Genomic DNA, 56,817 nt, shown 5'->3' with positions numbered 1-56,817 from the left:
AAATTTGCAGGAATGTTGTTCTGTCAGCATTCTTTAATGCTTTCTTGCGTATCCAACCAAGTTCATTGGCTTTATATAAAATATTCTTATACCAAACACTTGAAAATGGTCCATAGGCTCTTTGGTTACTAAAAATAACTAGTGTAGCTGAAGGTATGCTTGAATGGAGGCTTTTTACGTCAACAAAGACGGCTTGTTCTCTACTCTGCTGAAGACAAAGGCGTACCACCAGTACGCTTTTAAACAAAGGGCTTTCTTATATAACATTATATGGGAATAGTTTGGTCCTTGAAGGAATACATCCTATAGTTTTGACTTTGGAAGAGCAAGCCGAACGTGCGGATAAGCATTTTTTTGACAACCTACCTTGCTACGCAAAATTACTTAGTTGAATGATTTGTATAGCCAAAATGTATTATTGTACTATACATATGCTTGTGGATCTTCTGAGTGAAATGCTTTAGAGGCATCTAGGAGCAGCGTATCCTAATCTTGGCCTAGTGCGCGGCAGCCATCGATAATGCTGAACAGCTTTGGGTTGCTTGATCAAGCAAGAATCATCTGTAGAAGAAAGCAACATCGTTTCTGAATCTAAGATTATCGAAGGGTGCTAACCGAGGGAATTGAAAATAACTTTAGGTTTCAAAGCTCTTATTTTGCATTCCAAAGATGAAGTCCGTATGTGGACGAGTTCAGATGAAGGCAAACTAGCCTTTACTCGAATTTTTAGCCAGATGAAATCGACTACACTATTCTGGAGCTCTGGCGTCAGCGATGCTTTCATTGTGGAAATTATAAAAGAAATGACTGCGCGCTGAACTCTTATTATGCCTCTATCCAATCCTAAAGCGCTTGTAGAGGCAATTCCCGAGGGATTGATCCCTGGACACAAGCAAGACTCTTATCGCTACTGGAAGCCTATTTAAAGCCTGACATCAAGATGGGTCAATTTTATAAGGGTAGACACAGTCGGACAATACATAGTGCTCCCGGTTATAGTTTGGAGCGATTGCTGTGTAGACTATTTCCATTACCAGTAACATGTACATCGCCGTTGCAATTGCAGTAGCCTAGGAAGCAGACAGTGCTAGGCTAAGGAGCGTCCTTCTCTCAGTGCACACAAATAAAAAGAGGTATTCCTTGCCGTATCCCTAGCTGCGCCCAAAACAGCTGTACAAGAGGCATAGACAGTACCAGCCAGAACATATCAAGGGACTTTACATAAACAAGTGAAAGCAAAGTATCTCGTGAAACAGCAGTTAGCAGAGAATATTAAGATGAGGCTATATTGAATAGTCGAACATTATATTTTAGTCACAGGTTATAAACATTACAGAATAAACTCCGTGGAAATAGCAAACTGTATTTGTGTATAACAATATCGTATTCAATTACATCGTGGATAACTTTTCGTGTTCCATGCATTTGCATGCGGTTATTTATGTATTCGCAGAAACATGCTGAAGCCTATGAATTTTAGAGTAGGTCTACTTATCCACATGTGGATAATAATCAGGAAATGACTAAATAAAAAAGAACCCTTTCCATAAGGAAAAGGTTCTTCTGTATTCGAAATATTAACGTTTCGAGAACTGTGGTGCACGACGAGCGGCTTTGAGACCGTATTTTTTACGTTCTTTCATACGTGGGTCACGAGTCAAGAAGCCTGCTTTTTTCAAAGCTGGACGGAATTCCGGATCTGCTTTCAACAGAGCACGGGAAATACCGTGGCGAATTGCGCCGGCTTGACCAGAGATACCACCACCATGAGCGATAACGAGTACGTCATAGCTGCCAACTGTTTCTGTCAGGTTCAGTGGTTGTTTTACGATCAGTTTGAGAGTTTCCAAACCGAAATATTCATTAATATCACGCTTATTGATGACAATGCGTCCTTCACCCGGTACGAGACGAACACGAGCTACCGAATGTTTACGACGACCTGTCCCATAGTATTGTACTTGTGCCATGAAACTGTCCTCCCTTTTAATTATCCGCGAAGTTCGTAAACTTCAGGTTTTTGTGCTGCATGTGGATGCTCAGTGCCTCTGTAAGCTTTAAGTCTCAGCTTCATTTTCTCGCCTTGACGAGTTTTAGGAAGCATACCGTGAACAGCCAATTCCAACATACGCTCAGGCTTGTTCTTAACCATTTCTTGTGCAACCGTTACTTTCAGACCACCCGGATGCAGGGAGTGACGGTAGTATTTCTTGTTCTCCATTTTTTTACCGGTCAATACGATTTTTTCCGCATTGATTACAACAACAAAATCACCTGTGTCCACATGTGGTGTAAATTGTGGCTTGTGTTTGCCGCGAATCAACGCAGCCGCTTCGCTTGCCAGACGGCCGAGCGTTTTGCCTTCGGCATCAATGATGTGCCAGTTGCGCTCAACTTCATTTGGCTTCGCCATATACGTAGTACGCATGAAAAGTATCCTCCTTAAGTTCGTTAACAGAAATCATCATTTATCTTCGTTCGTTAAGTTGCTGCATTATTGATGGATTAGATGTTAATTTAAAGTGATTATCTTAATTGGGGCTGTGGGAAAGCCATTAAGAAAACACAACTTTTATATTACAGGATAACCATCAATTCCGCAAGGGTAAAATCAATGTTTTTTGATGTTTTCGTCGTACTCTACATTCCAGAGCGTTAAAGCGTGTCCAACGGCCGTAGGTCCGGCCTTTGAACGATTTTTCGCCTCCAAAATGGAAGGAATATCATCCGACGATTTTTTGCCTTCTCCCACTTCCAGCAAAGTACCCATAATAATCCGAACCATGTGCTGCAAAAATCCGCTACCTGTAATATAAGTATGGATAATTCCCTGATCATCCGAGTCCGGACGTGAAAAGGAATGGTCTACTGTCATATAGGCTTCGTAAATAGTGCGAACATGATTCGTCTTTTGGGAACGTCGAGATGCGAACGAAGTATAGTCAAAGGTGCCAACTAAATGAGCTAACCCTTCCTCCATCGCTCTTACATCCAGACTCGTTGGATGATGGGCCTGTGTACGACGGTGAAAGATGTCCGGAAACCGGTTCGCATTAATACTGTACCGATATGTCTTCCGCTTCGCCATGCGGCGTGCATGAAAGGACAGTGGCACCTCTCTCGCATCCGTAACGATGATATCACGAGGCAACCAAGCATTAAGTGCCAGACACCAGCGCTGTAACGGAATCGGCGATTCAGTGTGAAAATTGAATACCTGCCCGTATGCATGTACACCTGCATCTGTACGGCCTGAGCCTGTAATTTTAAGACGCTCGCCCGTCAATGAGTAAATAGCATGTTCAAGGCAGTCCTGAATGGTGTTACCGTTAGGCTGCGTCTGAAAGCCATCATAGTGGGTTCCGTCATAGTTCACCTTCATGCACAAGTTCCGCATGCTTCTCACACCTTTGTAGGGGTATTCTCTGGCCTTGCAAGGAATAACCGAACATAACAAAGGAGAAGCCCCTCAAGGACTCCTCCAAGAGAAAAAAAGGGTTGTTCAGAATCAAGCCGATTCTGTCCACCCTTCCCTCATCTTCGCCTGTTTACGCGCGGTCAACCAATTCCAGATATACCATTGGAGCGGCGTCGCCACGACGAGGTCCCAATTTCAGGATACGAGTGTATCCACCTGGACGCTCAGTGTAACGTGTAGCCAATTCGCTAAACAGCTTTTGGATTGCATCCTGCTCACCATCCAAAGTTTCACGGCGAACGAACGCAGCCACTTGACGACGTGCGTGCAGATCTCCTTTTTTCGCTTTGGTGATCAGTTTTTCAGCAATAGAACGAACTTCTTTCGCTTTAGCCTCAGTAGTTTGGATACGCTCATACAAGAACAGATCGGTTACCAAATCACGAAACAAAGCTTTACGGGCACTGGAGTTACGGCCCAATTTTTGGTATGCCATGTAATTTCCCCTCCTTCACAAAAACGTTGCTGTACTATTCTTCCGTACGAAGTCCTAAACCAAGTTCCTCGAGCTTCTCTTGTACTTCTTCCAAAGATTTGCGACCCAAGTTACGGACCTTCATCATATCTTCTTCAGATTTAGTCGTGAGTTCTTGTACCGTATTGATACCAGCGCGCTTAAGGCAGTTATAGGAACGGACGGAGAGATCCAGCTCTTCGATCGTCATTTCAAGAACTTTTTCTTTCTTGTCTTCTTCTTTTTCAACCATAATTTCAGCATCTTTTGCCTCGTCCGTGAGACCCACGAACAACATCACATGCTCGGTCAAAATTTTGGCTCCAAGGCTCACTGCTTCCTCGGGACGAATACTTCCGTCAGTCCAAACCTCAAGTGTCAGCTTGTCGTAATTCGTAACCTGGCCGACACGCGTATTTTCTACGCCGTAGTTCACGCGTGCAATCGGAGTGTAGATGGAGTCGACGGGAATGACGCCGATCGGCTGGTCATCACGTTTGTTCCGATCCTGCTTAACGTAACCGCGACCGCGATTGGCAAAAATACGCATGTGAAGTCTCGAACCCGGTCCGAGCGTAGCAATGTGAAGATCCGGATTAAGAATTTCCACATCACTATCCGCACGGATATCTCCTGCCGTTACAACTCCTTCGCCTTCCGCATCGATTTCGAGTACTTTCTCTTCATCCGAGTGGATTTTAAGCGATAAAGCTTTCAAGTTCAGAATGATCTCCGTTACGTCTTCCTTCACACCGGGAACCGTTGCAAACTCGTGCAGAACCCCATCGATCTGAACCGATGTGACTGCTGCCCCCGGTAACGAGGATAACAGAATACGGCGAAGCGAGTTTCCCAACGTCGTACCGTATCCGCGTTCCAGCGGTTCTACTACGAATTTTCCATAGGTGCCATCATCATTGACGTCAACCGTCTCAATTTTCGGCTTTTCGATTTCTATCACTGCAATATCCCTCCTTCAAAACGTCGCTCCTATATGAAACATTCACCTTATCCATAGTCTATCATGCAGTATACCTAAACATCCATTCTTGGCAGTTTGTGCCGGATCTATACTACACGCAGAGGAGAAATCTCATTAGACGCGACGACGTTTTGGAGGACGGCATCCGTTATGAGGTACCGGAGTTACGTCTTTGATCAGGTTAACTTCCAAACCAGCAGCTTGCAAAGAGCGGATTGCTGCTTCGCGACCTGCACCAGGTCCTTTAACCATGACTTCGACAGTTTTCATGCCGTGTTCCATAGCAGCTTTAGCAGCAGTTTCTGCGGCCATTTGCGCTGCAAATGGAGTAGATTTACGGGAACCACGGAATCCCATGCCGCCTGAGCTGGCCCAAGAGATTGCGTTACCGTGTGGATCTGTGATCGTAACGATCGTGTTGTTGAACGTGGAACGGATGTGTGCCACGCCAGTCTCGATATTTTTACGGTCACGGCGTTTTGTACGTACAACTTTTTTCGGTTTAGCCATTGAATGTTATCCTCCCTTCTTATTTCTTTTTGTTCGCTACAGTCCGACGAGGACCTTTACGGGTACGAGCATTAGTTTTAGTACGTTGTCCGCGAACAGGCAACCCACGACGGTGACGAACACCACGGTAGCAGCCAATCTCAGTCAGACGTTTAATATTCAAGGAAATTTCACGACGCAGATCGCCTTCTACTTTAACTTCTTTGTCGATCGTTTCACGTAATTTGCTCACTTCATCTTCAGTCAAATCACGAACACGCGTGTTTGCACTGATGCCTGTTTCCTTCAAGATTTTCTGAGAAGTCGTTTTACCGATTCCGAAAATGTAAGTCAAGGCGATCTCAACGCGTTTGTCACGTGGCAAATCCACACCAGCTATACGAGCCATTTTACGCTACACCCCCTTCTATTAACCTTGTTTTTGTTTGTGTTTCGGATTTTCGCAAATAACCATTACGTTCCCTTTGCGGCGAATGACTTTGCATTTTTCGCAAATAGGTTTTACAGAAGGTCTTACCTTCATGTTGATTACCTCCTCCAAGCTTTACCCTGGTAAAACTCGCTTCGTGAACATTCACATCGTTTTGCCGAGCAAAACAAGTTTTTTAAATGACATACGTTTAATAAAAACCTGCATGAATTACTTGCGGTACGTTATACGGCCTTTGGTTAAATCGTAAGGCGATAACTGTACAACCACCTTGTCGCCTGTCAAAATACGGATAAAGTGCATCCGCAGCTTTCCGGAAACATGAGCAAGAATTTGATGACCGTTCTCCAGCTCTACCTTGAACGTAGCGTTCGGCAGTGGCTCGATTACCGTACCTTCAACCTCAATGACATCTTCTTTGGCCAAAGTCAGTCTCCTTTCTCTTCAGCTTGGTATTCGGACGAGTCCAGGAAAGTTTTCACTGCATGGCGCAGCTTTCCATTCGTCACCCGACCGCTTTCGTTTAAACTGTTTACAATCTCGCTACTAATCTTTGGCTGAGGCACCAAATGAAGAACATTTTTCTTCTTCGCTTGATCAAACTTTCGTTTATCCCCATCCGCAATATATACAAACCTGCTATCTGCTACTGAAACGACAACCGCAATCTGTCCGGCACCTCTGCCTTTCAGAATCTTCACCAGCTGACCGATTTGCAGGTTTCCTTGCTGAATCATTCCAATCACCTACGCACTCAGTTTCGTGAAAATGTCCATGCCGCCCGTTTCGCACGTCACCGCTTGCTCGTTATGAGCACATGAGGTTACGTTCATCGTAACGACCGTCCAGTTGTCTTCCAGCGTCCCTACATGGTGAGAACCTATCTGAATCATTGATTCAATAGCCAGCCCAATGCCGGTTTTCAGCCTCGGCCCCTGCTCAGGAATACCACGGTTTGGATTCTCAATATATTGCCGAATGGCATGCGACATTGTAAACTGGCGAGTTTTCGCGATGATATCGCCTTTGTTTAACTTGCGTTTGCCGGGAAATCCGTGCACCAGTTGTTCGTTGACTGAAGCGCAAATGCTAGCAGGAAAACCGTTATAACCTTTAAAAGACGGCACAGCTCCCTGACTGCGAATATACCGATCAGCTAAATGATCAAGTTCACCGGTCGTAATACCGGGCTCGATGTGTCCTGCCAAGAGATGATCCGTTTCCGTATCTATTCTCTTAGCTTTCCTCATAAAGCTTGATTCCGTCCCCGACTTGCAAATGATCATTACAGCTAACCCCGCAACAAGGACACGATATTTTGGGAAACCACATCAATATCCTGTTCTCCGTCAATATGACGCAGAAGATTCTGGTTCTCATAAAACGTGAGGAGTGGTGCTGTTTTATTACTATATTCGTCAAGTCGTGTTCTTACGCTATCTTCATTATCGTCAGGACGCTGATAGAGTTCCCCACCGTCTTTATCGCAAATGCCTTCAACCTTAGGAGGATTAAAGACAATATGATAGCTAGTTCCGCAGCTTTTACAAACCCGCCGTCCTGTGATTCGTGCCAACAAGTTGTCACTATCCACTTTCAGGTTGATGACGTCATCTAGCTTCGTATTCAAACGACCCAAAATTTGATCCAAGGCTTCAGCTTGAGCCAAAGTTCTTGGAAAACCGTCCAGCAAGAACCCTTTCTTGCAATCTGGCTGTTGTAGCCGTTCTTCAACGATACCGATTGTTACGTCATCCGGAACAAGTTCACCCTTGTCGATATATTCTTTAGCTTTAATGCCAATAGGTGTTCCCTGTTTCATCGCTAGGCGAAAAGCATCACCTGTCGAGATATGAGGAATGCCGAATTCCTTCACAATGACATCTGCTTGTGTACCTTTACCAGCCCCCGGAGGGCCCATGATCAAAATATTCACAATCTGTCACTCCTCAAGACGACCCCTACACAAGAAACAGCACAAAAGGTGCCGGTAAGCATGCGAACATCCTAAGCCGGTACCTATTGCCTATTTGTTGATGAAGCCTTTGTAATGGCGTTTGATCAGTTGGCTTTCGATTTGCTTCATTGTATCCAATGCTACACCAATGATGATGAGCAATGAAGTACCGCCAATTTGCACGGAACGAGGCAAGCCCGAAAGCGAACCGAAGAATACCGGCAAAACGGATATGACTGCCAGAAACAAGGCTCCTGTCATTGTCAAACGTGACATTACTCGTGTCAAGTATTTCTCCGTGGCTTTACCCGGGCGAATTCCCGGAATATAACCGCCGTTTTTCTTCATATTGTCGGCCATTTGCTGCGGATTCATCTGTACAAAGGTATAGAAGAATGTGAAACCGATAATCATTACGACATACAAAACCATGCCCAGCGGCTTGTCATAATACAAGTAAGTGGTAACCCACTTAGCCCAAACATGATCTGCCCAGAAACTCGCAATAATTGTCGGGAATTGCAGCAATGATACCGCAAAGATTACCGGAATAACGCCTGCCGCATTAATTTTCATCGGAATATGCGTATTCTGGCCACCGTACATTTTGTTGCCAACTACACGTTTCGCGTATTGTACCGGGATTTTCCGAATACCTTGCTGGATGTAGATAACACCAACAATAATCAGAACAATCACCAGGGCAATTATAATTGCCTTCAGAATATTCATAAACAGCTGATCTGCCTGAATAAACTGAGATTCTACAACCGTCCGAATATGTCTTGGAATACCCGCTGCAATCCCTGCGAAGATAACAATAGAGATACCATTGCCGATTCCCTTTTCGGTAATTTGCTCACCGAGCCACATAAGGAACGTAGTTCCTGCTGTAAGCACAATGGCAATGACCAGATAATCTGCAAAAGTGGCTCCTGGAATCATCGCTGCACCGTACAGTCGATTAAAGCCAATCGACGTTCCGAATGCTTGAATCAGGCCAAGTATTACCGTACCATAACGCGTAATTTGAGCCAACTTCTTTTTACCATGCTCTCCTTGTTTAGCCCATTCCGCAAGTTTCGGAATCACGTCCATTGACAGCAACTGTACAATGATGGACGCTGTAATATATGGCATAATCCCGAGGGCGAAGATCGAAAACTGATACAATGCGCCCCCTGAGAAGGTGTTAAGGAGTCCAAACAACTCGCTTCCTGCCTGATCCTGAGAAGTAAAGACTTGCTTGTTCACGCCGGGAACCGGCACAAAGGAGCCAATACGATATACAAAGAGTATAAACAGGGTGAACAGGATTCGGGTTCTAAGATCCTCAACCCGCCATATATTTTTCAGGGTCTTGAACATTAGATCACCTCGGTTTTACCGCCGGCAGCTTCAATTTTCTCTACCGCAGATTGAGAGAACTTGTTCGCTTTAACTGTCAATTTCACAGTGATTTCACCGTTACCCAGAATTTTGATTCCGGATTTAGCGTTTTTCACAATGCCATTGTTCAGCAAAAACTCAGGGCTTACTTCTGTACCCGCTGCAAAACTGTTCAAATCTTCGATATTCAAAACCGCATACTCTTTACGAGTAGGATTTACGAAACCGCGTTTAGGCAAGCGACGATACAGTGGGTTTTGACCACCCTCGAAGCCCGGACGTACACCACCGCCGGAACGAGCGTTTTGACCTTTATGACCACGACCAGAAGTTTTACCCGTACCGCTACTAGGACCACGACCCAAACGTTTACGTTCTTTGCGGGAGCCTGGAGCTGGGGAAAGCTCATGTAACTTCATCGTTCGTTGCACCTCCTTGATTATTGTTAAAATACTTTATTTCTTAAGCCTCAATTTCTTTAACAGAAACCAAATGGCTAACTTGATTAATCATCCCGCGAATAGCTGCATTGTCGGGTTGAACTACTTTATGGTTGATTTTACGCAAGCCGAGCGTTTTAACAGTCGTTCTCTGATTACCAGGACGGCCGATCAACGAACGAACGAGGGTAATTTCTAATTTCGCCATGATATTCCCTCCTTAGCCCAGCAGCTCTTCGATGGATTTGCCGCGCAATTTTGCAACTTCTTCAGCGCGTTTCAAGCGGGACAAACCTTCCAAAGTCGCATTGACCATATTCATGGAATTCGAAGAACCCAAAGATTTTGTCAAGATATCACCTACACCAGCAAGTTCCAGTACAGCACGAACCGGACCACCAGCGATAACTCCAGTACCTTCCGATGCCGGTTTCAACAGAACCCGGCCAGCACCGAACTTACCTGTAACAAGGTGAGGAATTGTTGTTCCTACGAGTGGAACGTGAACCAGGTTTTTCTTAGCATCTTCAATACCTTTGCGAATTGCATCAGGTACTTCGCCAGCTTTACCGATTCCAGCGCCTACCCAGCCGTTGCCGTCGCCCACTACTACCAGAGCACTGAAGCTGAAACGGCGTCCGCCTTTGACAACTTTAGCTACACGATTAATATTTACTACTCTTTCAGTCAGTTCCAAAGTATTCGGATCTACACGCAAGTCGTTAACCTCCTTTTGAGAAATGTCTTAGAATTCAAGGCCTGCTTCGCGAGCTGCATCAGCCAAAGCTTGAATCCGTCCATGATACAAGTATCCACCACGGTCAAATACGATGTTAGCATGGCCTTTTTCTTTCGCACGTTTAGCAACGAGTTCGCCAACTTTACGAGCTGCTTCTACACTACCGCCGTTTTTGATTTCGCTGCTCAGTTCTTTATCCATAGTGGATGCAGATACCAATGTTACACCAGCTACATCATCAATCAGTTGTGCGTAGATATGCTTGGAAGAGCGGAATACGTTCAAACGAGGACGTACAGCCGTACCTTCGATTTTCTTACGTACACGCAGATGTCTTCTGACACGTGCTTTATTTTTATCTTGTTTTGTAATCATCTCAAGTTTTCACTCCCTTCAGTTTGCCTTTTAAAACTTTATACTAAGACGCACTGGGTAAAAAAGAAGTACGAAGTCTTTCCTGCAGAAAGACCGCACAAAGTCGGTAAGAAACTTATTTCTTCTTACCGGCTTTACCTTCTTTACGAATGATGCGCTCGCCTTCGTATTTAATCCCTTTACCTTTGTACGGTTCAGGTTCACGAACGGAACGAATTTTAGCAGCGTAGGCACCTACACGCTCTTTATCAATTCCGCGAACGATGATTTTAGTGTTCGAAGGAACTTCGAATTCGATGCCCGCTTCCGGTGTGATTTCAACCGGGTGAGAGTATCCAACGTTCAGAACGATTTTATCTCCGGATTTGCTTGCACGATATCCGACCCCAACCAGCTCCAGAGATTTTGAAAACCCTTCAGTTACACCACTTACCATGTTGTTGACAACGCTGCGGGTTGTTCCATGCAAAGAGCGGTGAAGTTTGTTGTCCGAAGGACGAACTACATTAATTTCATTGTTTTCCACAGTAACGGACATGTCTTTATGAAGCTCACGAGTCAATGTTCCTTTAGGACCTTTAACTGTGATCGCTGTGTTGTTCAAAGTCACGTCAACACCACTTGGTACTGTGATTGGTTTACGACCAATACGGGACATATCTGTTGCACCTCCTATCTTTTAAACGTTATCTTACCAAACGTAGCAAACAACTTCTCCGCCGGCTTTGGACTGACGTGCTTCTTTGTCGGTCATGATACCTTTGGATGTTGAAATGATTGCGATCCCGAGTCCACCCAATACGCGTGGAATCTCATTGCTCTTCGTGTAAACGCGAAGACCTGGTTTACTGATTCTTTTCAAACCTGTAATAACACGCTCGTTGTTCGCACCGTATTTCAAGAAAATACGGATAATCCCTTGTTTGCTATCTTCAACAAATTCCGCATCACGAATGAATCCTTCACGTTTCAGGATGTCGGCGATTTGTTTTTTCATTGTAGATGCAGGCATTTCTACTGTTTCGTGACGAACTGTGTTCGCGTTACGAATACGAGTAAGCATATCTGCAATTGGATCAGACATAGTCATTGTGTATAAACCTCCTTCCCAAACAGGACTTTTTACCAGCTTGCTTTTTTCACGCCAGGAATCTGGCCTTTATAAGCTAATTCACGGAAGCAAATTCTGCAGATCTTAAACTTTTGCAGTACCGAATGTGGACGACCACAACGCTCGCAACGAGTGTAAGCACGAACTTTAAACTTTGGTGTGCGTTGTTGTTTGACTTTCATTGAAGTTTTTGCCACTTAGCCTGACACCTCCTAAATAGTTTCGGAGAACAGGGTGTCTTTAAAATCAGACGCCCGAAACGTTATGCCAACATTATTTTGCGAAAGGCATGCCCAGCTGAGTCAGAAGCTCACGGGACTCTTCGTCAGTTTTGGCAGTCGTTACGATAACGATGTCCATACCACGAACTTTATCAACTTGATCATACTCGATTTCCGGGAAGATCAACTGTTCTTTCAGACCAAGCGTGTAGTTACCACGTCCGTCGAAAGCTTTTGTCGATACACCATGGAAGTCACGTACGCGAGGAAGAGTAATGTTGAACAATTTGTCCAAGAAATAATACATACGCTCGCCACGAAGTGTTACCTTTACACCGATCGGCATGTTTTCACGCAATTTAAAACCTGCAATAGATTTTTTTGCGCGAGTGATTACTGGTTTTTGACCAGCAATCAGCTGCATGTCGTTGAGAGCTGAATCAAGTACTTTGGAGTTTTGGACTGCGTCGCCAACACCCATGTTGATTACAACTTTCTCGATTTTAGGCACTTGCATCACTGTTGTATAGTTGAACTTCTGCATCAAAGCAGGAGTGATTTCTTTCAAGAAACGTTCTTTCATTCTTGTTGTAGCCATGAATCATATACCTCCTTTCTTCAAAAAATAATTAGTCGATCACTTCGCCAGAACGTTTTGCAATGCGCACTTTTTTTCCGTTGTCCAAAACTTTGTAACCAACACGGGTTACTTTTCCGCTCTTCGGATCAATGTGCATAACGTTGGAAACGTGAATCGGAGCTTCTTTCTCGATGATGCCGCCTTGTGGATTCAGCTGATTAGGCTTTTGGTGTTTTTTAATCATGTTAACACCTTCCACAAGCACACGGTTTTGACGAGGGTAAGCAGCGATAACGCGACCTTTTTTACCTTTATCTTTACCTGTAATCACCAGAACAGTGTCGTCTTTTTTGACGTGAAGCTTGTTGTTATGGGATTCCAGAATTTTTTTCACTTTTGGCATTTCGTACACCTCCTACGGGCACATTTTAAGGTGAGTTTAGATCACTTCCGGAGCCAAGGAAACGATTTTCATGAAGTCCTTGTCACGAAGTTCGCGAGCAACTGGTCCGAAAATACGAGTACCACGTGGGCTCTTGTCTTCTTTAACGACCACTGCTGCGTTCTCGTCAAATCCGATGTAGGAACCGTCTTTACGGCGGATAGAACGTTTAGTACGAACAACAACCGCTCTTACTACATCACCCTTTTTGACAACGCCGCCTGGTGTTGCTTGTTTTACGGAACAAACGATCAGGTCACCAATTTGAGCTGTACGACGTCCCGTACCACCGAGCACACGGATACACATCAGTTCCTTCGCGCCGGAATTGTCAGCTACAGTCAAACGTGTAAATGGTTGAATCATTTATTTATCCTCCTTTCGGAAAAACTACACTACATTAGATTATAACAGCTTTTTCAACGATTTCGACCAGTCTCCAGTTTTTGTCTTTGGACAAAGGGCGAGTTTCCATGATTTTAACAGTATCACCAATTTGTGCAGTGTTGTTTTCATCATGAGCTTTGAATTTCTTAGTTACTTTAATACGTTTATGGTAGAGATCATGTTTTTTGTAAGTTTCTACAGCAATCACAATCGTTTTATCCATTTTGTCGCTGACTACTTTACCGACTAATACTTTACGGGCATTACGTTCGCTCATTGTTGGCCTCCTTCCTAATTACAGGCGGATTTTCCACCCGGTCTGTTATCTTAGCTAATCCCAAGTTCTCTTTCACGGATCACAGTTTTAGCACGAGCAATTTCCTTACGCACAGCGCCGATCCGAGTCGGGTTATCAAGCTGACCGGTAGCGAGTTGAAAACGAAGGTTGAAAAGTTCTTCTTTAAAACCGGAGATCTTTTGTTCGATTTCAGCAGTGGTTAGGTTGCGGAATTCACTAGCCTTCATTTGCTTCACCACCCAATTCTTCACGTTTCACAAACTTAGTTTTGATTGGCAGTTTGTGAGCGGCAAGACGCATTGCTTCACGAGCAATCTCTTCCGGAACACCAGCAAGTTCGAACATAATCTTGCCTGGTTTCACTACTGCAACCCATTTTTCTACGTTACCTTTACCACTACCCATACGAACCTCAAGAGGCTTCTGAGTAATTGGTTTGTCAGGGAAAATTTTAATCCAAACCTTACCACCACGTTTGATGTAACGAGTCATCGCAATACGAGCAGCTTCGATTTGACGGTTAGTAATCCATGCAGGTTCAGTAGCTTGCAAACCGTACTCACCAAAGTTCAGTGTAGTACCGCCTTTTGCACGCCCCTTCATATGACCACGTTGTTGTTTACGATGTTTTACGCGTTTTGGTACCAACATGATTAGTTGCCTCCTTCCTGAGGAGCTTGTTTCTTAGCTGGAGGAAGAACCTCTCCACGATAGATCCATACTTTTACGCCAAGACGACCGTAAGTAGTATGAGCTTCCGCTGTACCATAGTCAATGTCGGCACGAAGCGTATGCAGTGGAACAGTTCCTTCGCTGTACCCTTCGGAACGAGCGATTTCGGCACCGCCAAGACGTCCGCCTACTTGAGTTTTAATTCCTTTTGCTCCGGAGCGCATAGTTCTTTGAATCGCTTGTTTCAAAGCACGACGGAAAGAAACACGACGTTCCAATTGTTGTGCAATGCTTTCAGCAACCAGAATTGCGTCCAGTTCAGGATTTTTAATTTCAGAAATATTGATGTGTACCTTTTTACCGCCTGCGATTTTAGTAATTTCATTACGCAGATTTTCAACTTCGGAACCACCCTTACCGATAACCATACCTGGTTTCGCAGTGTGAATCGTTACGTTGACACGGTTAGCTGCTCTCTCGATTTCAACACGGGATACAGCGGAGTCTTTCAATCTTTTTTTCAGATGTTCACGAATTCTAACGTCTTCCAGCAAAAGATCACCGAAATCTTTGCCTGCATACCATTTGGATTCCCAATCACGGATAATACCGATTCGGAGTCCGACGGGATTTACCTTTTGGCCCACACGTTTTCCCTCCTTATTTTTCAGATACCACCAGAGTAATATGACTGGTGCGTTTGTTGATACGGCTTGCACGACCCATTGCACGCGGGCGGAATCGTTTCATTGTAGGACCTTGGTTTACAAAAACCTGAGATACTACCAATTTATTTACGTCCAAAGAGTAGTTGTGATCTGCATTCGCAATCGCAGAATTCAACAATTTCTCAACGACTGGAGAAGCGGACTTTGGAGTGTGACGAAGAATTGCAATCGCCTCACCAACCTGCTTACCGCGAATCAAATCGATAACAAGTTTCACTTTGCGAGCAGAAATCCGCACGGATTTAGCATGTGCTTTTGCTTCCATTGAGTTTACCTCCTCTCAAACACTACGCTGTGTTGATTATCTTCTTGTTTTCTTATCGTCATCCGTATGGCCTTTGTACGTACGTGTTGGAGCGAATTCGCCCAATTTGTGTCCGACCATATCTTCCGTTACGTATACTGGCACGTGTTTACGACCATCGTATACACCAAACGTATGTCCGATAAATTGTGGGAAAATCGTAGAGCGACGGGACCAAGTTTTGATTACCACTTTTTTGTCCGACTCGTTCAAAACCTCTACTTTTTTCAACAGGTAACCATCAATGAATGGTCCTTTTTTGAGACTGCGACCCATTTATGAATCCTCCCTTCGTTAAAACGTAGTCGTTCCTTAATATGTTAACGTGCGACTTAAGCGCACGTTTTATTACTTAGTACGACGACGAACGATGTACTTATCAGATGCTTTACCTTTTTTACGTGTCTTGTAACCAAGGGTTGGTTTACCCCATGGAGACATTGGAGATTTACGTCCGATTGGAGCGCGACCTTCACCACCACCGTGTGGGTGATCGTTAGGGTTCATTACAACACCGCGAACTTCAGGACGTTGTCCCAACCAGCGACTACGACCGGCTTTACCGATTTTCACCAGTTCGTGGTCTTCGTTACCTACAGAACCGATTGTAGCGCGGCAAACTTTCAGAATGCGGCGAACTTCACCAGAAGACAAACGAATTGTAACATACTTTTCTTCTTTACCAAGAAGTTGGGCTTCCGTACCAGCAGCGCGAACGAGTTGGCCACCTTTACCCGGTTTCAATTCGATGTTGTGGATAACCGTACCTACTGGAATGTTTTCCAATGGCAAGGAGTTACCGATTTTGATATCGGAACCTGCACCGGATACCACTTCGTCTCCTACTTTCAGACCTTTAGGAGCGATGATGTAACGTTTTTCACCATCCACATAGTGGATAAGTGCGATGTTGGACGTACGGTTTGGATCATATTCGATCGTAGCAACGCGGCCCGGTATTCCATCTTTGTTACGTTTGAAGTCAATAATACGGTATTTACGTTTGTGTCCGCCGCCTTGATGACGAACTGTAATTTTACCTTGGTTATTGCGTCCAGCTTGCTTGCTCAGAGGTGCCAGCAACGATTTCTCGGGCTGATTAGTTGTAATCTCCTCGAAAGTAGATACAGACATAGCACGTCTGGCCGGGGACGTTGGTTTATACTTTTTAATTGGCACTGAGTTTCCCTCCTTACTTTACAGTTTCAATTATACCGTTTCAAAAAACTCAAGCGGCTTACTGTCTTTGCTCAGCGTTACGAACGCTTTCTTCCACTCGCTCGTATAGCCGGAATGACGTCCGTAGCGTTTTGGTTTTGCAGGAACACGAAGCGTATTTACGTTACTTACTTTCACGTTAAAAATGGCTTCGATTGCTTTTTTAACTTCGACTTTGTTAGAACGAATGTCAACCTCGAAAACGTATTTCAAGTCATTCATCATACCAGCCGTACGTTCGGTGATAACCGGACGTTTGATAATATCACGAGGATCCTTCATTACGCGAGCACCTCCTCTACCTTCTGAACTGCTTCCTTCGTAATGATCAGTTTGTCGTGTCCGAGCACATCAAGAACATTAATGCCGTCTGCGGCTACAAACTTCACACCAGGAATATTACGAGCGGACAGTGCTACATTATCATCATAGCTAGGAGCTACGATCAATGCTTTACGATCAGCTTTAAGGTTATTCAAAATGGCTGCGAATTCTTTCGTTTTAGGTCCGTTCAGTGTAAGAGCGTCCAATACGATAATTTCATTCTCAATCACTTTGGATGACAACGCCGATTTGATCGCCAGACGACGAACCTTTTTAGGCAATTTGTAAGCATAGCTGCGTGGAGTGGGACCGAATACAGTACCGCCACCAACCCATTGCGGTGCACGGATCGAACCTTGACGAGCGCGGCCAGTACCTTTTTGTTTCCAAGGTTTACGTCCGCCACCACGTACTTCAGAACGTCCTTTTACTTTGTGAGTACCTTGACGCAGGGAAGCCAATTGCATAACAACAGCGTCATGAAGAACGTGCTTATTCGGCTCGATACCGAACACTGCGTCGTTCAATTCAATTTCACCAACTTGGCTGCCGCTAATATTAAATAGTGCTACTTTTGGCATTTCGTGTTCCTCCTTTCTTCAGTTGTTTATTTTTTCACCGTTTCTAATACTTTAACGAAGCTATTTTTAGGTCCTGGAATGGAACCTTTCACGAGCAATACATTACGTTCTGTATCGATCTTAACAACTTCAAGACGTTGGATCGTTACCGTTTCATGCCCCATGTGTCCTGGAAGGTGTTTACCTTTAGGAACGCGGTTAGCTTGAATGGAACCCATAGAACCTGGACCTCTGTGGTAACGCGAGCCGTGTGCCATTGGTCCGCGGCTTTGTCCCCAACGTTTGATAACGCCGGCAAAACCTTTACCTTTAGAAATACCTGTTACGTCAACGAATTCGCCTTCTGTGAAGACATCAGCCTTCAGTTCTTGGCCAACCTCGTACGCAGCAAGGTCGATGCCACGAAGTTCACGAACGTAGCGCTTAGGTGCAGTATTTGCTTTTTTCGCATGTCCTGCTTCAGGTTTGTTGGATCTTTTTTCTTTCTTATCAGAGAAACCGAGTTGGATAGCTTCGTATCCATCGTTTTCCAGATCTTTCTTTTGCAGAACAACACAAGGACCTGCTTCGATAACCGTAACAGCAAGTACGTTACCTTCAGGGGTAAACACTTGAGTCATTCCGAGTTTTTTTCCTAAGATACCTTTCATGTTGACACCTCATTTCTTTTCCTAATTACATATTACAATTTAATTTCGATATCTACACCGGACGGCAGGTCCAAGCGCATCAAGGCATCCACAGTTTGTGGAGTCGGGTTAACAATGTCGATCAAACGCTTGTGTGTGCGCATTTCGAACTGCTCCCGGGAATCCTTGTACTTGTGTACCGCACGGAGAATAGTAATGATTTGTTTTTCAGTTGGCAGCGGAATTGGCCCGGATACACCTGCGCCCGAACGTTTAGCTGTTTCAACAATTTTCTCAGCGGATTGATCAAGAATTCTATGATCGTAAGCTTTCAAACGAATACGAATTTTTTGCTTTGCCATTTTAGTCCCTCCTTCTATCGCCCAATTTGGTATCGGACATACTCCGTGAAAATTTTCCGACAGCCCTCCCATGGCAAAGGGGCCGGGTGTGTCAGTAACCTCTCACATCATCGCACAGTCACAAACAACATTAGTTATTATATCGAATAGTTCTGCCTATTGCAAGCAAAAACGAAAAAACAATGCATCTTATTTTCAAAAGATACAATTGTGTTCGCAGCTTGCGATTTTCCCAAGAGAAAAGCCCCCGCACCAGGGCAGGGGCTCGTTTAGCTTCGTTCCAATACAATGTTACTCGTTCCAGTACACTGTTGCTCTATTTATAGGCTAAAGCCTTCTTATTTGGAGATTGTTGCTACGGCACCAGCGCCAACTGTACGTCCACCTTCACGAATAGAGAACTTAGTTCCTTCTTCGATAGCGATCGGGTTGATCAGTTGAACAGTAACCGTGATGTTATCACCAGGCATTACCATTTCGGAACCTTCTGGCAAAGTAATGATACCAGTTACGTCAGTTGTACGGAAGTAGAACTGTGGACGGTAACCAGTGAAGAAAGGTTTGTGACGTCCACCCTCTTCTTTAGTCAAAACGTAGATTTGAGCAGAGAATTCTGTATGAGGTTTAACAGAACCTGGTTTAGCCAATACTTGGCCACGCTCGATTTGTGCACGATCTACACCGCGAAGCAATGCGCCGATGTTATCGCCAGCTTGAGCAGAGTCAAGCAATTTACGGAACATTTCTACGCCTGTTACTACGGATTTACGGGATTCTTCTTGAATACCGATGATTTCGATTTCGTCGCCCACTTTAACAGTACCACGCTCTACACGGCCTGTTGCAACTGTACCACGACCAGTGATGGAGAATACGTCCTCGACAGGCATCAAGAAAGGCTTGTCAGTATCGCGTTCTGGAGTTGGGATATAAGTGTCGATTGTTTCGAACATTTCAACGATTTTCTTAGCATAGTCGCCCTCTGGGTTTTGCAGAGCTTCACGAGCGGAACCGCGAATGATTGGAGTGTCATCGCCTGGGAAGTCATATTCGCTCAGCAAGTCACGAACTTCCATTTCAACCAATTCCAGCAACTCTTCGTCTTCAACCATGTCGCATTTGTTCAGGAATACAACGATGTAAGGAACACCAACTTGGCGGGACAACAGGATGTGCTCGCGAGTTTGCGGCATTGGGCCGTCAGCTGCGGATACAACCAGAATCGCTCCGTCCATTTGTGCAGCGCCAGTGATCATGTTTTTAACATAGTCGGCGTGACCTGGGCAGTCAACGTGTGCATAGTGACGGTTAGGTGTTTCATATTCCACGTGTGCAGTGGAGATTGTGATACCGCGTTCGCGCTCTTCTGGAGCTTTATCGATTTGATCGAATGCTACAGCAGCACCACCGTAAGTTTTGGACAATACAGTTGTGATTGCAGCAGTCAAAGTAGTTTTACCATGATCGACGTGACCAATAGTACCGATATTAACGTGCGGTTTGTTACGTTCAAACTTAGCCTTTGCCATTTGAACAATTCCTCCTCAATAACTTGTTTTATTTTAGGCTGCCGGATGCCCTTTTGGTAAAACCTTAAGTATACCGGTCAGCTGATACATTGTATTACTCGCCGCCTTTGGTTTTGGCAACGATCTCTTCAGCAATGCTCTTCGGCACTTCTTCATAATGAGAAAGTTCCATAGAGAACACGCCGCGTCCTTGTGTACCGGAGCGAAGTGTAGTCGAATATCCGAACATTTCGGACAAAGGCACCTTCGCACGAATGATTTGAGCTCCACTACGGGAATCCATACCTTCAATCCGACCACGACGGGAGTTCAACATACCCATTACGTCACCCATGTATTCCTCAGGAACCGTTACTTCAACTTTCATAATCGGCTCAAGCAAAACTGGTTTACATTTGTCTTTCGCTGCTTTCAGCGCCATTGATCCGGCAATTTTAAATGCCATTTCATTGGAATCGACATCATGGTATGATCCGTCCACGATTGTAGCTTTAACGTCCACAAGCGGGAAGCCTGCGATAACGCCGTTTTTCATTTGTTCCTCAATACCAGCAAGAGCAGGTGCGATGTACTCTCTAGGAACAGAGCCGCCGACTACCTTACTTTCGAATTGACTACCAGTACCTGGTTCGAGTGGTTCGAACTCAACCCATACGTGACCATATTGACCACGACCACCGGACTGACGAACGAATTTACCTTCGACACGTGCTGGAGCACGGAACGTTTCACGGTAAGCAACCTGTGGTTTACCCACATTCGTTTCTACCTTGAACTCACGACGCATACGGTCAATGATGATGTCCAAGTGAAGCTCACCCATACCTGCCAAGATGGTTTGACCTGTTTCTTCGTTAGTATGAGCTCGAAGAGTTGGATCCTCTTCAGTCAACTTACCGAGAGCTACAGACATTTTATCTTGGTCAGCTTTGGTTTTAGGCTCAACCGCGATTTCGATAACCGGATCAGGGAAATTCATGGACTCGAGAATAACAGGACTCTTCTCATCACACAGTGTATCACCTGTACCTGTATCTTTCAAACCTACGGCAGCCGCAATATCACCAGAGTAAACTACAGTGATTTCTTGACGACTGTTCGCATGCATTTGAAGAATACGTCCGATACGTTCGCGTTTACCTTTTGTTGCATTCAATACGTAAGATCCGGATTGAAGAACACCGGAGTATACGCGGAAGAATGTCAACTTACCAACGTAAGGATCCGTCATGATTTTGAAGGCCAATGCGGAGAATGGCTCTTCATCGGAAGAGTGACGTTCAACTTCCGTACCGTCTTCCAAATGCCCTTGAATACTTGGCACGTCAGTAGGAGCCGGCAAATAGTCGAGAACAGCATCCAACATCAGCTGAACACCTTTATTGCGGTAAGAAGATCCACAGATAACTGGGAAGATTTTAACTTCTACAACACCTTTACGGAGAGCGGCTTTAATTTCGGCAACCGAAATTTCTTCGCCTTCCAGGTATTTCATTGTCAATTCTTCGTCCAGTTCAGCAACCTTCTCGATCAATTCATTACGGAGTTCCTCAACCTGATCTTTGAATTCCGCAGGAATTTCTACTTCTTCGATATCTTGACCAAGATCATCTTTGTACATATGAGCTTTTTGTTCAACGATATCGATAATACCAGTAAAATCATTTTCTGCGCCGATTGGCAATTGAATCGCAACTGCGTTCGCTTGAAGGCGATCACGCATGTCGGAGACAACATTCAAGAAGTCGGCACCAATGATATCCATTTTGTTTACATATGCGATCCGTGGAACGCCGTAGCGATCAGCCTGTCTCCATACGGTTTCGGACTGAGGCTCAACGCCTTCTTTCGCACTGAAAACACCAACTGCTCCGTCCAATACACGAAGGGAACGTTCAACTTCAACAGTGAAGTCAACGTGCCCCGGGGTGTCGATGATATTGACGCGGTGACCTTTCCAGGCAGCGGTCGTCGCAGCGGAAGTAATCGTGATTCCGCGCTCTTGTTCTTGTTCCATCCAGTCCATTGTCGCAGCGCCTTCGTGAACTTCACCGATTTTGTGCGTACGGCCTGTGTAGAACAAGATCCGCTCTGTTGTTGTGGTTTTACCCGCGTCAATATGAGCCATGATCCCGATATTACGTGTATTTTTCAAGGAGAACTCTCTTGCCATGAAATGGGTCTCCCTTCAAAATTGAAGTTATTTTTTTGAGCTGAATCCTACCAACGATAGTGAGCAAACGCTTTGTTTGCTTCAGCCATTTTGTGCGTGTCTTCACGTTTTTTCACGGAAGCGCCTGTGTTGTTGGAAGCATCGATAATTTCAGCCGCCAAACGCTCTTCCATGGTTTTCTCACCGCGGTTGCGGGAGTAGTTTACGAGCCAACGTAATCCCAGGGACGTACGTCTTTCTGGTTTTACCTCGATTGGTACTTGGTAGTTGGCACCGCCGACACGGCGTGCTTTAACTTCCAGGACTGGCATGATATTCTTGATAGCTGCTTCAAAAACTTCCATCGGGTCATTCCCCGTACGTTCTTGGATAAGCTTGAACGCATTGTACAGAATGCTTTGAGCAACGCCTCGTTTTCCGTCGAGCATGATGCGGTTGATCAAGCGGGTAACCAACTTGCTGTTGTATACCGGATCTGGCAACACGTCTCTTTTGGTAACTGGACCTTTGCGTGGCATGGATATCCCCCTTTCTTACATGTTAAACCGACATATGCGGTTTATATCTCATTAGGATTTTTTAGCTTTAGGGCGTTTTGCGCCGTATTTGGAACGAGCTTGCATGCGGTTGTTTACGCCTGCAGTATCCAAAGCACCGCGAACGATATGGTAACGCACACCCGGAAGGTCTTTTACACGACCGCCGCGAATCAGCACTACGCTGTGTTCTTGAAGGTTATGTCCAATACCTGGAATGTAAGCAGTCACCTCTACACGGTTCGTCAAGCGAACACGAGCATATTTACGAAGTGCGGAGTTTGGTTTTTTCGGAGTCATAGTACCTACACGAGTGCACACTCCGCGTTTTTGCGGGGCACTGATGTCGGTAGCTTCACGTTTCAAGGCATTAAAACCTTTTTGCAAAGCCGGTGATTTCGATTTCTCGATTTTGGCTTGACGTCCTTTACGAACCAGTTGGTTAATAGTTGGCATGTTGGTTGCCACCCCCTTCCTCAATTTTTGCTGTTACTTTACAAACCTTATCTAAGCCCACAGACCCAGGCGGTTCATAAAAGAACAAATGAAAAGTCTTTGCCGCCAAGAATAACAATTCCTTAGACAAAAACGTTCCTTACCCTATTGTTTTACGATAGCAGCCATTGCGGCTCCCACTTCAATCCCACATGCAGCTCCGAGATTTTTCATTGTGTCTACGAGAGTCACTTTGACTCCTTGCTTGTTGCACAAAGCAATGATGTTGGAAGTGAGACGCTGATCTGCGTCTTCTGCCACATATACTTCTGAGGCAAAGCCCAATTCTACCATACGAATGGTTTGTTTGGTACCGATTTTGACATGAGCATCTTGCAGTCCCTGTTCTTTAGACATATCTCATTCCTCCGAAAAGACCCAATAGCATATAGGCTGCTCACGCACCTTTGCTATATTAGCATTGACTATAAGTAATGTCAAGACAATTATAAACTATAATCCATTTAAACAGAATAGTACGATTCATTTTTGAAAAAACACCGGAGCACCGTCTGCTATAGCTTTTATGCAAAGCTTATGTCTACGGTGTTCCGGCAATCATACTATTTTTATATTACTCGGCCGAAATTGGTTCGAGCTCCTCAGATGGAGACTGCCCCTCTTCCGGTTGGGCAAATTTCACGCTACGGTAACGGTTCATACCTGTTCCCGCAGGAATCAACTTACCAATAATTACGTTCTCTTTCAGCCCAAGCAACTGATCGACCTTGCCTTTAATAGCTGCATCAGTCAGGACACGAGTAGTTTCCTGGAAGGATGCTGCTGACAAGAAGGAGTCAGTTTCCAGAGAGGCCTTGGTAATACCGAGCAGTACCGGCTTAGCTACCGCTGGTTCTTGGCCGCTGAGAATCGCTATCTTGTTTGCATTTTCATACTCATGGACATCAACAAAGGAGCCTGGAAGTAAGATCGTGTCGCCCGCATCAATGATACGGATTTTACGCAACATTTGACGAATCATAACTTCTACGTGCTTGTCGTTGATTTCCACGCCCTGGTTCCGGTATACGCGTTGAACTTCCTGAAGGATATAGTTCTGTACCCCGCGAATACCTTTAATACGCAGCATTTCTTTAGGATCAATTGAACCATCCGTCAGTTCGTCCCCAGCTTCAACAGTCATACCTTCGCTTACGCGCAGGCGGGAACCATACGTTACTGAATATGTTTTCGTTTCAGCTTCACCCTGAATGTCGATCTCACGGCGGTCTTTACCTTCGCGAACTTCTTTAACTGTACCGTCAATTTCACTAATAGTTGCCTGACCTTTAGGATTACGTGCTTCAAAAAGCTCCTGGATACGAGGCAAACCTTGTGTAATATCGTCACCCGCTACGCCGCCTGTGTGGAACGTACGCATAGTAAGCTGTGTTCCTGGCTCACCAATGGATTGTGCAGCGATAATACCAACTGCTTCACCAATCTCAACGTGTTTACCAGTAGCCAGATTGCGACCGTAGCATTTCTTGCAGACGCCATGTTTAGCACGGCAACTTAGTACAGAACGAATCTGAACTTTGTGTACACCGGCTTTAACAATCGCTTCAGCTTTGTCGGAGTCAATCAGTTCGTTACGTCTAGCCAAAATCTCGCCAGTCTCAGGATGACGTACCGTTTCAAAGCAATAGCGACCTTCCAGACGGTCATAGAGATCCTCAATCACTTCTTTACCGTCCTGGATACGACTTACTGTGAAGCCTTTATCCGTTCCGCAGTCTTCTTCGCGCACGATAACATCCTGTGCCACATCTACGAGACGACGAGTCAGGTAACCGGAGTCAGCCGTACGGAGGGCTGTATCCGCCAAACCTTTACGCGCTCCGTGAGTGGAGATGAAGTACTCGAGTACTGTCAGACCTTCACGGAAATTTGATTTGATTGGGAGTTCGATAATACGTCCGGATGGATTGGCCATCAGACCACGCATACCGCCGAGCTGAGTAATCTGTGACTTGTTACCCCGCGCTTTGGAGTCCACCATCATCATGATAGAGTTGTAGCGATCCATGGACTTCATCAATACTTCGGTAATATCATCTTTCGCTTTAGACCAAATGTCGATAATCCGGTCATAGCGTTCTTCATTCGTAATCAGACCACGACGATACTGATTCGTCACAACTTGCGCTTTGTCCTCAGATCCCTTAAGAATCTCTTGTTTTTCCACCGGCACGATTACGTCCGATACAGCAACGGTTACCCCTGCACGAGTGGAATACGTAAAGCCAAGCTGCTTGATTTTATCCAGAATTACAGCTGTTTCTGTTGTATGGTAAGTCTCAAAACAACGGGCAATGATATTACCAAGGTAATCCTTGCCTACTCCGTTAGCTTGCGGAGCGTTTTGAATGGCTTCTGTAAGATTTACACCCTTCTCGTAAACAAAGAACTCCTCCGCAGTACCATAAAGCAGGTTCGCACGGGTCGCATCATTGATGTACGGGAAGCTTGCCGGGAAAATTTCATTAAAGATAATTTTACCAACCGTTGTGATCAACATCGCTTCCTGTTGTTTTTCCGTAAAGCTCGTTTTATTCAAAGCTTTAACCGGAATAGCTACACGAGCATGAAGACCAGCTGTACCGCGTTGGTAAGCCGATATAGCTTCATTCATGTTGCGAAGGATCATATTGCTTCCTTCTTCTTCTTTGTTATCCATAGTCAGATAGAAAGAACCAAGAACCATATCCTGGGAAGGTGTAACAACTGGCTTGCCGTCTTTCGGATTCAAAATGTTGCCGGATGCTAGCATAAGCAAACGAGCTTCAGCTTGAGCTTCCGCAGACAACGGAACGTGAACAGCCATTTGGTCACCGTCAAAGTCGGCATTATATGCAGTACATACGAGCGGATGCAGACGAATCGCACGACCCTCAACCAAAATCGGTTCGAACGCCTGGATACCGAGTCTATGCAACGTAGGGGCACGGTTCAGAAGAACTGGATGCTCCTTGATTACTTCTTCCAGCACATCCCATACTTCTGCACTCACACGTTCTACTTTACGCTTCGCGCTCTTGATATTGTGCGCCAAACCTTTGTTCACTAGTTCTTTCATAACAAAAGGTTTGAACAGTTCAAGTGCCATTTCTTTCGGCAAACCGCATTGATACATTTTCAAGTACGGACCTACAACGATAACGGAACGACCAGAGTAGTCAACACGTTTTCCGAGCAAGTTCTGACGGAAACGTCCTTGTTTACCTTTCAGCATGTGGCTGAGGGATTTCAAAGGACGGTTACCTGGACCTGTAACAGGACGACCACGACGACCATTATCAATCAAGGCGTCAACAGCTTCCTGCAACATCCGTTTTTCATTTTGTACGATAATATCTGGCGCACCTAGATCTAACAGACGTTTCAGACGGTTATTACGGTTAATAACACGACGATACAAGTCGTTAAGGTCAGAAGTAGCGAAACGACCACCATCCAGCTGTACCATTGGACGAAGCTCAGGAGGAATAACAGGAAGTACGTCCATGATCATCCAATCCGGTTGGTTGCCGGAGTTACGGAATGCCTCAATAACTTCAAGGCGTTTGATTGCACGGTTACGACGTTGTCCTTGAGCTGTACGCAGCTCTTCTTTCAAGAATTCCAACTCTTTGTCTATATCCAAATCTTGAAGAAGCTTTTTAACCGCTTCAGCACCCATACCTGCCTGGAAGCCATAGCCATATTTTTCACGATAGCTACGGTATTCTTTCTCGGACAGGAGTTGCTTTTTCTCCAAAGGCGTATCTCCTGGATCGGTTACAACATAAGATGCGAAGTAAATGATCTCTTCCAGAGATCTTGGAGACATATCAAGAGCAAGACCCATACGACTTGGAATGCCTTTAAAGTACCAAATGTGCGATACAGGAGCAGCCAACTCAATATGGCCCATACGCTCACGGCGAACCTTAGCGCGAGTAACTTCTACTCCACAACGGTCACAGACAACACCTTTATAGCGTACACGTTTGTACTTACCGCAATGACATTCCCAGTCTTTCGTAGGTCCGAAAATTTTCTCGCAAAATAGTCCTTCTTTTTCCGGTTTAAGCGTACGATAGTTAATCGTCTCCGGTTTTTTGACTTCTCCGCGGGACCAAGAACGAATCTTTTCGGGGGAAGCAAGCCCGATTTTCATATATTCGAAATTGTTAACGTCCAACAAGGAGCAACCCTCCTTAACCAAATCCTGAGTTTTTAGGTTTGATACCGCCCAGCAACACCGGGCGGTATCAAGAAACCTGATCCATTCTAGAATGGATCAAGGTATATAACAAAGCTGATATGAGTTAGTCAGCAGTCAAACTACTCTACGCCAACCTCAGAGCCTTCCAGATTCAAACTCAGCTTATCGCCGGTTGTGTCATCCTCATCATCAAGCTCTCTCATTTCGATCTCTTGTTCGTCTTCAGACAGAATCTTCACGTCCATACCCAAGCTTTGCAGCTCTTTGATTAGGACCTTAAATGATTCTGGAACACCCGGTTCAGGTACATTTTCACCTTTGACAATGGATTCGTAAGTTTTAACACGTCCAACCACATCATCGGATTTCACAGTCAAAATTTCCTGAAGCGTGTACGCCGCGCCGTAGGCTTCCAATGCCCATACTTCCATCTCCCCGAAGCGCTGTCCACCGAATTGAGCTTTACCACCCAATGGTTGTTGCGTAACGAGAGAGTAAGGACCTGTAGAACGAGCATGGATTTTATCATCGACCATGTGCGCCAGTTTGATCATGTGCATGACACCGACAGTAACTTCACGTTCAAAACGATCACCCGTACGTCCGTCATACAACACAGTCTTACCATTACGCTGCATGCCTGCCTCTTCCATTGTATCGAATACGTCATACTCCTTGGCACCATCGAATACTGGAGTTGCCACATGAATACCAAGACGCATTGCAGCCATACCCAAATGGACTTCAAGCACCTGTCCGATGTTCATCCGTGAAGGTACGCCCAGCGGGTTCAGAACGACCTGTACTGGTGTGCCATCCGGCAGGAACGGCATATCTTCTTCAGGCAAAATACGGGCAACGACACCCTTGTTACCGTGACGTCCAGCCATTTTATCGCCTTCGGAGATTTTACGTTTTTGAGCAATATATACACGAACCAACTGATTTACACCTGGTGGCAGTTCATCACCATTTTCACGTGTAAACACCTTTACATCTACAACAATCCCGTCTGTTCCGTGAGGAACTCTCAAAGAAGTATCGCGAACCTCGCGTGCCTTCTCACCAAAGATTGCGTGTAAGAGACGTTCTTCAGCTGTCAATTCAGTCACACCTTTAGGTGTAACTTTTCCAACGAGAATGTCACCTGCGCCGATTTCGGCACCAATACGAATGATTCCACGCTCATCCAAGTTGCGAAGCGCTTCTTCACCGACATTTGGAATGTCGCGAGTGATTTCTTCAGGTCCAAGCTTCGTGTCACGAGCCTCGGATTCGTATTCCTCAATATGGATCGAGGTGTATACATCTTCCTTAACCAGTTTCTCACTCAGCAGGATCGCATCCTCGTAGTTGTAACCTTCCCAAGTCATGAAGGCAACGACAACGTTACGTCCCAACGCCAACTCACCCATCTCTGTAGATGGACCATCCGCAAGAATATCGCCAACTTTGACAATATCTCCTCTGTTCACAATCGGACGTTGGTTGATGCAAGTTCCTTGGTTAGATCGCATAAATTTGTGTAATTTATACTTAACAATGTCGCCCTTCACTTCAGCGCCATCTACAGTTTCGACACGACGCAACCAAATTTCGTTAGCCGAAGAACGTTCGATAACTCCGTTGTATTTGGATACAACGCAAACACCAGAATCTTTCGCAGACTTGTGCTCCATTCCTGTTCCGACCAATGGAGACTTCGGAATCAGAAGTGGGACAGCCTGACGCTGCATGTTGGAACCCATCAATGCGCGGTTAGAGTCATCATTCTCCAGAAACGGAATCAATGCAGTCGCGACCGATACGACCTGTTTAGGCGATACGTCCATGTAATCGACACGGCTACTAGCCATCGGAATAATGTTATCAGACTGTTTGTTATAACGGACAATGACGACCTCATCCTTAAAGGTGTTTTCCTCCGTCAATTCCGCATTCGCCTGAGCTACGATGTAGTTATCTTCTTCATCAGCAGTCAGGTAATCAATCTGCTCTGTAACTTTTCCGGTTTTTGGATCTACCCAACGATAAGGTGCTTCGATAAATCCGTACTCGTTGATGCGTGCAAAAGTGGACAAAGAGTTGATCAAACCAATGTTTGGTCCCTCCGGTGTCTCGATAGGACACATGCGGCCGTAGTGACTCGGATGGACGTCACGTACTTCCATACCCGCGCGTTCGCGCGTCAAACCGCCGGGTCCGAGTGCAGACAGACGACGTTTGTGCGTTAATTCAGCAAGCGGATTCGTCTGATCCATGAACTGAGACAGCTGCGAGCTACCAAAGAACTCTTTAATCGAAGCAATTACCGGACGTATGTTAATCAGCGCTTGTGGCGTAATTACATTAGCATCCTGAATCGACATTCTTTCACGCACTACGCGTTCCATACGGGACAAACCGATACGGAACTGGTTTTGGAGCAACTCACCTACAGAACGTAAACGACGGTTACCCAAATGGTCAATATCGTCCGTACTTCCGATTCCGTGAAGCAAGTTAATAAAATAACTGATGGAGGAAATAATATCGGCAGGCGTAATATTCTTAACCGATTTATCAATATTTCCGTTAGCAATCAGTTTTACTACTTTACCATCCTCAATTGGTGAGAATACATCGATCGTTTGAAGTGGAATATCATTGCTTTCTAGCACACCACTCGCAACATGATACGTACGATGTCCTACTGATTCCTCCAGTTGGGCCAAAATCTCGTCCAACAGGCGGCGATCTACCATTTGCCCGGCTTCAGCGATGATTTCACCAGTTGTTGTATCAATCAAAGTCTCAGCAAGTCGTTGATTGAACAGACGATTTTTGATGTGAAGCTTTTTATTGATTTTGTAACGGCCTACGTTGGCCAGATCATAACGTTTTGGATCAAAGAAGCGCGCAACTAGCAAGCTCTTTGCGTTATCCAGTGTAGGCGGCTCACCCGGACGAAGACGCTCATAAATTTCAATCAGCGCTTTCTCGGTGGAATCCGTGTTGTCTTTATCAAGTGTGTTGCGGATATATTCGTCATTGCCGAGCAAATCCAGAATCTCAGCATCAGTGCCAAAGCCCAGCGCACGCAGCAACACCGTAACCGGAATTTTACGGGTACGGTCAATCCGGACATAGATAATATCCTTCGCATCCATCTCCAGTTCGAGCCAAGCCCCCCGGTTAGGAATTACCGTTGCGGTGTATGTTGTTTTCGCATTCTTGTCGACTTTTGTGCTGAAATAGACGCTGGGAGAGCGAACCAACTGGCTGACAATAACCCGTTCCGCACCGTTAATAATAAACGTACCCGTTTCAGTCATCAGCGGGAAGTCTCCCATGAATACTTCCTGCTCTTTCACTTCCCCGGTTTCTTTATTAATAAGCCGGACTTTTACCCGAAGCGGTGCTGCATACGTAACGTCGCGTTCCTTTGCGTCGTCAACGGTATATTTGGGTTCTCCGAGAGAATAGTCGATAAACTCCAGAATCAGATTTCCAGTGAAATCCTGAATTGGCGAAATATCCCGAAACATTTCCCGTAATCCTTCCTCCAAAAACCAATCATAGGATTTTTGTTGGATCTCAATCAGGTTCGGAACCTCGAGTACCTCATTAATACGTGCATAACTGCGCCGAGTGCGTCGACCATATTGAACAAGATGTCCTGCCAACTTAAACTCACCCCTCATGTCTACTCACTTTAAAAATACATTGCGAACCTCTGTTTGTGACCTTATAATAAGACACATACAGAAGATTCAATCTTACAAATACAGAAAAGCCCTTACTCGAATGCATTCGAAAAAAGAGCAACGTATCTGCAGAATCCTCTTACCGGAAGATCTTCATCACTTGTAGATTTGCCCAAAATGGTTGTATTATACGTAATAGAGATAAATACTATACCTACTACGCATAAATCTATTGACATTTCAACAAACTAAAGCCATGGAGGGCATCCTAATACTGACATTTTATAATAATATCACAGACCAGGATTCAAGTCAATGGTCCTATTGCATTTTCTCAAAAACTTTTTTCAGCCTTCAAAATTCGATAACCTTTATCCTTTGTAACTTCCTCTACATGACCGAAAAGGCTCTCTATCTTAGCACTCGCCGAAGGGGCCCCCTGCTTTTTCTGAATGACTACCCACAAAACTCCACCCTCGTTTAAATGCTCATAAGCAAGCTCAAAAATGGTATGCACTGTTTCTTTCCCTGCACGTATAGGAGGATTCGTCAAGATCACGTCAAAACGTTCATTCTTCACTTCCGCAAACAAATCGCTTTGCTTAATGGTGACATTCTTAACCCCATTACGTTCCGCATTCTCTATCGCTAGTTGAACCGCTCGCTCATTAATATCAACCATTGTGACGTGTCCCTCTGGGACAAGCGCAGCTGCCGCCAGACCAATCGGCCCGTAACCGCATCCTACATCCAATACCGTGGCTTGTGCAGGAAGCTGCATCGCTTCAATCAGCACACGACTCCCGTAATCAATTCCCTGCTTCGAAAAAACGCCTGAATCGCTGGCAAAACGGTATGACCGCCCCCGAAGCACTGTTTCCAGGCTCCGTCGTTCATGCGCCGTCTCTGGCCGCTTGGAGTAATAATGATCAGCCATTCATGCCCACCTCTTTCGGTTGTACTACCATCATAGCCTTTACAATAACCTTTCAGACATGCTGGTACTACCGTTTTACAGCAACAAACCCCTTGAAGATCACCTCAAGGGGTTTGTTTTAGTTCATTGTCTGCTAGAAAGCAGTCAATTATTTTACTTCTACAGAAGCGCCTGCTTCTTCCAATTTTGCTTTAATGGATTCAGCTTCTTCTTTAGCAATTTTTTCTTTCAGTGGTTTTGGAGCGTTGTCAACCAGTTCTTTTGCTTCTTTCAGGCCAAGACCTGTGATTTCGCGAACTGCTTTGATAACGTTGATTTTGGAAGCGCCAGCGCTTGTCAAGATTACGTCGAACTCGGATTGCTCAGCTTCTGCTGCGCCACCTGCTGCGCCACCTGCTACAGCTACTGGAGCTGCTGCAGTTACGCCGAATTCTTCTTCGATTGCTTTCACGAGATCGTTCAGTTCCAATACGGACATACCTTTAATTGCTTCCAAGATTTGCTCTTTACTCATGGTTGAACCTCCATTTAAATTCGTATTTTTTTGTTTTCAACTGCTATACAGCAGGTTTAATCCCTAACTTATGCGCTTTGCTCTTCTTTTTCTGCAACAGCTTTAACTGCAAGCGCGAAGTTGCGCACAGGAGCTTGAAGCACGCTGAGGAGCATGGAAAGGAGACCTTCGCGGGATGGCAGTTCTGCCAGTGCTTTGATTTCCTCAACACCGATAACGCGACCTTCTACAACTGCACCTTTCAGTTCCAGTGCATTGTTCTTCTTAGCGAAATCGTTCAAGATTTTAGCTGCAGACACTGCATCATCTTTGCCGAACGCGATTGCAGTAGGACCTGTCAATACTGCGTCCAGTTCAGTCAATTCTGCTGCCGCAGTTGCACGGCGGAGCAGTGTGTTTTTCAGCACTTGAAATTCGATTCCGGCTTCGCGAAGCTGCTTACGCAGCTCAGTTACTTGGGCAACATTCAGACCGCGATAGTCTGCAACCACAGTTGTTACGCTCTCGCGCAATTTTGCAGCTACAACTTCAACAGCTTCTTGTTTTGCTTGAATCACCTTTGCATTTGCCAAACTGTACACCTCCTGATCAATTTATCCGCTTTGTTCGAAGCACCCGATCTGGTGATCTTACAAAGCTTGCTTTCATAAGCATGAAAAAAGCCTCCGTAGAGTACGAAGGCTTGATAAATCTACATGGACGGGACAAGCCCGTCACATGAAACGTTCTATCATAACACCTCGGTAGGAAATTAAGCCCGAAGGCACCTACTGTCTACGGTAAGCATATTCAACTTTAATGGTCAGTCACAAGGACTCACAACTTTTATAGAATAACAAATTTGATTGAGTGTGTCAATCAAAATATTATCTGTAAACAGATGCGTTCACACGTGCACTTGGTCCCATAGTCGAAGAAATAGCGATGTTTTTCAGGTATACACCCTTAGCAGCCGCTGGCTTCGCACGGTTCAAGGCTTCAACCAAGGCTTTAAGGTTCTCGTTCAGCTGTTCAGCACTGAAGGAAGCTTTGCCGATTGGCGCATGAATTTGACCGGCTTTGTCGAGACGGTATTCGATTTTACCGGCTTTAATTTCTTGAACAGCCTTGGCAACGTCGAAAGTAACTGTGCCTGCTTTAGGGTTAGGCATCAAACCTTTACCACCGAGCAAACGACCCAGTTTACCAACCTCACTCATCATATCAGGTGTCGCAACGCAGACGTCGAATTCGAACCAGCCTTGTTGGATTTTGTTGATCATATCTTGATCACCAACAAAATCAGCGCCAGCCGCTTCCGCTTCTTTCACTTTGTCACCTTTTGCAAATACCAGAACGCGTTGTGTTTTACCCGTACCATGCGGCAGGACAACAACACCACGAACAGCCTGGTCTTGTTTACGGGAATCTACGCCCAGACGAACTGCCGCTTCAACGGTTTCGTCAAATTTAGCAGTCGCTGCCTTTTTCACCAGTTCAACGGCTTCTAAAGGCTCGTAAGTTGCTTCGCTGTCAATCAGCTTAGCAGCTTCCAGGTACTTCTTACCATGTTTAGCCATAATGTTTTCCTCCTTATGTGGTATTAGCGGATATTCCTCCCACACTTGCCGGACAGTCAAACTGCCGGCACACGTAGATTAATAAAATTAATCTACGATGGTGATACCCATGCTGCGAGCAGTACCTTCAACCATACGCATTGCCGATTCTACGGAAGCTGCGTTAAGGTCAGGCATTTTTTGCTCTGCAATTTGACGAACAGCAGCGCGATTTACAGTTGCAACTTTCGTTTTATTCGGTTCACCGGAACCTTTTTCGATTTTAGCAGCAACTTTCAACAGAACAGCAGCCGGTGGAGTTTTGGTGATGAACGTAAAAGAACGATCCTCAAATACCGAAATTTCAACCGGAATAATCAGGCCTGCTTGATCAGCAGTACGAGCATTGAACTCTTTACAGAATGCCATGATGTTGACACCTGCTTGACCCAAAGCTGGACCTACTGGAGGCGCTGGATTAGCTTTCCCTGCAGGAATCTGCAGTTTTACCATTTTAATTACCTTTTTTGCCATGGATGACACCTCCTTGACTCAATAGTGGTAGACGGACCTATCGATCCTCCCACAAGAAACCTGTAAGAAAAATCTATATTTTCTCCACTTGAGTATAATCCAACTCAAGCGGGGTTTCCCGTCCAAACATGTTGACGTGAACCTTAAGCTTGCTCTTCTCAACCAAAATTTCTTCCACGGAGCCCACAAAATTCGCAAAAGGACCAACTTTAATTCGCACGGATTCCTTAACATCGAATTCAATCTTCGGTTTCGGCTCTACCATGCCCATATGCTTCAGAATCTGTTCAACTTCTTCTGGAAGCAATGGCGTCGGTTTGGAACCCGAGCCTGTCGACCCTACAAATCCCGTAACACCTGGTGTGTTGCGTACAACATACCAAGAGTCGTCGGTTTGGACCATTTCGACTAAGACATAACCAGGGTAGACTTTACGCATAACGGTTTTTTTCTTACCGTCCTTGGTTACCAGTTCTTCTTCCATAGGAACAAGAACACGGAATATCTTGTCTTCCATGCCCATGGACTCAACGCGTTTTTCCAAATTGGCTTTGACTTTGTTCTCATACCCTGAATAGGTATGAACGACGTACCATCTTTTTTCCATATCAAGCCACCTGGAACCCTTCCTAGATAATCGCTTCGATCACAGCGGAAATGCCGATATCGAGAACCCAAAAATAAATCGTGACGAACGCAATTGTCCCTATGACAATCAGCGTATAGTTGGTCAGTTCTTTACGATTGGGCCAGCGAACCTTCTTGAGTTCAGCCCAGCTTTCAGAGAAAAAGGAAAACAGAGACTTGAAACTGCGTTTCACGCCGACTACACCTCCAAAAACTATCTGGTTTCCCGATGAGAAGTCTGTTCGTTACAGGACTTACAGAATTTCTTCATCTCCATGCGGTCGGGGTGATTACGCTTGTTTTTCGTCGTTGTGTAATTTCTTTGTTTGCATGTTGTACAAGCCAAAGTAATAATTACCCGCATGATGTGCACCTCCCGAAGACATCCAACACCGGAAGTCTCATAATTGATCCTAAAAAAAACCGCGAATTTAGGCCTACCTAAAACACTTTATCACACGGGGTTTTCCATGTCAACGAATGTTTGCATACAATTCGCAGTCCCGGCTGTGGTGCATTTTAACATCTGTGCATCCTTTAAAACTGTTCTCTGAAAAGCTGCTTCAAAAATCAAGGCGATATCTATTATTCATCTTTTTTAGTATAAATCATTTGTAACACTTATAAACCTGCATAATCTACCTATAACGAATAAAAAAAGACTCGGACTCGAGCCTTTTCCCTGTCAGCCTCTACTTTCAACTATCTCTTACTTCCAGATACTTTTCAAGTTTACGCTTGACCCGTTGCAGCGCGTTATCAATGGATTTCACATGGCGGTCAAGATCCTCTGCAATCTCCTGATACGAACGTCCGTCTAGATACAACATAAGTACCTTGCGCTCCAGCTCGCTCAGAATCTCGGACATCTTGTCCTCAAGGCCCACAAACTCTTCCTGATTGATTATCAGCTCTTCAGGGTCACTTACTTGTGTTCCGCAAATCACATCGAGCAACGTCCGGTCTGACTCTTCATCATAGATGGGCTTGTCCAGAGATACGTAAGAGTTCAGAGGAATGTGCTTTTGTCGTGTAGCCGTCTTAATTGCCGTAATAATCTGTCGTGTAATGCACAACTCGGCGAAAGCCTTGAACGAAGCAAGTTTGTCTCCCTTAAAATCACGAATGGATTTGTAGAGACCAATCATGCCCTCCTGAATAATATCCTCGCGATCAGCACCAATCAGGAAGTAGGATCTGGCCTTGGCCCGCACAAAGTTTCGGTATTTGTTAATCAGAAACTCCAGCGCTTCCCCATCACCTTCATGGACTGCTCCGACAATGTCTTCATCATTTTTGTAATCAAACTTTGACAACATGATATCCTTGAGGTCCACACTCACTAACAATCCCTCCGGCTGCAACGCAAGGTACCCGTTACTCTCTCAAATATACGACAAGTATACGCGATGTAACCTGATACCGTCAACCACAACAACCTAAAAAAGAAGAGCGCTAACAAAATTGTCAATGGTTTCAAAATGGAGAAGGGTCCAATTATTGGTTTATTCTCTTCTCCATCGTTCAAACAACTTTCGAAGCTCCGGACTCAGTTTGGCATCTAGCGAGTTACGGGACAATTTGGCACTATCCTGCTGGATTCGCTTCTGCACTTCCCTTTCGGATTCCTCAATCTCGATCAGTAATTCCCGCGCCGACACCCTGAGTGCACCTTGTCCAAATGCGACATGTTGCTCTACCTGATCGCTTGTGGCTACGTAAATACTTCTTCTTTTACTGCTCAGCTCTCGAACCAATCGCTCGATGCACTCATCAGCAGTTTCTTTTTCTCTGGTAAAATAAATCTGGACTTTGCTCTGGGCAAAAGTTTTACCTAATCCTGGCACCCTGTAAGCATCAAATACGACGATGACTCTTCTGCCGGAATACGCCTGATGATCCGCCAGCCGTTCAAGAAGTCTGTCCCTCGCTTCCTGCATACCAGATTGTACCAGTGCGGAAAGTTCGGGCCAGGCTCCAATCATGTTGTAACCGTCCACAAGCAGAACATCCCGCATGTCAGCCATATCGTTAGCCCCGTGCCTGTCGTCCGCGCAATACTTCGTACATGACAACACCTGCAGCTACAGAAGCATTAAGGGAATTAATTTGCCCTGCCATTGGCAGCTTGACGAGTACATCGCATTTCTCACGGATCAAACGGCCCATCCCTTTATTTTCGTTACCAATGACAATGGCTACCGGTCCCGTGAATACTCCATTCCCAAAGACAGGGTCTTTCGCTGTAACATCCGTACCAACTACCCATACACCCTCTTCTTTAAGACGGTCAATGGTTTGTCCCAGATTGTTTACACGCGCCACCGGGACGTACTCCACAGCACCTGCCGATGTTTTGGACACCGTTACAGTTACAGCTGCAGAACGCCTTTTCGGCACAATAACACCATGCGCTCCAGTACAGTCCGCTGTACGAAGGATGGAGCCCAAATTATGAGGGTCTTCAATCTCATCCAGCAAAATTAAAAACGGCTCTTCTCCCTTATCACGAGCAGTGGCGAGCAATTCTTCCACTTCAACATAGGCAAAAGGCGCAGCTTGCGCGACCACTCCCTGATGCTGAATGCCCGGAACCATTTGATCCAGCTTACGCTTGTCCACCTGCAAGACAATGATTCCTGCTTTTTTCGCCTCAGCTGTAATCGGCAGCGTCAAATGTTTTTGTGCATTATCCGCAATCCATATTTTATTTATCGTTCTGCCTGAACGCAATGCCTCCGTTACCGAATGCTTACCGGCAATCCATTCTTCTTCCATCTCTAGCTTCCTCCCGGGAAACGGACGATGCTTGTTCCATCCAGTCCGTTCCCATTTATGATTTTTCTGTATTTTCCATTTGTGCAATTCCGAACGTAATCAACTCTCTTAATCTGTCCAAATGTCCATCACAATAAAGAGATCCAATCAACCCTTCCAGTGCAGTGGCATGCCGATACTCAAGCACATCAGCATTTTTGGGCAAACTTCCTGATTTAGCATTTCTTCCTTGTCGGACAATATCGCGTTCTTCTTCCGTCAATACCTTTTCCAATAGCCCCAACATGCGACTCTGCGCCTTGGCAGAGACTAGCCCTGTGGCTCGCCGATGCAGATGATTTGGACGCAGGTTAGGCTGAGCCAACAAATATTGCCGGACAGCTACCTCGTACACTGCATCACCAATGTAAGCTAGTGCAATGGGGGGCATCAAACGGGCTGGCTTGGATGCAGGGTACGGGAACCAGTTCCCCGTACCTTCCGATGCTCCTGAGTTCAGTGGCTTATCACTCATTTTCGCCGCCACCGCATACCCTGCGCCGTATCTTCAAGCACAATGCCTTTTGCAGCCAACAGATCGCGAATTTCGTCAGCTCTACCCCAGTTTTTGGTCTTACGAGCTTCGACACGTTCTGCAATTAACTGCTCAATTTCGTCATCCAGCAACTCCTCACTCGGTTCCGAATAAATGCGAAGTACGCTATTCATCGAATGAAAGGTATGCAATACAGCTTGTAGTTCCGCCCGATGTACGACATCTCGCTGCAACAAATGGTTTGCTTCGCTAACCCAATCAAATACAGCAGTAATCGCATCAGGTGTATTGAAATCATCATTCATTTTTTCGCCAAACTGCTGCAAAATTCCGTCGAGCTTCGTTTGCAGTTCCGTCGATACTCCCCCATTACCTTCCAGCGCATTAGCTAAACGATGCTTCACATTGGCAACTGCATTGGCGATCCGCTCGACACTGTTCTCCGCCTGACTCATAGTCTCTTGGTTATAGTTCAACGGATTCCGGTAATGTGTCGACAACATAAAATAACGTAAAGCCTCCGGCTTGTGGTGAGCGCGCAAATCTTTAACCAAAATACCATTACCGAGTGATTTCGACATTTTTTCATTATCAATGCGAATATATCCGTTATGCATCCAGTAGCGAGATAAAGGCTTACCCGTAATCACTTCAGATTGTGCGCATTCACATTCATGATGCGGAAATTGCAGATCCTGTCCGCCCCCATGAATATCCAGTGTATCCCCCAAATAATGGCGAGCCATAGCAGAGCATTCGATATGCCAGCCTGGTCGTCCATCTCCCCAAGGGCTCGACCAATGAATTTCACCCGACTTCGCTGCCTTCCAGAGTACAAAATCCTCGGCATTTTCCTTGCGTTCATCCACATTGATGCGAATTCCGAACTGAAGCTCTTCCAGATTTTGACCTGATAGTTGTCCGTAATCTTTGAACTTTTTGGTCCGATAGAATACATCGCCATCATTTTCATAAGCATAGCCTTTGTCTACCAATTCCTTAATAAAATCAATAATCAGGTCCATACTCTCTGTTACACGAGGGTTCATGCTGGCAGCAGGAACATTCAATCCTGCCAGATCCTCATGGTAGGCAGCAATAAATTTCTCAGCAACTGCCGAAACATCCATATCAAGTTCCCGAGCTTTGCGGATTAGTTTATCATCGACATCCGTAAAATTCACCACATAGTTTACATCATAGCCCAAGTACTCCAGGTAGCTCCGCACCACGTCAAATACAATTACAGGTCGTGCATTGCCAATATGAATGTAATCATACACGGTAGGTCCGCATACATACATTTTAACCTTTCCAGGCTCCAGTGGCACAAAAGGCTCCCGACTCCTCGTCATTGTATTATAAATTTGAAGCGGCATTGTTATGTTCCTCCCTCATGAAAATCATTTTTCTAATTTATTCTCTTGGGTCACCTGATGTTTCTGAGCGGATGGCCCATCCTTCAAATCAGATATTTCTGCACGCAAACGTTCAATTTCCCGTTGAAGTTCTCTCATAGAGTCCACAACCGGATCAGGCAATTGATGACTAAGTCGGTCTGGCCGCCTACCATCCTGTCTGACAACTCGCCCCGGGATGCCCACCACCGTACTGTTTGGTGGGACTTCTTTGAGCACAACCGAGTTGGAGCCAATGTTGGACTGTGCCCCAATCGTAAAAGAGCCCAATATCTTCGCACCAGAGCCGATAACAACATTATTCCCAATGGTCGGATGGCGCTTCCCTTTCTCTTTCCCAGTCCCGCCGAGTGTGACCCCCTGATACAATACGACATCGTCGCCAATCTCACAGGTTTCACCGATGACAACTCCCATGCCATGGTCAATGAACAGCCGATCTCCGATACGAGCGCCAGGATGAATTTCAATGCCTGTCATAAACCTCGATACCTGGGATATAACACGGGCTAGAGTACACCAGTTTCGCAAATAAAACCAATGTGCGATTCGGTGTGCCCAAAGGGCATGAACGCCGGAATACGTAAAAATGACCTCAAGCTTACTCCGGGCGGCCGGATCATTATCCAAAACAGTCTGAATGTCGGATTTGAAATGTCTGAACATGTCGCCCTCCTATTCCCTTCATATCCTTGCCGCATCATCACAACACTTCACGTTCCGCCAATTTTCGCATCCACCAGCACTCTTCGACATTTTTCTATCTATAATGAGTCTGAGTCTGATAAAAAAGAAAAAGCGCCTCCGCAGCCTAAGCTGCAGAGACGCATGAACGTGGTCCCACTCTGCTTCGAACATATCTGCTGCATAAAAAGCAAAGCAGTTCGTCTTTAGCGTCCTGTAACGGGAACGACTCGGCACGCCCTTGTCACATCAGCATTTGACGCTAATGAGAGTTCGGGCGCACGGCTCCCAGGCGCATTTCCTCCGCAGGTCATCTGGACGGCTCTCAGCCTGGGGTTTCCCCTCGACCGTCCTCTCTGGCAGATGCCCTTATGCAGTGTACTTCTCCTGTTCGCAGCCTTTACACGTAAATATCAATCCGTATCAATGGAGTCATTATAGCGAAAAGACAACAAATTGACAAGAAACATCAGCCTTTAATTTGTGCCTTAAGACGATCCAGTACCTTGTCACGTCCGAGCAAAAAGATAGTTTCATTCAGATCCCGTCCATGAGTTTGGCCTGTAAGAGCCACACGAATCGGCATGAATAGTTGTTTTCCCTTAAAACCGGTTTCCTTTTGAACTTCCTTGATCAGCTTAGCCATTTGTGGAGCTGTAAATTCCTCGCTCGTTTCAACTTTACCTGCAAAAGCTCTAAGTACCTCAGGAACCTGCTCTTCGGCCAATACAGCTGCTGCTTCAGCATCCAGTTCCAGATGTGAACGGAAAAACAACTCAGACAACGCTACAATATCGGATGCAGAAGTCATCTGTTCCTGGTATAAGCGAACCAGAGCCTTAGCCCAATCCAGTTGTTCCGCAGACAGTTCAGTAGGCAACAGCCCCGCTGCCTGGAGATGTGGAATCGCCATGCTGGCAATTCGCTCAGGATCAGCCTTTTTAATATAGTGATTGTTCAGGTAAGCAAGCTTATTTGTATCAAACACAGCTGGACTTTTGGACAAACGATTAGGATCGAAAATCGAAATCAGTTGTTCCCGATCATAGATTTCTTCTTCGCCTTCCGGGGACCAGCCCAGCAGTGCAATGAAGTTGAATATAGCTTCTGGCAAATAGCCCAACTTGTCATACTGCTCCATGAACTGAATAATGGATTCGTTACGCTTACTGAGCTTTTTGTGATCCTCGCCTACAATCAGCGTCATATGACCGAAGCGTGGCGGCTCCCAGCCAAGAGCTTCAAAGATCATCAACTGCCGCGGTGTATTGGAAACATGGTCTTCGCCCCGTAGTACATGCGATATTTTCATCAAATAATCGTCAACTGCTACAGCGAAGTTATATGTCGGAATACCATCCTTTTTGACGATAACAAAATCGCCGCTTTCCTTGGAATTGAATGTAATTTGACCTTTTACGATATCGTCAAACGTATATTCACGATCTTCCGGTACGCGAAAACGAATACTTGGTACACGGCCCTCTGCTTCAAATGCTTGGCACTGTTCTTCTGTTAGATCACGATGTTTCCCAGAATAGCGTGGTGTCTCCCCACGTGCCGTCTGCTCTTCACGCTCGCGCTCCAGCTCTTCTTCAGTGCAGTAACAACGGTAAGCCAAACCACGGTCCAGCAAATCCTGCCAGTACGTTTTATATATGTCCAAGCGTTCAGTCTGACGATAAGGTCCAAACTCGCCTCCCACGTCTACGCTCTCATCCCAGTCCATACCCAACCATTTCAAATATTTAAGTTGGCTTTCTTCTCCGCCCTCAATATTGCGCTTCACATCTGTGTCTTCGATACGAATAATAAATTTCCCACCTTGATTGCGGGCAAACAAATAATTAAATAATGCCGTTCTGGCATTTCCAATGTGCAGATGCCCTGTAGGGCTTGGTGCATAACGTACACGAACTTCCGTGCTCATATAATCTCCTCCAAATTGAATTACTCAAGATGATAGCATTTACTTGATAAGACAGACAACCGATTGAGCCGCGATTCCTTCACCCCGTCCGGGAAACCCGAGTTGCTCTGTCGTGGTCGCCTTGACGTTCACCTGGGATAGCTCCTCTGCTTCCAGCGCTCGAGCGATGACTTCATTCATCTGCGGAATATACGATGCCATTTTGGGCTTTTGTGCGATAATCGTAGAATCAATATTCCCCAAGCGATATCCTCGCTCTTTAGCTAGTCCCCACACATGCTCCAGTAGCTTAAGACTGTCGGCATCCTTAAATTCTGGGTCGTTATCCGGAAAATGCTTCCCGATGTCTCCCAAGCCAAGCGCGCCCAAGATGGCATCGCTAATGGCATGCAGCAGCACGTCTGCATCGGAATGGCCCAACAAACCTTTTTCATACGGTATATTCACACCTCCGATGATGCATGGCCTTCCTTCCACCAGCTGGTGGACGTCAAATCCTTGTCCCACTCTGATCACTTGATATCCTCTCCCTCTGTTTTTACCCATAACGCCGCCATATCCAAATCCTCAGGCGTAGTAATTTTGATGTTCTTGTAGCTGCCTTGAACGACAGTAACCGGAATTCCTAGCCGTTCTATCAGCATAGAATCATCTGTTCCCAAGAATCCCGACTGCTCCGCTTCCTCATAGGCTCGCAGCAGATCGGAAAGACGAAAAGTCTGTGGCGTTTGAATACTCCACAGACTTCGGCGATCCGGCGTAGCTGTAATGATACCATCCCCGTTCACTTGCTTGACCGTATCCTTTACAGGTACTGCCGCTACAGAAGCACCAGTACGCTGGGCTACCTCAAGGCATGAACGTACAAGCTCAGGTTGAATTAGTGGACGCACACCATCATGCACCATCACCCAATCCGCTTGTAAGTGGCGCAGACCGCGATAAACCGAATGCTGGCGTTCACTGCCACCAGCCACCACCCGTACATTTTTACCGATTTTGTATTGATGAATCCAATCTCGGCAGCGTTCCACATCTCCTGTCCCAGTCACCATCACCATTTCATCCACTTCGGGCATAGCAGCGAATATTTCAAGTGTATGTATGAAGATGGGCTTGTCCCGCAAAAGCAGAAATTGCTTGCTCTCCTGCGTCCCCATACGGGAGCCGCGCCCTGCTGCCACAATGACAACTCCTACCCGATTGTTCATTCAAATAACTCCTGCCCTGATCGCACTTGGACGATCCGTATGATAACACATCTACTTCATCATACCGCGTTTATTGAGCTTTTTCCAATAATTTCGGTTTGGCAAAGATCATACGGCCGGCTGAGGTCTGAAGTACACTCGTGACCAGCACCTCCATCAGAGAGCCAATATAGTCACGTCCGCCTTCTACAACAATCATCGTGCCATCATCCAGATAGGCTACACCCTGCCCATGCTCCTTGCCGTCTTTAATAATCTGCACCATAATTTCCTCACCGGGCAGTACGACAGGCTTCACTGCATTCGCCAAATCGTTAATATTCAGCACTGATACACCTTGAAGTTCGCATACTTTATTCAGGTTAAAATCATTAGTTACAACTTTACCCTGTAACACCTTTGCCAGCTTAACCAACTTACTGTCGACCTCTGAAATTTCCTCAAAATCACCTTCGTAAATCAGCACATTTACATCCAGTTCTTTTTGGATTTTATTCAAAATATCCAGACCTCGGCGTCCACGATTACGCTTAAGTAAATCTGATGAATCTGCAATATGCTGAAGCTCCTCCAGCACAAATTCAGGAATTACAATTGTTCCTTCAATAAAACCTGTCTTGCAAATATCCGCAATACGCCCATCTATAATGACGCTGGTGTCCAATATTTTATGTTCCTCCAGCTTGCGTTCTTCTACACCCGTTCCCCGACCAAAAAAACCAGAACTCCAAAAGGATGACAGCTCGTCCCGCTTTTCTAGCCCAACCATCAATCCTACATATCCGCATATCACGGTAACAGCCGTCTGGATAAGTTGACCCGGGGCCCCCAACCATGAAAAAAGCGGGTAAACTGCTAAGGAAAGTATCAATCCCACCGCTAAACCAATCACACCTGCCATCATCTCGTTCATCGGAATTCGTACCAAGCCTTCAATGCCCTGCTGCAACCGATTCGCCACGGATGCCCCTGCGAATGAACACCCAGCCATAAATAGCACTGCTCCCGCCATCATCCAAACAATCATTCCTGGTAAAGACCCATCACTCAACCATTGCGGCATCCACGTTACAATGCCTCCTACCCGCTGGTATAACGTATAGCCAAACCATGCTCCGCACAATCCTGTAAAAGTTAAAATAGCCTTTCTCCACATTGAGTCTCTATACCTCCTTTATTTTCTTTTCATATAGTCTGCTATTTATTGGATACATAGCATTTCTCTTACCAGTATGATCCATTTTCATCATAACTAACCCTGTGTTTTCACTTTTTATGCATAAAAAAAAAGCATTTATCTCCCTGAAATGCTTCAAGGAAATAAATGCTTATTCTTATTCTTGCTTGATACTAACGCTGTGAATGACGATATTGATCGTCCTGTTCTTCCTGACTGGAACGCTCCCGACCACGTCCACGTCCACGTCTGCGTGACAGCTTACGAATGTTCAGCTTCATGCCATACAATGCATACAGCACCAGCGGTACAAAAATCAGCTTCGACAGCTGGTCAGGGAATTTAACAGCCAACACCACCGCTGCAATTACGACCCATGGAGCAACCCAGATCGCTTTTTTGGGGAGGCCGACCTTTTTAAAATTAGGATATCTCATGGAGCTGACCATCAAATAAGAAACCAGCAACATGGCAATCGACATGTATAACAATGAAATATCGTTATGGAATAAGGACAAAGTGGCTAATACGCCACCTGCTGCCGGAATTGGCAAACCCGTAAAATAACCTGGTACACCAGGACGTACGTTAAATCGAGCCAAACGCAACGCTCCGCACATCGGGAAAATGGCAGTAACCGTCCAAGCGAGAGCCGAATTCGCATCATGAAAAGCAACCATGTACATAATAACTGCGGGAGCAACACCAAAAGATATCATATCTGATAAGGAGTCCAGTTCTTTACCGAATTCGCTTTGGGCATTCAGGACCCGGGCCATCCTTCCATCCAGTCCGTCCAACAACATGGCGACAATAACCATAATAGCGGCAAGACTGTATTTTCCGTCTACAGCCAATAAAATGGCGATCATTCCGAGAAACAAGTTACCTAAGGTACACATGTTCGGAATTGATTTGGTAATCATCTCTTCACCTCAATGTATGAATTGTTCCATTATAATCCTTTCACTGTATTACATTTACATTTGCCTGTCAATGAAAACTTGTTCCTGCAAACGTTTAAGACCTTCTTTAATCGTACGCGCACGAACCTCTCCAATACCATCCACTTCATCCAGTTCTTCTATCGTTGCTGTCATGACATGCGGAAAACGTCCAAACCGCTCCACCAGATTATGAATAATCACATTCGGCAAACGCGGTATCTTGTTCAGTACCCGATAGCCGCGTGCAGCAATATACTCTTCTGATGTCGCAGCTGAAGAAGGGTAGCCTAGTAAACGTACAATATGATTCACATCCAACAATTCGTCGTCCGTAGAACGTTTGAGTCCCAATATAATTTCACGAATTTTCTCGTCGCTATCGTCTTTGGCATAATCCTTATACAGCAACCATGCTTCTTCCTCAATGTTGCTGACAAGCTCTTCCATCTGCATACTAATCAGACGGCCCTCATTTCCGAGCTCGTTAATAAATCGTTTGATCTCCATTTTGATGCGCAGTACCATTTCGATCCGCTGGATGACATTAACGACCTCCGGCATGGTAACCAGCTCTTCAAATTCAGACGCTGTCAAATTCGTAGAGGCTTGCCCCAACACGGATCTATATTTCTCTAACGTCTGAATAGCCTGATTGGCTTTCGTCAAAATAACCCCGATTTCCTTGAGGGCATACCGTAATGTCCCCTGATACAAGGTAATAATATTACGCCGCTGGGAAATAGACACCACTAGTTTGCCAGTCTGCTTTGCAACTCGTTCTGCTGTCCGGTGCCGAATTCCTGTTTCAATCGACGAAATCGAGGAGTCTGGAATCAGTTGCGTATTGGCATATAAAATTCGTTTTAAATCCTCGCTCAATATGATTGCGCCGTCCATTTTAGCCAACTCATACAAATAGTTCGGCGAAAAATCACAATTAATGGAGAAACCGCCATCCACGACTTCCATAACTTCTGGGCTATAGCCAACGACCAGAAGAGCACCCGTTTTGGCACGCAAAACGTTTTCCAACCCGTCGCGAAAGGGAGTTCCCGGTGCCACAAGCCGCAGCAAATCGTTCATTTTATCCAGTTGGCTCGCTTCTTTCATTCTCAATGCCCCCTAATCTAATGCGGCTGCCAGTGCATCTGCCACCGTTCCTACTCCTATAATTTGAATCCCTTTCGGATGTGTCCAGCCCTTCAAGCTTTTCTCCGGCATGATCACCCGTTTGAAACCTAGTTTCTCCGCTTCCCGTACTCGCTGTTCTGCTCGGGATACCGCACGTACCTCACCTGTCAGTCCCACCTCGCCAAAAATCACATCGTACGGCTTGGTAGGAGCATCCCTAAAGCTGGAAGCAATGCTCACAGCTATAGCCAAATCCACCGCCGGTTCATCCAACTTCACGCCTCCAGCTACGTTGAGATAGGCGTCCTGGTTTTGCAAAAACATGCCCATCCGCTTTTCTAGCACGGCTATGATTAATCCCATTCGATGATGATCGACTCCTGTGCCCATTCGGCGCGGAGATGGAAAATGCGTAGCTGCAATCAATGCTTGCAGTTCAACCAATACAGGTCGGGTTCCTTCCATACTGGCTACAACAGTAGAACCCGCTACCCCCAGTGGTCGTTCAGACAGGAATAGTTCAGAAGGATTTGACACCTCACGCAAACCGCTTTCAGCCATTTCAAAAATACCAATTTCATTTGTAGAACCGAAACGGTTTTTAACTGCACGCAAAAGCCGATACGTATGATGACGCTCTCCTTCAAAATAAAGCACACAATCAACCATATGTTCCAACAAACGTGGACCTGCAATGGCCCCTTCCTTGGTCACATGTCCCACCAATACCGTAGCAATACCTAGCCCCTTGGCAATTCGCATAAAGCGTGAAGTACACTCCCGCACCTGAGCCACACTCCCTGGTGCACTCGTCACCTCAGGCAAATATACGGTCTGTATCGAGTCGATGACCAAAAATTCCGGCTTCAAGCTGTCCACCGCTTCTTCAATCGTCTCCAAATTCGTCTCACATAATACGTATAGGCTGGGGGACAAGGCACCGAGCCGATCTGCACGTAGTTTCGTTTGACGGACAGATTCCTCACCAGACACGTACAGCACCTTTAAACCAGTTAAAGCCAGCTCATTAGATGTTTGCAGCATAAGCGTAGATTTACCGATTCCCGGATCACCGCCCACCAAAACGAGTGAACCCGGCACCACACCTCCACCGAGTACTCGATTCAATTCGCCAATTCCCGTCAAAATTCGTGTTTCTTTGCCACTCTCCACCTCTATAATAGAGAGTGGCTTGTCTTTTGTGCTATGAGTAAGAAGGGAAGACCCCATTCCTTGAGTTTTTACAACGCTTTCCGTTTCTTCGACCATGGAATTCCACGCCTGGCATCCAGGACATTTTCCGTACCATTTGGGCGATTCATAACCACATTCCGTACAGGAAAATTTAGTTTTCACTTTAGCCATACTTTATTCCTTGGCTCCTTATTGACGACGATGATGTCAAATTTATGTTCATACAGCCCAGAAAGAGCTGTAACAATAAAAGTTTACCATTGAAGCTTGGCGGACGTAAAGCAATATCACAAACTTTCCCAAAGCATTTACCCAACCTTTTCACCGTGTTTTATACACAAAAAGGGTGTCTTCGCAATAGCTTTCCAGCCTGCGAGACACCCTTTTCTACTATTTATTTAGTAAACTGCTTAGGACTTGGCAGATACATTATCCTTTTTCGTTACAGTCAATGCGCCATTCTCCTCATCAATGAAGAGAGAGTCACCTTTAGTAATGTTGCCAGTCAACAGTTCCTCGGACAGGCGATCTTCAATATGCTTCTGGATTGCACGACGCAATGGACGCGCACCATACGCTGGATCAAAGCCTTCCTTGGCAAGGAATTTTTTAGCGTTGTCTGTCAACTCGAAGTCCACCTCATACTCATTCAGGCGCTTACGCAGCTCCTCAGACATGAGTGACACAATTTCGGCAATATGTTTTTCTTCGAGAGAATGGAAAACGATAATTTCATCAATCCGGTTCAAGAACTCAGGACGGAAACTTTTCTTCAGTTCATCCATCACTTTGCCCTTCATATTATCGTAATCCGCCCCAGCGTCCACTACAGCTGTAAAACCAAGCGTGGAGTTACGTTTAATCGCCTGTGCACCAACATTAGATGTTAGGATGATGAGTGTGTTACGGAAATCGACGACACGACCTTTGGAATCTGTTAGACGACCATCTTCCAGCACTTGCAGAAGAATATTGAATACTTCTGGGTGTGCTTTTTCAATTTCATCCAGCAACACAACAGAGTATGGCTTACGACGTACCTTCTCAGTCAGTTGACCGCCTTCTTCATATCCAACGTACCCTGGAGGTGCTCCTACCAGACGGGACGTGGAGTGCTTCTCCATATATTCGGACATATCAATACGGATAACCGCATTTTCATCTCCAAACATGGATTCAGCCAAGGCGCGTGCCAATTCTGTTTTACCAACCCCAGTTGGGCCGAGGAAAATAAAGGAACCGATTGGACGCTTCGGATCTTTCAGTCCGGCACGTGCCCGGCGAATCGCCCGGCTTACTGCCTTAACTGCTTCATCCTGTCCAATTACCCGCTCATGCAGCAACTCTTCCATATTCAACAAGCGGTGTGTTTCTTCCTCTTTCAGCTTGCTGACTGGAACACCTGTCCAGATTGCAACGACTTGAGCGATATCCTCTGGTGTAACTTCAGAATCTGTACGACCCTGTTGTTCTTTCCATTGGTTTTTCGTCACGTCTAGCTCTTCACGGATTTTTTGCTCTGTATCACGCAACGCTGCCGCTTTTTCAAACTCCTGACTTTGTACCGCTGAATCCTTTTCCTTACGGATATCTTCCAGACGGTTTTCCAGCTGTTTCAGGTTTGGCGGTACAGTGTAAGAATTCAGCCTTACTTTGGAGCCCGCTTCATCAATAAGGTCAATAGCCTTATCTGGCAGGAAGCGGTCGGTGATATAACGATCTGACAATTTTACGGCCGCTTCAATAGCCTCATCTGTGATCTTTACACGGTGATGCGCTTCGTAACGGTCACGCAGACCATACAAGATTTGAATCGCCTCTTCTGGAGAAGGTTGATCCACTGTAATTGGTTGAAAACGACGTTCCAAGGCAGCATCTTTCTCAATATATTTACGGTATTCATCCAGCGTGGTCGCACCGATGCATTGCAGCTCGCCACGTGCCAGAGCAGGTTTCAGGATGTTGGACGCATCAATTGCGCCTTCCGCTCCACCAGCACCAATCAGCGTATGCAGCTCATCAATGAACAACACGATATTACCCGCTTGACGAATCTCGTCCATAATTTTTTTCAAACGATCCTCGAATTCACCACGATACTTGGTGCCTGCTACCACAGAACCCATATCCAGCGTCATTACGCGCTTGTCGCGCAACGTTTCAGGAATCTCATTCGCTATGATTTTTTGGGCCAATCCTTCGGCAATCGCCGTTTTACCTACCCCAGGCTCACCGATTAGAACCGGATTGTTCTTTGTACGGCGGCTGAGCACCTGAATTACGCGTTCAATTTCCTTGCTACGCCCAATAACAGGGTCCAGGTTGTTTTCCTTCGCAGATGCCGTCAGATCGCGTGCCAGACTGTCCAGAGTTGGCGTGCTGACATTAGCTGGAGCACCGTGATGGCTGGAAACAGCCTCGCTGCTGCCGAGCAATTGAAGCACTTGCTGACGCGCTTTATTCAGACTGATGCCCAGGTTGTTCAGTACACGTGCTGCTACGCCTTCGCCTTCACGAATAAGACCAAGCAAAATATGTTCTGTACCTACATAGGTATGGCCCAGTTTGCGGGCTTCATCCATGGACAGTTCGATGACTTTTTTGGCGCGTGGAGTATAGGCAATGTTCGTCGGTTGCTCTTGACCGCGTCCAATCAGCGTTTCCACTTCATCCTGGATTTTTTCCAGTCCCAGCCCTAAACCGATTAAGGCTTTCGCGGCTATTCCTTCACCTTCACGAATGAGGCCTAGCAAAATGTGCTCTGTGCCAATGTTGTTGTGTCCCAATCGAACAGCTTCTTCCTGAGCCAAAGCAAGCACTTTCTGTGCACGTTCCGTAAATCTTCCAAACATCATATATCCTGCACCTCCACAGTGTGTATTTCAGATCATTCTATATATTAAAGGGTTGTGCCTAATTTTTGCCGGATCAGCTTCGCCCGGTACATATCGCGCTCTTCGGTATTCATTTTATCCCCAAAGCTTTTTTGCAGGAACCCGGGTTGTGTCATCACATTCAGCTCATTCATCGCTGCGGTGGAAGGACGCTCCAAAATCCCTAAATCTACGCCAAGACGTACATCGGATAGCCGCTGTGCAGCCTCCTTGGAATCCAATACTGCTGCATATGACAAAATACCGAATGAACGCATCACCCGATCTGTAATTCGCAGCATAGATTCATTCATTAGCCTTTCTCTGGCAGAACGCTCGTGCTCAATAATTTGTAGCACCACGCCATGTAGATTCTCAATAATCTCCGCTTCGGTTTGTCCCAGTGTAATCTGATTAGATACCTGAAACAAATTTCCGACCGCTTCGCTGCCTTCACCGTAAATGCCACGAACTGTAAGACCTACCTGTGAAACAGCAGACAATATACGATTGATTTGATGAGTCATAACTAATGCAGGCAAATGCATCATCACCGAAGCTCTCATACCTGTGCCGACATTCGTCGGACAACTGGTCAGAAAACCTCTCCGATCATCAAATGCATAATCAACATGCGCTTCAAATGCATCATCAATAATCATAGCGCGTTCCCAAGCTTCCCTAACCTGACATCCCGGATATAAGCACTGGATACGCAGATGATCCTCTTCGTTTATCATAACACTAACCGATTCATCATCGCTAATTAAAACAGCACCGTTACGAGATTCGTTCGCCAAATTTGGACTAATCAAATGCTTCTCAACCAGCACCTGCTTGTCGATCTCATCCAACTCGGATATTTTCAACGTATGAAAAGTACCAAAACCGCCTAAATCATCATACTGAAGGATATCCGTCAAGCGTTGAAGTGCTTCTTCCGACTGCTGATTGGTAGCAAGCATGGGAAAAGGCAGATGCTGCAAGTTACGCGCAATTCTCACCCGGCTGCTAATGACAATCTCCGAATCCGCAGCATCACCACGCATCCAGTCACTTAGCGGCTTCTCCGTAAACCGAATATTGGGCATTACGCATCCCTCCTACTCTTCACAAACTTTACTCTTCAGTCATTTCTTTTTCAAGTTCTCTGATTTGATCCCTAAGCTCAGCAGCTGATTCGAATTCTTCCTGTACAATATGCTGTTGCATCTCTTTTTTCAAATCGTCAATTTGCCGTTTAACCTTCAGTCGGCCTCCAGTGCGAACCGGAACTTTACCAACATGATTCGTACTGCCATGCACACGCTTGAACAGAGGGTCCAGACGACTATCAAAATATTGATAGCACGATGGGCATCCGAAACGTCCCAGCTTACTAAACTGTGCATAGGTCATGCCACAATCCTTGCATTGCAGGTTCTGCGGACCACTGTGGCCTGGAGACTGGCTCTTTGTACTGGAGTCAAAATCCAGCATCCCCGACAACAAGCTATGAATCGAAAAGCCGTTAGGTGTTCCAGGGATCATCTCCCCTTTTTCCTTGGCACACGTCTCACAAATATGAAACTCTGTCTTTTCGCCATTCACAATTTTGGTGAAATGCAAAGTTGCCGGCCGCATATTACATTCTTGGCACAGCATAAAAGCACCTCCTTCAATGTCAGGATTTATACCAATCCCTACATCCAAACGTTAGTCTCTTTCCACACACTATTTGGTCGCCAGCAACGAAATCAGCATAGCCTTAAGCAATCTTGCTCGCAGTTGATCACGATAGGGAAGCTTCAGTAATAATGTATCCCTTGATAAAGCAGCCTTCATTAAATTAGCTTCCCTTTTGCTTAAAAAATGGGCTTCCTCTAACTGATAAATCAGACCTTCTGCTGCCGATTGGCTTATTTCCTCCCCGATGCTCTGATGAAGATGTGTATGGATGGCATGCTGTGCAGGCAGCTGAATTCGCTGAATACGAATGTAGCCCCCGCCACCGCGTTTACTTTCCACCACATAGCCTTTTTCCAGCGTAAACCGGGTGCTAATTACATAATTAATTTGCGACGGCACGCAGGAAAAGCGGTCAGCCAGATCATTGCGCTGAATCTCCACTAAACCTTGGGGACTTTCCAGCAATATACTCTTCAAATATTGTTCAATAATATCGGAAACATTGCGCATTTCATCATCCTCCACTAACGGAAACGCAAGTATTCAAGTACATTTCACGCTCCACAGAGTCCGCCGTATATTGAACTTAACCAAACGGTAAAGTCACGAATCTAAGCTGTATTCAGGCTATTGCCTGATCTACATCCATTGGAATTGTACCGTTTTGTCTCTAGTGTGGCCTTTATTTGCGATTAATCATACACTTCTCTTATGTTCATAAGAGTCAGCTCCTAACTATACGCAAATCATTTCGATCCTCATTTACTTCTTTGCTATCAAAATTACCTTATAAGCTAATTCATCAGCATAGTACTTCTACAGAATCACACTAGGCTTAATTGACTTTGACTTTCTTTGACTATATTCATATTATAGCACATTATTCATTTTTGCCAAGGGGTCAATACCATTTTTCGCAATCTAATTATGTTTTATACAATACCATAAAAAAAACTCTTCCCATTACAGAAAGAGTTTTGAAAATTATGATAACCACACAAGTCATGTTCCCTGAAAGATGGAGCCTAAGAAGAACTAAATGGCCTTTATCAGAAAAAATCCAATAAGAACGTTTGTTTTACTGGTATTACACGTTTAAGCGCAGACACAGACTCACTGCTGCCTTCAATACGCTCCCACTTATACAGATCATCAGCCTGCTGGTAGCCAAGCATCAGAGTCGTCAGTGACTGAATCCCAAGTTTCAAGTCAGCTACTATGGCGTTTTCAGATGAAATACTTTTATCCACTCTCTCCAAATGGCCTTGTCCTTTCGTCGTAATCGTTAATCTCCATAATCCATCATTCCATGGAGCATACCGATCTGTCAGACTTAAGGTTAAACTTGTTTCCTCTCCAATCTGCTCAAAAGGGTATCTCTTTACAAAAGCAGCTGCATCCACAATACGACCCATAAAATAAGGCACCGTTTCCTGTTGAATTCGTGGATCATCGAGTAAAAATGGCAGATTGTCATCTGCTGGAACGTAATTAAATTTACCTTGGGCTATCATTGAGTCATGATTTGCAAAATAAGTCCATAAAGCCCGACGAGCCGTCTCATTTTCATATATCAACTCATCACAATTCAACTGTTTATCTTCAATTTTGTATAGTGCATATCCCTGAGGATCGCCTGTTTCAGAGTAATATACCGCAGTTCGATAGTTCTCATTTAAAATCCGCTCTTGCCACCATTCCTTATCTCGTACCAGCGTGCCATTATAACGAGATGCATACGCTTGATACACTTGGTCCAGTTCTAAAATATCTTTGACATCGCGTTTGACTGTACCCTCTGTTTTAAGTTTTACAGGGAATTTATCAATGGGAATGACGTACTTTTTGTATTCAATATACGTTTCCCAACCAAATTTACGATAGAAGGCAAAGGAGAATGGATGCAGAAAAGAAAGGCTTTGTCCCGCAGACTTCATTTCTTCAAGCGCATGCGTCAACAAGCGTGATACCATGCCTCCGCGACGCTTTTCTGGCCAAGTTGCCACACCAGCAATGCCTCCCATATCAAAAACCTGACCGTTTATGTATACCTGTAGCGGTAACAAAGTCAGTTTAGCATTCAAGTCATGTCCGTCGAATATTCCCCATGTTTGCTCCGGTTTGAATTTCTTCTTGGATTTTTCCAAATCTTCCTGGGACATTGTAAACTGAAAAGCATATTGAGATAATTCAATAGCCGCTTCAAATTCCTCACGTTGTAATTGTCTGATCTCCATAACTTCGTCACCTCGCTTGTATACTTGGGCATCCATAAAAAAGATTATACACTTAGAGTGTGGCAAAGCCTCTTCCCTCTGTCAACCTTAGAAGCAGGTGGCCATCTAAAAACACATAAAAAAAGGATGATAATCTCAATGAGATTATCATCCTTTTCACTTTTGCTTGGCGACGTCCTACTCTCCCAGGACCCTGCGGTCCAAGTACCATCGGCGCTGGAGGGCTTAACGGTCGTGTTCGGGATGGGTACGTGTGGAACCCCTCCGCTATCGCCACCAAACATGAATTTGCTATGCAAATTCTATCGTACGGTTATTCGCTTCATCACATATCGTGTGAATGAATAGCCATGGGCTTATTGTATGTCACTTGTACATACTTTCAAGGTTACACCCTGAAAACTGGATCCGAAACTTATTTGCGTTTTATTTAGGATAAGCCCTCGACCGATTAGTATTGGTCAGCTCCATGCATTACTGCACTTCCACCCCCAACCTATCTACCTCGTCGTCTTCAAGGGGTCTTACTAATTGGGAAATCTCATCTTGAGGGGGGCTTCACGCTTAGATGCTTTCAGCGCTTATCCCTTCCGTACATAGCTACCCAGCGGTGCTCCTGGCGGAACAACTGGTACACCAGCGGTACGTCCATCCCGGTCCTCTCGTACTAAGGACAGCTCCTCTCAAATTTCCTACGCCCACGACAGATAGGGACCGAACTGTCTCACGACGTTCTGAACCCAGCTCGCGTACCGCTTTAATGGGCGAACAGCCCAACCCTTGGGACCTACTTCAGCCCCAGGATGCGATGAGCCGACATCGAGGTGCCAAACCTCCCCGTCGATGTGGACTCTTGGGGGAGATAAGCCTGTTATCCCCAGGGTAGCTTTTATCCGTTGAGCGATGGCCCTTCCATGCGGTACCACCGGATCACTAAGCCCGACTTTCGTCCCTGCTCGACTTGTAGGTCTCGCAGTCAAGCTCCCTTCTGCCTTTGCACTCTTCGAATGATTTCCAACCATTCTGAGGGAACCTTGGGGCGCCTCCGTTACTCTTTAGGAGGCGACCGCCCCAGTCAAACTGCCCACCTGACACTGTCCTCGCACCGGATCACGGTACCAAGTTAGAACCTAGATACGATCAGGGTGGTATCCCAAGGATGCCTCCCTTCAAGCTGGCGCTCAAAGTTCTACGGCTCCCACCTATCCTGTACAGATCGTACCCAAATTCAATATCAAGCTGCAGTAAAGCTCCATGGGGTCTTTCCGTCTTGTCGCGGGTAACCTGCATCTTCACAGGTATTAAAATTTCACCGGATCTCTCGTTGAGACAGCGCCCAAGTCGTTACGCCATTCGTGCGGGTCAGAATTTACCTGACAAGGAATTTCGCTACCTTAGGACCGTTATAGTTACGGCCGCCGTTTACTGGGGCTTCGGTTCATAGCTTCGCCCGAAGGCTTACCACTCCCCTTAACCTTCCAGCACCGGGCAGGCGTCAGCCCGTATACTTCGCCTTGCGGCTTCGCACAGACCTGTGTTTTTGCTAAACAGTCGCTTGGGCCTTTTCACTGCGGCCCCCTCGGGCTATTCACCCTACCGAGGCACCCCTTCTCCCGAAGTTACGGGGTCATTTTGCCGAGTTCC

At 45.6% G+C, this 56,817-nt stretch carries 67 protein-coding genes, 2 rRNA genes and 1 other annotated feature (1 of these 70 cut by a window edge); all 69 genes read right to left on the bottom strand.

The genetic code is table 11. From position 1 onward, the window contains the following. Positions 1-1,577: 1,577 nt before the first annotated feature. Positions 1,578-1,970 (bottom strand): 30S ribosomal protein S9, encoded by a 393-nt coding sequence (rpsI, locus tag MHB54_RS16535; RefSeq protein WP_013312140.1) that lies wholly within the window; start codon positions 1,968-1,970, stop codon positions 1,578-1,580. Between the two features lie 20 nt (positions 1,971-1,990). After that, positions 1,991-2,428, bottom strand: coding sequence for a 50S ribosomal protein L13 (gene rplM / locus MHB54_RS16530; protein WP_013312141.1), 438 nt, complete (start codon positions 2,426-2,428; stop codon positions 1,991-1,993). A 183-nt stretch (positions 2,429-2,611) separates the two neighbouring features. Then, the gene (gene truA / locus MHB54_RS16525; RefSeq protein WP_023990555.1) at positions 2,612-3,397 is read right to left on the bottom strand and encodes a tRNA pseudouridine(38-40) synthase TruA; all 786 of its coding nucleotides are present in this window, start codon (positions 3,395-3,397) and stop codon (positions 2,612-2,614) included. Positions 3,398-3,548: 151 nt separating this feature from the next. Continuing rightward, positions 3,549-3,914, bottom strand: coding sequence for a 50S ribosomal protein L17 (gene rplQ, locus MHB54_RS16520; RefSeq protein ID WP_013312143.1), 366 nt, complete (start codon positions 3,912-3,914; stop codon positions 3,549-3,551). A 34-nt stretch (positions 3,915-3,948) separates the two neighbouring features. Continuing rightward, positions 3,949-4,893, bottom strand: coding sequence for a DNA-directed RNA polymerase subunit alpha (locus MHB54_RS16515; protein WP_007432558.1), 945 nt, complete (start codon positions 4,891-4,893; stop codon positions 3,949-3,951). A gap of 135 nt (positions 4,894-5,028) precedes the next feature. Beyond that, positions 5,029-5,424 carry a 30S ribosomal protein S11 gene (gene rpsK / locus MHB54_RS16510; RefSeq protein WP_013312144.1) on the bottom strand — a complete coding sequence of 132 codons (396 nt, stop codon included), beginning with the start codon at positions 5,422-5,424 and terminating at the stop codon, positions 5,029-5,031. 19 nt (positions 5,425-5,443) lie between these two features. Further along, complete coding sequence (gene rpsM, locus MHB54_RS16505; protein ID WP_007432560.1) at positions 5,444-5,812, bottom strand: 30S ribosomal protein S13; 369 nt, start codon at positions 5,810-5,812, stop codon at positions 5,444-5,446. 21 nt (positions 5,813-5,833) lie between these two features. Continuing rightward, entirely contained in the window at positions 5,834-5,947 is a 114-nt protein-coding gene (rpmJ, locus tag MHB54_RS16500; protein WP_003333770.1) for a 50S ribosomal protein L36, read from the bottom strand. A gap of 117 nt (positions 5,948-6,064) precedes the next feature. After that, entirely contained in the window at positions 6,065-6,280 is a 216-nt protein-coding gene (gene infA, locus MHB54_RS16495; RefSeq protein ID WP_006212898.1) for a translation initiation factor IF-1, read from the bottom strand. Positions 6,281-6,282: 2 nt separating this feature from the next. Then, positions 6,283-6,591 carry a KOW domain-containing RNA-binding protein gene (locus MHB54_RS16490; protein ID WP_013312145.1) on the bottom strand — a complete coding sequence of 103 codons (309 nt, stop codon included), beginning with the start codon at positions 6,589-6,591 and terminating at the stop codon, positions 6,283-6,285. A gap of 9 nt (positions 6,592-6,600) precedes the next feature. Next, the gene (locus tag MHB54_RS16485; protein ID WP_049827765.1) at positions 6,601-7,140 is read right to left on the bottom strand and encodes a M24 family metallopeptidase; all 540 of its coding nucleotides are present in this window, start codon (positions 7,138-7,140) and stop codon (positions 6,601-6,603) included. Between the two features lie 5 nt (positions 7,141-7,145). Continuing rightward, complete coding sequence (locus tag MHB54_RS16480) at positions 7,146-7,790, bottom strand: adenylate kinase (RefSeq protein WP_013312147.1); 645 nt, start codon at positions 7,788-7,790, stop codon at positions 7,146-7,148. A gap of 90 nt (positions 7,791-7,880) precedes the next feature. Beyond that, complete coding sequence (gene secY, locus MHB54_RS16475) at positions 7,881-9,179, bottom strand: preprotein translocase subunit SecY (protein ID WP_013312148.1); 1,299 nt, start codon at positions 9,177-9,179, stop codon at positions 7,881-7,883. Next, positions 9,179-9,619 carry a 50S ribosomal protein L15 gene (gene rplO, locus MHB54_RS16470; RefSeq protein WP_013312149.1) on the bottom strand — a complete coding sequence of 147 codons (441 nt, stop codon included), beginning with the start codon at positions 9,617-9,619 and terminating at the stop codon, positions 9,179-9,181. The genes secY and rplO overlap by 1 nt, the downstream gene beginning before the upstream one ends. A gap of 43 nt (positions 9,620-9,662) precedes the next feature. Beyond that, the gene (gene rpmD, locus MHB54_RS16465) at positions 9,663-9,848 is read right to left on the bottom strand and encodes a 50S ribosomal protein L30 (protein ID WP_013312150.1); all 186 of its coding nucleotides are present in this window, start codon (positions 9,846-9,848) and stop codon (positions 9,663-9,665) included. Between the two features lie 12 nt (positions 9,849-9,860). Beyond that, positions 9,861-10,358, bottom strand: coding sequence for a 30S ribosomal protein S5 (gene rpsE / locus MHB54_RS16460; protein ID WP_013312151.1), 498 nt, complete (start codon positions 10,356-10,358; stop codon positions 9,861-9,863). Between the two features lie 27 nt (positions 10,359-10,385). Then, on the bottom strand, positions 10,386-10,754 hold the full coding sequence (gene rplR / locus MHB54_RS16455) for a 50S ribosomal protein L18 (RefSeq protein WP_007432568.1): 369 nt from the start codon (positions 10,752-10,754) through the stop codon (positions 10,386-10,388). A gap of 115 nt (positions 10,755-10,869) precedes the next feature. Then, positions 10,870-11,412: a 50S ribosomal protein L6 gene (gene rplF, locus MHB54_RS16450; protein WP_013312152.1), complete on the bottom strand. Its 543-nt coding sequence runs from the start codon at positions 11,410-11,412 to the stop codon at positions 10,870-10,872. Between the two features lie 33 nt (positions 11,413-11,445). Further along, positions 11,446-11,844 carry a 30S ribosomal protein S8 gene (gene rpsH / locus MHB54_RS16445; RefSeq protein ID WP_007432570.1) on the bottom strand — a complete coding sequence of 133 codons (399 nt, stop codon included), beginning with the start codon at positions 11,842-11,844 and terminating at the stop codon, positions 11,446-11,448. A gap of 32 nt (positions 11,845-11,876) precedes the next feature. Then, complete coding sequence (locus tag MHB54_RS16440; protein ID WP_013312154.1) at positions 11,877-12,062, bottom strand: type Z 30S ribosomal protein S14; 186 nt, start codon at positions 12,060-12,062, stop codon at positions 11,877-11,879. A gap of 76 nt (positions 12,063-12,138) precedes the next feature. Next, positions 12,139-12,684, bottom strand: coding sequence for a 50S ribosomal protein L5 (gene rplE / locus MHB54_RS16435; protein WP_007432571.1), 546 nt, complete (start codon positions 12,682-12,684; stop codon positions 12,139-12,141). Positions 12,685-12,715: 31 nt separating this feature from the next. Further along, entirely contained in the window at positions 12,716-13,069 is a 354-nt protein-coding gene (gene rplX, locus MHB54_RS16430) for a 50S ribosomal protein L24 (protein ID WP_264454482.1), read from the bottom strand. Positions 13,070-13,105: 36 nt separating this feature from the next. Next, positions 13,106-13,474, bottom strand: a complete 369-nt coding sequence (gene rplN / locus MHB54_RS16425) for a 50S ribosomal protein L14 (protein WP_007432573.1) — start codon at positions 13,472-13,474, stop codon at positions 13,106-13,108. 34 nt (positions 13,475-13,508) lie between these two features. Beyond that, positions 13,509-13,772: a 30S ribosomal protein S17 gene (gene rpsQ, locus MHB54_RS16420; protein ID WP_007432574.1), complete on the bottom strand. Its 264-nt coding sequence runs from the start codon at positions 13,770-13,772 to the stop codon at positions 13,509-13,511. A 50-nt stretch (positions 13,773-13,822) separates the two neighbouring features. After that, positions 13,823-14,020, bottom strand: coding sequence for a 50S ribosomal protein L29 (gene rpmC, locus MHB54_RS16415; RefSeq protein ID WP_007432575.1), 198 nt, complete (start codon positions 14,018-14,020; stop codon positions 13,823-13,825). Beyond that, positions 14,010-14,444: a 50S ribosomal protein L16 gene (gene rplP / locus MHB54_RS16410; RefSeq protein ID WP_007432576.1), complete on the bottom strand. Its 435-nt coding sequence runs from the start codon at positions 14,442-14,444 to the stop codon at positions 14,010-14,012. Before rplP ends, rpmC begins: the two co-directional genes overlap by 11 nt. 2 nt (positions 14,445-14,446) lie before the next feature. Beyond that, positions 14,447-15,112, bottom strand: coding sequence for a 30S ribosomal protein S3 (rpsC, locus tag MHB54_RS16405; RefSeq protein ID WP_013312156.1), 666 nt, complete (start codon positions 15,110-15,112; stop codon positions 14,447-14,449). A 13-nt stretch (positions 15,113-15,125) separates the two neighbouring features. After that, a complete protein-coding gene (gene rplV, locus MHB54_RS16400; RefSeq protein ID WP_013312157.1) occupies positions 15,126-15,458 on the bottom strand; it encodes a 50S ribosomal protein L22 in 333 nt (110 codons plus the stop codon). A gap of 36 nt (positions 15,459-15,494) precedes the next feature. Further along, positions 15,495-15,773 (bottom strand): 30S ribosomal protein S19, encoded by a 279-nt coding sequence (gene rpsS, locus MHB54_RS16395; protein ID WP_007432579.1) that lies wholly within the window; start codon positions 15,771-15,773, stop codon positions 15,495-15,497. Between the two features lie 72 nt (positions 15,774-15,845). Continuing rightward, the gene (rplB, locus tag MHB54_RS16390) at positions 15,846-16,676 is read right to left on the bottom strand and encodes a 50S ribosomal protein L2 (RefSeq protein WP_023990557.1); all 831 of its coding nucleotides are present in this window, start codon (positions 16,674-16,676) and stop codon (positions 15,846-15,848) included. Positions 16,677-16,706: 30 nt separating this feature from the next. After that, the gene (gene rplW, locus MHB54_RS16385) at positions 16,707-16,997 is read right to left on the bottom strand and encodes a 50S ribosomal protein L23 (RefSeq protein WP_013312159.1); all 291 of its coding nucleotides are present in this window, start codon (positions 16,995-16,997) and stop codon (positions 16,707-16,709) included. Continuing rightward, entirely contained in the window at positions 16,997-17,620 is a 624-nt protein-coding gene (rplD, locus tag MHB54_RS16380) for a 50S ribosomal protein L4 (RefSeq protein WP_013312160.1), read from the bottom strand. Before rplD ends, rplW begins: the two co-directional genes overlap by 1 nt. Positions 17,621-17,646: 26 nt before the next feature. Further along, positions 17,647-18,270 (bottom strand): 50S ribosomal protein L3, encoded by a 624-nt coding sequence (rplC, locus tag MHB54_RS16375; RefSeq protein WP_013312161.1) that lies wholly within the window; start codon positions 18,268-18,270, stop codon positions 17,647-17,649. A 32-nt stretch (positions 18,271-18,302) separates the two neighbouring features. Next, positions 18,303-18,611 (bottom strand): 30S ribosomal protein S10, encoded by a 309-nt coding sequence (gene rpsJ, locus MHB54_RS16370; RefSeq protein ID WP_005544556.1) that lies wholly within the window; start codon positions 18,609-18,611, stop codon positions 18,303-18,305. 338 nt (positions 18,612-18,949) lie between these two features. Beyond that, a complete protein-coding gene (tuf, locus tag MHB54_RS16365; protein ID WP_028542619.1) occupies positions 18,950-20,140 on the bottom strand; it encodes an elongation factor Tu in 1,191 nt (396 codons plus the stop codon). Between the two features lie 94 nt (positions 20,141-20,234). Next, positions 20,235-22,313 (bottom strand): elongation factor G, encoded by a 2,079-nt coding sequence (gene fusA, locus MHB54_RS16360; protein WP_023990559.1) that lies wholly within the window; start codon positions 22,311-22,313, stop codon positions 20,235-20,237. A gap of 47 nt (positions 22,314-22,360) precedes the next feature. Then, the gene (gene rpsG, locus MHB54_RS16355; protein ID WP_007432586.1) at positions 22,361-22,831 is read right to left on the bottom strand and encodes a 30S ribosomal protein S7; all 471 of its coding nucleotides are present in this window, start codon (positions 22,829-22,831) and stop codon (positions 22,361-22,363) included. Positions 22,832-22,882: 51 nt separating this feature from the next. Further along, the gene (gene rpsL / locus MHB54_RS16350; RefSeq protein WP_007432587.1) at positions 22,883-23,305 is read right to left on the bottom strand and encodes a 30S ribosomal protein S12; all 423 of its coding nucleotides are present in this window, start codon (positions 23,303-23,305) and stop codon (positions 22,883-22,885) included. A gap of 144 nt (positions 23,306-23,449) precedes the next feature. Further along, a complete protein-coding gene (locus tag MHB54_RS16345; protein WP_007432588.1) occupies positions 23,450-23,701 on the bottom strand; it encodes a ribosomal L7Ae/L30e/S12e/Gadd45 family protein in 252 nt (83 codons plus the stop codon). Between the two features lie 217 nt (positions 23,702-23,918). Continuing rightward, positions 23,919-27,533, bottom strand: a complete 3,615-nt coding sequence (gene rpoC / locus MHB54_RS16340) for a DNA-directed RNA polymerase subunit beta' (protein WP_013312165.1) — start codon at positions 27,531-27,533, stop codon at positions 23,919-23,921. Between the two features lie 140 nt (positions 27,534-27,673). Continuing rightward, complete coding sequence (gene rpoB, locus MHB54_RS16335) at positions 27,674-31,219, bottom strand: DNA-directed RNA polymerase subunit beta (RefSeq protein ID WP_264454481.1); 3,546 nt, start codon at positions 31,217-31,219, stop codon at positions 27,674-27,676. A 355-nt stretch (positions 31,220-31,574) separates the two neighbouring features. Then, the gene (locus tag MHB54_RS16330; protein WP_076265417.1) at positions 31,575-32,177 is read right to left on the bottom strand and encodes a class I SAM-dependent methyltransferase; all 603 of its coding nucleotides are present in this window, start codon (positions 32,175-32,177) and stop codon (positions 31,575-31,577) included. Between the two features lie 148 nt (positions 32,178-32,325). Then, positions 32,326-32,691 (bottom strand): 50S ribosomal protein L7/L12, encoded by a 366-nt coding sequence (gene rplL / locus MHB54_RS16325; RefSeq protein ID WP_010348819.1) that lies wholly within the window; start codon positions 32,689-32,691, stop codon positions 32,326-32,328. A 68-nt stretch (positions 32,692-32,759) separates the two neighbouring features. After that, positions 32,760-33,263, bottom strand: a complete 504-nt coding sequence (gene rplJ, locus MHB54_RS16320; RefSeq protein WP_013312168.1) for a 50S ribosomal protein L10 — start codon at positions 33,261-33,263, stop codon at positions 32,760-32,762. Between the two features lie 74 nt (positions 33,264-33,337). Then, positions 33,338-33,489: a sequence feature (ribosomal protein L10 leader region), on the bottom strand. Between the two features lie 68 nt (positions 33,490-33,557). Beyond that, positions 33,558-34,250 carry a 50S ribosomal protein L1 gene (rplA, locus tag MHB54_RS16315; RefSeq protein ID WP_013312169.1) on the bottom strand — a complete coding sequence of 231 codons (693 nt, stop codon included), beginning with the start codon at positions 34,248-34,250 and terminating at the stop codon, positions 33,558-33,560. Between the two features lie 87 nt (positions 34,251-34,337). Beyond that, positions 34,338-34,763 carry a 50S ribosomal protein L11 gene (gene rplK, locus MHB54_RS16310; protein WP_007432595.1) on the bottom strand — a complete coding sequence of 142 codons (426 nt, stop codon included), beginning with the start codon at positions 34,761-34,763 and terminating at the stop codon, positions 34,338-34,340. Positions 34,764-34,836: 73 nt separating this feature from the next. Continuing rightward, complete coding sequence (gene nusG, locus MHB54_RS16305) at positions 34,837-35,370, bottom strand: transcription termination/antitermination protein NusG (protein ID WP_007432596.1); 534 nt, start codon at positions 35,368-35,370, stop codon at positions 34,837-34,839. Positions 35,371-35,392: 22 nt separating this feature from the next. Beyond that, positions 35,393-35,584, bottom strand: a complete 192-nt coding sequence (gene secE / locus MHB54_RS16300; protein WP_013312170.1) for a preprotein translocase subunit SecE — start codon at positions 35,582-35,584, stop codon at positions 35,393-35,395. Positions 35,585-35,604: 20 nt separating this feature from the next. After that, positions 35,605-35,754 (bottom strand): 50S ribosomal protein L33, encoded by a 150-nt coding sequence (gene rpmG / locus MHB54_RS16295; protein WP_023990562.1) that lies wholly within the window; start codon positions 35,752-35,754, stop codon positions 35,605-35,607. 334 nt (positions 35,755-36,088) lie between these two features. Continuing rightward, positions 36,089-36,733 carry an RNA polymerase sporulation sigma factor SigH gene (gene sigH, locus MHB54_RS16290; protein WP_016324748.1) on the bottom strand — a complete coding sequence of 215 codons (645 nt, stop codon included), beginning with the start codon at positions 36,731-36,733 and terminating at the stop codon, positions 36,089-36,091. Positions 36,734-36,895: 162 nt separating this feature from the next. Continuing rightward, positions 36,896-37,417 (bottom strand): NYN domain-containing protein, encoded by a 522-nt coding sequence (locus tag MHB54_RS16285; RefSeq protein WP_023990563.1) that lies wholly within the window; start codon positions 37,415-37,417, stop codon positions 36,896-36,898. Between the two features lie 4 nt (positions 37,418-37,421). Then, positions 37,422-38,168 (bottom strand): 23S rRNA (guanosine(2251)-2'-O)-methyltransferase RlmB, encoded by a 747-nt coding sequence (gene rlmB / locus MHB54_RS16280; protein WP_023990564.1) that lies wholly within the window; start codon positions 38,166-38,168, stop codon positions 37,422-37,424. Between the two features lie 55 nt (positions 38,169-38,223). Beyond that, positions 38,224-38,682 (bottom strand): Mini-ribonuclease 3, encoded by a 459-nt coding sequence (locus tag MHB54_RS16275; protein ID WP_071643182.1) that lies wholly within the window; start codon positions 38,680-38,682, stop codon positions 38,224-38,226. Next, positions 38,679-40,082, bottom strand: a complete 1,404-nt coding sequence (gene cysS / locus MHB54_RS16270) for a cysteine--tRNA ligase (RefSeq protein ID WP_264454480.1) — start codon at positions 40,080-40,082, stop codon at positions 38,679-38,681. Before cysS ends, MHB54_RS16275 begins: the two co-directional genes overlap by 4 nt. 24 nt (positions 40,083-40,106) lie before the next feature. Beyond that, positions 40,107-40,787 carry a serine O-acetyltransferase gene (gene cysE, locus MHB54_RS16265; protein WP_013312176.1) on the bottom strand — a complete coding sequence of 227 codons (681 nt, stop codon included), beginning with the start codon at positions 40,785-40,787 and terminating at the stop codon, positions 40,107-40,109. A 487-nt stretch (positions 40,788-41,274) separates the two neighbouring features. Then, positions 41,275-42,735 carry a glutamate--tRNA ligase gene (gltX, locus tag MHB54_RS16260; protein WP_013312178.1) on the bottom strand — a complete coding sequence of 487 codons (1,461 nt, stop codon included), beginning with the start codon at positions 42,733-42,735 and terminating at the stop codon, positions 41,275-41,277. 39 nt (positions 42,736-42,774) lie between these two features. Continuing rightward, positions 42,775-43,251 carry a 2-C-methyl-D-erythritol 2,4-cyclodiphosphate synthase gene (gene ispF, locus MHB54_RS16255; protein WP_025723806.1) on the bottom strand — a complete coding sequence of 159 codons (477 nt, stop codon included), beginning with the start codon at positions 43,249-43,251 and terminating at the stop codon, positions 42,775-42,777. After that, on the bottom strand, positions 43,248-43,946 hold the full coding sequence (gene ispD / locus MHB54_RS16250) for a 2-C-methyl-D-erythritol 4-phosphate cytidylyltransferase (RefSeq protein ID WP_104495557.1): 699 nt from the start codon (positions 43,944-43,946) through the stop codon (positions 43,248-43,250). Before ispD ends, ispF begins: the two co-directional genes overlap by 4 nt. A 70-nt stretch (positions 43,947-44,016) precedes the next feature. Then, a complete protein-coding gene (locus tag MHB54_RS16245) occupies positions 44,017-45,102 on the bottom strand; it encodes a PIN/TRAM domain-containing protein (protein ID WP_023990569.1) in 1,086 nt (361 codons plus the stop codon). Positions 45,103-45,296: 194 nt separating this feature from the next. Continuing rightward, a complete protein-coding gene (gene pssA / locus MHB54_RS16240; protein WP_071558182.1) occupies positions 45,297-46,049 on the bottom strand; it encodes a CDP-diacylglycerol--serine O-phosphatidyltransferase in 753 nt (250 codons plus the stop codon). 54 nt (positions 46,050-46,103) lie between these two features. Further along, a complete protein-coding gene (disA, locus tag MHB54_RS16235) occupies positions 46,104-47,180 on the bottom strand; it encodes a DNA integrity scanning diadenylate cyclase DisA (protein WP_013373290.1) in 1,077 nt (358 codons plus the stop codon). Between the two features lie 12 nt (positions 47,181-47,192). Then, the gene (gene radA / locus MHB54_RS16230; protein ID WP_023990571.1) at positions 47,193-48,566 is read right to left on the bottom strand and encodes a DNA repair protein RadA; all 1,374 of its coding nucleotides are present in this window, start codon (positions 48,564-48,566) and stop codon (positions 47,193-47,195) included. 239 nt (positions 48,567-48,805) lie between these two features. Continuing rightward, positions 48,806-51,250: an ATP-dependent protease ATP-binding subunit ClpC gene (gene clpC / locus MHB54_RS16225; protein WP_023990572.1), complete on the bottom strand. Its 2,445-nt coding sequence runs from the start codon at positions 51,248-51,250 to the stop codon at positions 48,806-48,808. Between the two features lie 44 nt (positions 51,251-51,294). Then, positions 51,295-52,359: a protein arginine kinase gene (locus tag MHB54_RS16220; protein WP_071558181.1), complete on the bottom strand. Its 1,065-nt coding sequence runs from the start codon at positions 52,357-52,359 to the stop codon at positions 51,295-51,297. Between the two features lie 28 nt (positions 52,360-52,387). Then, positions 52,388-52,912: a UvrB/UvrC motif-containing protein gene (locus tag MHB54_RS16215; protein ID WP_023990574.1), complete on the bottom strand. Its 525-nt coding sequence runs from the start codon at positions 52,910-52,912 to the stop codon at positions 52,388-52,390. 69 nt (positions 52,913-52,981) lie between these two features. Beyond that, positions 52,982-53,446: a CtsR family transcriptional regulator gene (locus MHB54_RS16210; protein ID WP_013312188.1), complete on the bottom strand. Its 465-nt coding sequence runs from the start codon at positions 53,444-53,446 to the stop codon at positions 52,982-52,984. 539 nt (positions 53,447-53,985) lie between these two features. Next, entirely contained in the window at positions 53,986-55,173 is a 1,188-nt protein-coding gene (locus MHB54_RS16205) for a GNAT family N-acetyltransferase (RefSeq protein WP_068939398.1), read from the bottom strand. 164 nt (positions 55,174-55,337) lie between these two features. After that, positions 55,338-55,454: ribosomal RNA gene (gene rrf, locus MHB54_RS16200) — 5S ribosomal RNA — on the bottom strand. A gap of 150 nt (positions 55,455-55,604) precedes the next feature. Then, positions 55,605-56,817 (bottom strand): 23S ribosomal RNA (locus tag MHB54_RS16195) (it continues 1,713 nt past the right edge of the window).

This window comes from Paenibacillus sp. FSL M7-0802, from assembly GCF_038004945.1.
Classification (GTDB): Bacteria; Bacillota; Bacilli; order Paenibacillales; family Paenibacillaceae; genus Paenibacillus; species Paenibacillus polymyxa_B.
Note: the sequence above shows the minus strand (reverse complement) of the source record. Positions and strands in the feature narration are given on the sequence as shown.

What these genes read in the sequence shown, in the direction of transcription:
- rpsI (WP_013312140.1), bottom strand. Translation starts at nt 1,970, where the DNA reads ATGGCACAAGTACAATACTATGGGACAGGTCGTCGTAAACATTCGGTA.
- rplM (WP_013312141.1), bottom strand. Translation starts at nt 2,428, where the DNA reads ATGCGTACTACGTATATGGCGAAGCCAAATGAAGTTGAGCGCAACTGG.
- truA (WP_023990555.1), bottom strand. Translation starts at nt 3,397, where the DNA reads ATGCGGAACTTGTGCATGAAGGTGAACTATGACGGAACCCACTATGAT.
- rplQ (WP_013312143.1), bottom strand. Translation starts at nt 3,914, where the DNA reads ATGGCATACCAAAAATTGGGCCGTAACTCCAGTGCCCGTAAAGCTTTG.
- rpsK (WP_013312144.1), bottom strand. Translation starts at nt 5,424, where the DNA reads ATGGCTAAACCGAAAAAAGTTGTACGTACAAAACGCCGTGACCGTAAA.
- rpsM (WP_007432560.1), bottom strand. Translation starts at nt 5,812, where the DNA reads ATGGCTCGTATAGCTGGTGTGGATTTGCCACGTGACAAACGCGTTGAG.
- rpmJ (WP_003333770.1), bottom strand. Translation starts at nt 5,947, where the DNA reads ATGAAGGTAAGACCTTCTGTAAAACCTATTTGCGAAAAATGCAAAGTC.
- MHB54_RS16490 (WP_013312145.1), bottom strand. Translation starts at nt 6,591, where the DNA reads ATGATTCAGCAAGGAAACCTGCAAATCGGTCAGCTGGTGAAGATTCTG.
- MHB54_RS16485 (WP_049827765.1), bottom strand. Translation starts at nt 7,140, where the DNA reads ATGATCATTTGCAAGTCGGGGACGGAATCAAGCTTTATGAGGAAAGCT.
- secY (WP_013312148.1), bottom strand. Translation starts at nt 9,179, where the DNA reads ATGTTCAAGACCCTGAAAAATATATGGCGGGTTGAGGATCTTAGAACC.
- rplO (WP_013312149.1), bottom strand. Translation starts at nt 9,619, where the DNA reads ATGAAGTTACATGAGCTTTCCCCAGCTCCAGGCTCCCGCAAAGAACGT.
- rpmD (WP_013312150.1), bottom strand. Translation starts at nt 9,848, where the DNA reads ATGGCGAAATTAGAAATTACCCTCGTTCGTTCGTTGATCGGCCGTCCT.
- rplR (WP_007432568.1), bottom strand. Translation starts at nt 10,754, where the DNA reads ATGATTACAAAACAAGATAAAAATAAAGCACGTGTCAGAAGACATCTG.
- rplF (WP_013312152.1), bottom strand. Translation starts at nt 11,412, where the DNA reads ATGTCCCGTATTGGTCGTAAACCAATCACAGTACCAAGTGGTGTTGAC.
- rpsH (WP_007432570.1), bottom strand. Translation starts at nt 11,844, where the DNA reads ATGACTATGTCTGATCCAATTGCAGATATGCTTACTCGTATTCGTAAC.
- rplE (WP_007432571.1), bottom strand. Translation starts at nt 12,684, where the DNA reads ATGGCTACAACAAGAATGAAAGAACGTTTCTTGAAAGAAATCACTCCT.
- rplX (WP_264454482.1), bottom strand. Translation starts at nt 13,069, where the DNA reads ATGCCAAAAGTGAAAAAAATTCTGGAATCCCATAACAACAAGCTTCAC.
- rplN (WP_007432573.1), bottom strand. Translation starts at nt 13,474, where the DNA reads ATGATTCAACCATTTACACGTTTGACTGTAGCTGACAATTCCGGCGCG.
- rpsQ (WP_007432574.1), bottom strand. Translation starts at nt 13,772, where the DNA reads ATGAGCGAACGTAATGCCCGTAAAGTATTAGTCGGTAAAGTAGTCAGC.
- rpmC (WP_007432575.1), bottom strand. Translation starts at nt 14,020, where the DNA reads ATGAAGGCTAGTGAATTCCGCAACCTAACCACTGCTGAAATCGAACAA.
- rplP (WP_007432576.1), bottom strand. Translation starts at nt 14,444, where the DNA reads ATGTTGGTACCAAAACGCGTAAAACATCGTAAACAACAACGTGGTCAT.
- rplV (WP_013312157.1), bottom strand. Translation starts at nt 15,458, where the DNA reads ATGGAAGCAAAAGCACATGCTAAATCCGTGCGGATTTCTGCTCGCAAA.
- rpsS (WP_007432579.1), bottom strand. Translation starts at nt 15,773, where the DNA reads ATGGGTCGCAGTCTCAAAAAAGGACCATTCATTGATGGTTACCTGTTG.
- rplW (WP_013312159.1), bottom strand. Translation starts at nt 16,997, where the DNA reads ATGAAGGATCCTCGTGATATTATCAAACGTCCGGTTATCACCGAACGT.
- rplD (WP_013312160.1), bottom strand. Translation starts at nt 17,620, where the DNA reads ATGCCAAAAGTAGCACTATTTAATATTAGCGGCAGCCAAGTTGGTGAA.
- rplC (WP_013312161.1), bottom strand. Translation starts at nt 18,270, where the DNA reads ATGAAAGGTATCTTAGGAAAAAAACTCGGAATGACTCAAGTGTTTACC.
- rpsJ (WP_005544556.1), bottom strand. Translation starts at nt 18,611, where the DNA reads ATGGCAAAGCAAAAAATTCGTATTCGTTTGAAAGCTTACGATCATAGA.
- tuf (WP_028542619.1), bottom strand. Translation starts at nt 20,140, where the DNA reads ATGGCAAAGGCTAAGTTTGAACGTAACAAACCGCACGTTAATATCGGT.
- fusA (WP_023990559.1), bottom strand. Translation starts at nt 22,313, where the DNA reads ATGGCAAGAGAGTTCTCCTTGAAAAATACACGTAATATCGGGATCATG.
- rpsG (WP_007432586.1), bottom strand. Translation starts at nt 22,831, where the DNA reads ATGCCACGCAAAGGTCCAGTTACCAAAAGAGACGTGTTGCCAGATCCG.
- rpsL (WP_007432587.1), bottom strand. Translation starts at nt 23,305, where the DNA reads ATGCCAACTATTAACCAACTGGTTCGTAAAGGACGTCAAGCCAAAATC.
- MHB54_RS16345 (WP_007432588.1), bottom strand. Translation starts at nt 23,701, where the DNA reads ATGTCTAAAGAACAGGGACTGCAAGATGCTCATGTCAAAATCGGTACC.
- MHB54_RS16330 (WP_076265417.1), bottom strand. Translation starts at nt 32,177, where the DNA reads ATGGCTGATCATTATTACTCCAAGCGGCCAGAGACGGCGCATGAACGA.
- rplL (WP_010348819.1), bottom strand. Translation starts at nt 32,691, where the DNA reads ATGAGTAAAGAGCAAATCTTGGAAGCAATTAAAGGTATGTCCGTATTG.
- rplA (WP_013312169.1), bottom strand. Translation starts at nt 34,250, where the DNA reads ATGGCTAAACATGGTAAGAAGTACCTGGAAGCTGCTAAGCTGATTGAC.
- rplK (WP_007432595.1), bottom strand. Translation starts at nt 34,763, where the DNA reads ATGGCAAAAAAGGTAATTAAAATGGTAAAACTGCAGATTCCTGCAGGG.
- nusG (WP_007432596.1), bottom strand. Translation starts at nt 35,370, where the DNA reads ATGGAAAAAAGATGGTACGTCGTTCATACCTATTCAGGGTATGAGAAC.
- rpmG (WP_023990562.1), bottom strand. Translation starts at nt 35,754, where the DNA reads ATGCGGGTAATTATTACTTTGGCTTGTACAACATGCAAACAAAGAAAT.
- MHB54_RS16285 (WP_023990563.1), bottom strand. Translation starts at nt 37,417, where the DNA reads ATGGCTGACATGCGGGATGTTCTGCTTGTGGACGGTTACAACATGATT.
- rlmB (WP_023990564.1), bottom strand. Translation starts at nt 38,168, where the DNA reads ATGGAAGAAGAATGGATTGCCGGTAAGCATTCGGTAACGGAGGCATTG.
- MHB54_RS16275 (WP_071643182.1), bottom strand. Translation starts at nt 38,682, where the DNA reads ATGAGTGATAAGCCACTGAACTCAGGAGCATCGGAAGGTACGGGGAAC.
- cysS (WP_264454480.1), bottom strand. Translation starts at nt 40,082, where the DNA reads ATGCCGCTTCAAATTTATAATACAATGACGAGGAGTCGGGAGCCTTTT.
- cysE (WP_013312176.1), bottom strand. Translation starts at nt 40,787, where the DNA reads ATGTTCAGACATTTCAAATCCGACATTCAGACTGTTTTGGATAATGAT.
- gltX (WP_013312178.1), bottom strand. Translation starts at nt 42,735, where the DNA reads ATGAGCACGGAAGTTCGTGTACGTTATGCACCAAGCCCTACAGGGCAT.
- ispD (WP_104495557.1), bottom strand. Translation starts at nt 43,946, where the DNA reads ATGAACAATCGGGTAGGAGTTGTCATTGTGGCAGCAGGGCGCGGCTCC.
- MHB54_RS16245 (WP_023990569.1), bottom strand. Translation starts at nt 45,102, where the DNA reads ATGTGGAGAAAGGCTATTTTAACTTTTACAGGATTGTGCGGAGCATGG.
- pssA (WP_071558182.1), bottom strand. Translation starts at nt 46,049, where the DNA reads ATGATTACCAAATCAATTCCGAACATGTGTACCTTAGGTAACTTGTTT.
- disA (WP_013373290.1), bottom strand. Translation starts at nt 47,180, where the DNA reads ATGAAAGAAGCGAGCCAACTGGATAAAATGAACGATTTGCTGCGGCTT.
- radA (WP_023990571.1), bottom strand. Translation starts at nt 48,566, where the DNA reads ATGGCTAAAGTGAAAACTAAATTTTCCTGTACGGAATGTGGTTATGAA.
- clpC (WP_023990572.1), bottom strand. Translation starts at nt 51,250, where the DNA reads ATGATGTTTGGAAGATTTACGGAACGTGCACAGAAAGTGCTTGCTTTG.
- MHB54_RS16220 (WP_071558181.1), bottom strand. Translation starts at nt 52,359, where the DNA reads ATGCCCAATATTCGGTTTACGGAGAAGCCGCTAAGTGACTGGATGCGT.
- MHB54_RS16215 (WP_023990574.1), bottom strand. Translation starts at nt 52,912, where the DNA reads ATGCTGTGCCAAGAATGTAATATGCGGCCGGCAACTTTGCATTTCACC.
- MHB54_RS16210 (WP_013312188.1), bottom strand. Translation starts at nt 53,446, where the DNA reads ATGCGCAATGTTTCCGATATTATTGAACAATATTTGAAGAGTATATTG.
- MHB54_RS16205 (WP_068939398.1), bottom strand. Translation starts at nt 55,173, where the DNA reads ATGGAGATCAGACAATTACAACGTGAGGAATTTGAAGCGGCTATTGAA.